At 40.1% G+C, this 54,683-nt stretch carries 77 protein-coding genes, 1 tRNA gene and 1 pseudogene (1 of these 79 running past the window's edge); 50 read left to right on the forward strand and 29 right to left on the reverse strand.

The window, feature by feature from the left end:
- Positions 1-18 precede the first annotated feature (18 nt).
- The 4 genes from F885_RS18240 to F885_RS18225 all read right to left on the reverse strand — a co-directional run bounded on the left by F885_RS18240 (position 19) and on the right by F885_RS18225 (position 3,244).
- Positions 19-93: transfer RNA gene (locus F885_RS18240), tRNA-Gln, on the reverse strand.
- The gene (gene ispE / locus F885_RS18235) at positions 92-925 is read right to left on the reverse strand and encodes a 4-(cytidine 5'-diphospho)-2-C-methyl-D-erythritol kinase (RefSeq protein WP_005312670.1); all 834 of its coding nucleotides are present in this window, start codon (positions 923-925) and stop codon (positions 92-94) included. Before ispE ends, F885_RS18240 begins: the two co-directional genes overlap by 2 nt.
- 14 nt (positions 926-939) lie before the next feature.
- Entirely contained in the window at positions 940-1,521 is a 582-nt protein-coding gene (gene lolB / locus F885_RS18230; RefSeq protein ID WP_005312673.1) for a lipoprotein insertase outer membrane protein LolB, read from the reverse strand.
- 4 nt (positions 1,522-1,525) lie between these two features.
- Positions 1,526-3,244, reverse strand: coding sequence for a tetratricopeptide repeat protein (locus tag F885_RS18225; RefSeq protein WP_005205482.1), 1,719 nt, complete (start codon positions 3,242-3,244; stop codon positions 1,526-1,528).
- A gap of 79 nt (positions 3,245-3,323) precedes the next feature.
- On the opposite strand from F885_RS18225, the gene hemA reads away from it, so the two are divergent.
- Complete coding sequence (gene hemA / locus F885_RS18220) at positions 3,324-4,607, forward strand: glutamyl-tRNA reductase (protein WP_004804973.1); 1,284 nt, start codon at positions 3,324-3,326, stop codon at positions 4,605-4,607.
- Between the two features lie 7 nt (positions 4,608-4,614).
- Here hemA and F885_RS18215 read toward each other — a convergent pair whose 3' ends face one another.
- Both F885_RS18215 and F885_RS18210 read right to left on the reverse strand, forming a co-directional pair.
- Entirely contained in the window at positions 4,615-6,498 is a 1,884-nt protein-coding gene (locus tag F885_RS18215) for a DNA primase (RefSeq protein WP_005312676.1), read from the reverse strand.
- A gap of 127 nt (positions 6,499-6,625) precedes the next feature.
- Positions 6,626-7,729, reverse strand: coding sequence for an outer membrane protein assembly factor BamD (locus F885_RS18210; RefSeq protein WP_004804977.1), 1,104 nt, complete (start codon positions 7,727-7,729; stop codon positions 6,626-6,628).
- Positions 7,730-7,800: 71 nt separating this feature from the next.
- Here F885_RS18210 and rluD point away from each other — a divergent pair, with 71 nt between their 5' ends.
- From rluD to F885_RS18195, 3 genes are all read left to right on the forward strand, one after another.
- Entirely contained in the window at positions 7,801-8,850 is a 1,050-nt protein-coding gene (gene rluD, locus F885_RS18205) for a 23S rRNA pseudouridine(1911/1915/1917) synthase RluD (protein ID WP_026057564.1), read from the forward strand.
- Between the two features lie 72 nt (positions 8,851-8,922).
- Positions 8,923-9,663, forward strand: a complete 741-nt coding sequence (gene pgeF, locus F885_RS18200; protein ID WP_005312682.1) for a peptidoglycan editing factor PgeF — start codon at positions 8,923-8,925, stop codon at positions 9,661-9,663.
- Positions 9,664-9,746: 83 nt separating this feature from the next.
- Positions 9,747-10,319: a flavodoxin family protein gene (locus F885_RS18195; protein ID WP_005312685.1), complete on the forward strand. Its 573-nt coding sequence runs from the start codon at positions 9,747-9,749 to the stop codon at positions 10,317-10,319.
- Between the two features lie 41 nt (positions 10,320-10,360).
- Here F885_RS18195 and smpB read toward each other — a convergent pair whose 3' ends face one another.
- The 13 genes from smpB to F885_RS18130 form a co-directional block, all read right to left on the reverse strand.
- Positions 10,361-10,834, reverse strand: a complete 474-nt coding sequence (gene smpB, locus F885_RS18190; protein WP_004804984.1) for an SsrA-binding protein SmpB — start codon at positions 10,832-10,834, stop codon at positions 10,361-10,363.
- A 101-nt stretch (positions 10,835-10,935) separates the two neighbouring features.
- Complete coding sequence (locus tag F885_RS18185) at positions 10,936-11,136, reverse strand: helix-turn-helix transcriptional regulator (protein WP_005312688.1); 201 nt, start codon at positions 11,134-11,136, stop codon at positions 10,936-10,938.
- 1 nt (position 11,137) lies between these two features.
- Positions 11,138-11,413, reverse strand: coding sequence for a hypothetical protein (locus F885_RS18180; protein ID WP_005312691.1), 276 nt, complete (start codon positions 11,411-11,413; stop codon positions 11,138-11,140).
- The gene (locus F885_RS18175; RefSeq protein WP_005312694.1) at positions 11,414-11,692 is read right to left on the reverse strand and encodes a hypothetical protein; all 279 of its coding nucleotides are present in this window, start codon (positions 11,690-11,692) and stop codon (positions 11,414-11,416) included. It abuts the gene before it with no gap.
- Complete coding sequence (locus tag F885_RS18170; RefSeq protein WP_005312697.1) at positions 11,685-11,873, reverse strand: hypothetical protein; 189 nt, start codon at positions 11,871-11,873, stop codon at positions 11,685-11,687. Before F885_RS18170 ends, F885_RS18175 begins: the two co-directional genes overlap by 8 nt.
- Positions 11,870-12,751: a hypothetical protein gene (locus tag F885_RS18165; RefSeq protein WP_005312700.1), complete on the reverse strand. Its 882-nt coding sequence runs from the start codon at positions 12,749-12,751 to the stop codon at positions 11,870-11,872. The genes F885_RS18170 and F885_RS18165 overlap by 4 nt, the downstream gene beginning before the upstream one ends.
- Positions 12,751-13,176, reverse strand: coding sequence for a hypothetical protein (locus tag F885_RS18160; RefSeq protein WP_005312703.1), 426 nt, complete (start codon positions 13,174-13,176; stop codon positions 12,751-12,753). Before F885_RS18160 ends, F885_RS18165 begins: the two co-directional genes overlap by 1 nt.
- Positions 13,177-13,315: 139 nt before the next feature.
- Positions 13,316-14,647: a hypothetical protein gene (locus F885_RS18155; protein WP_005312709.1), complete on the reverse strand. Its 1,332-nt coding sequence runs from the start codon at positions 14,645-14,647 to the stop codon at positions 13,316-13,318.
- Between the two features lies 1 nt (position 14,648).
- On the reverse strand, positions 14,649-15,332 hold the full coding sequence (locus tag F885_RS18150; protein WP_005312711.1) for a putative quorum-sensing-regulated virulence factor: 684 nt from the start codon (positions 15,330-15,332) through the stop codon (positions 14,649-14,651).
- Positions 15,329-16,336: an ERF family protein gene (locus tag F885_RS18145; protein ID WP_005312714.1), complete on the reverse strand. Its 1,008-nt coding sequence runs from the start codon at positions 16,334-16,336 to the stop codon at positions 15,329-15,331. Before F885_RS18145 ends, F885_RS18150 begins: the two co-directional genes overlap by 4 nt.
- 14 nt (positions 16,337-16,350) lie before the next feature.
- The gene (locus F885_RS18140) at positions 16,351-16,674 is read right to left on the reverse strand and encodes a hypothetical protein (RefSeq protein ID WP_005312717.1); all 324 of its coding nucleotides are present in this window, start codon (positions 16,672-16,674) and stop codon (positions 16,351-16,353) included.
- Between the two features lie 2 nt (positions 16,675-16,676).
- The gene (locus F885_RS18135; RefSeq protein ID WP_005312720.1) at positions 16,677-17,132 is read right to left on the reverse strand and encodes a hypothetical protein; all 456 of its coding nucleotides are present in this window, start codon (positions 17,130-17,132) and stop codon (positions 16,677-16,679) included.
- A gap of 62 nt (positions 17,133-17,194) precedes the next feature.
- Positions 17,195-17,383, reverse strand: coding sequence for a hypothetical protein (locus tag F885_RS18130; protein ID WP_005312723.1), 189 nt, complete (start codon positions 17,381-17,383; stop codon positions 17,195-17,197).
- A gap of 185 nt (positions 17,384-17,568) precedes the next feature.
- Here F885_RS18130 and F885_RS18125 point away from each other — a divergent pair, with 185 nt between their 5' ends.
- Complete coding sequence (locus F885_RS18125; RefSeq protein ID WP_228253474.1) at positions 17,569-17,799, forward strand: hypothetical protein; 231 nt, start codon at positions 17,569-17,571, stop codon at positions 17,797-17,799.
- Here F885_RS18125 and F885_RS18120 read toward each other — a convergent pair.
- From F885_RS18120 to F885_RS21405, 5 genes and pseudogenes are all read right to left on the reverse strand, one after another.
- Complete coding sequence (locus tag F885_RS18120) at positions 17,796-18,005, reverse strand: hypothetical protein (RefSeq protein ID WP_005312728.1); 210 nt, start codon at positions 18,003-18,005, stop codon at positions 17,796-17,798. The two genes, F885_RS18125 and F885_RS18120, sit on opposite strands and share 4 nt — an antisense overlap.
- Before the next feature lie 76 nt (positions 18,006-18,081).
- Positions 18,082-18,420 carry a hypothetical protein gene (locus tag F885_RS18115; RefSeq protein WP_005312731.1) on the reverse strand — a complete coding sequence of 113 codons (339 nt, stop codon included), beginning with the start codon at positions 18,418-18,420 and terminating at the stop codon, positions 18,082-18,084.
- 67 nt (positions 18,421-18,487) lie between these two features.
- Entirely contained in the window at positions 18,488-18,790 is a 303-nt protein-coding gene (locus F885_RS18110; protein ID WP_005312734.1) for a hypothetical protein, read from the reverse strand.
- Between the two features lie 14 nt (positions 18,791-18,804).
- Positions 18,805-19,245 carry a LexA family protein gene (locus F885_RS18105; protein ID WP_407636622.1) on the reverse strand — a complete coding sequence of 147 codons (441 nt, stop codon included), beginning with the start codon at positions 19,243-19,245 and terminating at the stop codon, positions 18,805-18,807.
- A gap of 17 nt (positions 19,246-19,262) precedes the next feature.
- A pseudogene (locus tag F885_RS21405) lies at positions 19,263-19,467 on the reverse strand (helix-turn-helix domain-containing protein); the annotation flags it as partial.
- Positions 19,468-19,590: 123 nt separating this feature from the next.
- On the opposite strand from F885_RS21405, the gene F885_RS18100 reads away from it, so the two are divergent.
- The 42 genes from F885_RS18100 to F885_RS17900 all read left to right on the forward strand — a co-directional run bounded on the left by F885_RS18100 (position 19,591) and on the right by F885_RS17900 (position 48,847).
- Positions 19,591-19,842, forward strand: a complete 252-nt coding sequence (locus F885_RS18100) for a Cro/CI family transcriptional regulator (protein ID WP_005312740.1) — start codon at positions 19,591-19,593, stop codon at positions 19,840-19,842.
- Positions 19,830-20,120 (forward strand): hypothetical protein, encoded by a 291-nt coding sequence (locus tag F885_RS18095; protein WP_005312741.1) that lies wholly within the window; start codon positions 19,830-19,832, stop codon positions 20,118-20,120. Before F885_RS18100 ends, F885_RS18095 begins: the two co-directional genes overlap by 13 nt.
- A gap of 18 nt (positions 20,121-20,138) precedes the next feature.
- The gene (locus tag F885_RS18090) at positions 20,139-20,501 is read left to right on the forward strand and encodes a hypothetical protein (protein ID WP_005312744.1); all 363 of its coding nucleotides are present in this window, start codon (positions 20,139-20,141) and stop codon (positions 20,499-20,501) included.
- Positions 20,498-20,794, forward strand: a complete 297-nt coding sequence (locus F885_RS18085; protein ID WP_005312746.1) for a hypothetical protein — start codon at positions 20,498-20,500, stop codon at positions 20,792-20,794. Before F885_RS18090 ends, F885_RS18085 begins: the two co-directional genes overlap by 4 nt.
- Positions 20,791-21,147, forward strand: coding sequence for an HNH endonuclease (locus F885_RS0120020; protein WP_005312749.1), 357 nt, complete (start codon positions 20,791-20,793; stop codon positions 21,145-21,147). Before F885_RS18085 ends, F885_RS0120020 begins: the two co-directional genes overlap by 4 nt.
- A complete protein-coding gene (locus F885_RS18080; RefSeq protein WP_005312752.1) occupies positions 21,144-22,061 on the forward strand; it encodes a helix-turn-helix domain-containing protein in 918 nt (305 codons plus the stop codon). Before F885_RS0120020 ends, F885_RS18080 begins: the two co-directional genes overlap by 4 nt.
- The gene (locus F885_RS18075; protein ID WP_005312756.1) at positions 22,058-22,585 is read left to right on the forward strand and encodes a hypothetical protein; all 528 of its coding nucleotides are present in this window, start codon (positions 22,058-22,060) and stop codon (positions 22,583-22,585) included. Before F885_RS18080 ends, F885_RS18075 begins: the two co-directional genes overlap by 4 nt.
- On the forward strand, positions 22,582-22,962 hold the full coding sequence (locus F885_RS18070; protein WP_005312759.1) for a hypothetical protein: 381 nt from the start codon (positions 22,582-22,584) through the stop codon (positions 22,960-22,962). Before F885_RS18075 ends, F885_RS18070 begins: the two co-directional genes overlap by 4 nt.
- On the forward strand, positions 22,959-23,387 hold the full coding sequence (locus F885_RS18065) for a hypothetical protein (protein ID WP_005312762.1): 429 nt from the start codon (positions 22,959-22,961) through the stop codon (positions 23,385-23,387). Before F885_RS18070 ends, F885_RS18065 begins: the two co-directional genes overlap by 4 nt.
- Before the next feature lie 172 nt (positions 23,388-23,559).
- On the forward strand, positions 23,560-24,306 hold the full coding sequence (locus tag F885_RS18060; RefSeq protein WP_005312765.1) for a hypothetical protein: 747 nt from the start codon (positions 23,560-23,562) through the stop codon (positions 24,304-24,306).
- Between the two features lie 402 nt (positions 24,307-24,708).
- The gene (locus F885_RS18055) at positions 24,709-24,939 is read left to right on the forward strand and encodes a hypothetical protein (RefSeq protein ID WP_005312768.1); all 231 of its coding nucleotides are present in this window, start codon (positions 24,709-24,711) and stop codon (positions 24,937-24,939) included.
- Positions 24,940-25,003: 64 nt separating this feature from the next.
- Positions 25,004-25,177 (forward strand): hypothetical protein, encoded by a 174-nt coding sequence (locus F885_RS18050; protein ID WP_005312771.1) that lies wholly within the window; start codon positions 25,004-25,006, stop codon positions 25,175-25,177.
- A gap of 2 nt (positions 25,178-25,179) precedes the next feature.
- Positions 25,180-25,827 (forward strand): putative metallopeptidase, encoded by a 648-nt coding sequence (locus tag F885_RS18045; protein ID WP_005312773.1) that lies wholly within the window; start codon positions 25,180-25,182, stop codon positions 25,825-25,827.
- Positions 25,828-25,873: 46 nt separating this feature from the next.
- Complete coding sequence (locus F885_RS18040) at positions 25,874-26,362, forward strand: DUF2280 domain-containing protein (protein ID WP_005312775.1); 489 nt, start codon at positions 25,874-25,876, stop codon at positions 26,360-26,362.
- Positions 26,340-27,866, forward strand: coding sequence for a phage terminase large subunit (gene terL / locus F885_RS18035; RefSeq protein ID WP_005312779.1), 1,527 nt, complete (start codon positions 26,340-26,342; stop codon positions 27,864-27,866). The genes F885_RS18040 and terL overlap by 23 nt, the downstream gene beginning before the upstream one ends.
- An 8-nt stretch (positions 27,867-27,874) precedes the next feature.
- Entirely contained in the window at positions 27,875-29,200 is a 1,326-nt protein-coding gene (locus F885_RS18030) for a DUF1073 domain-containing protein (protein WP_005312780.1), read from the forward strand.
- Positions 29,154-29,966, forward strand: coding sequence for a phage head morphogenesis protein (locus F885_RS18025; RefSeq protein ID WP_005312782.1), 813 nt, complete (start codon positions 29,154-29,156; stop codon positions 29,964-29,966). Before F885_RS18030 ends, F885_RS18025 begins: the two co-directional genes overlap by 47 nt.
- A complete protein-coding gene (locus F885_RS20440; RefSeq protein ID WP_081401659.1) occupies positions 29,959-30,249 on the forward strand; it encodes a hypothetical protein in 291 nt (96 codons plus the stop codon). Before F885_RS18025 ends, F885_RS20440 begins: the two co-directional genes overlap by 8 nt.
- A 23-nt stretch (positions 30,250-30,272) precedes the next feature.
- Positions 30,273-30,596, forward strand: coding sequence for a hypothetical protein (locus F885_RS18015; RefSeq protein WP_005312786.1), 324 nt, complete (start codon positions 30,273-30,275; stop codon positions 30,594-30,596).
- Positions 30,597-30,641: 45 nt separating this feature from the next.
- The gene (locus F885_RS18010; RefSeq protein ID WP_005312788.1) at positions 30,642-31,844 is read left to right on the forward strand and encodes a DUF2213 domain-containing protein; all 1,203 of its coding nucleotides are present in this window, start codon (positions 30,642-30,644) and stop codon (positions 31,842-31,844) included.
- A gap of 13 nt (positions 31,845-31,857) precedes the next feature.
- Complete coding sequence (locus F885_RS18005) at positions 31,858-32,328, forward strand: structural cement protein Gp24 (RefSeq protein ID WP_005312791.1); 471 nt, start codon at positions 31,858-31,860, stop codon at positions 32,326-32,328.
- Positions 32,329-32,333: 5 nt separating this feature from the next.
- Complete coding sequence (locus tag F885_RS18000) at positions 32,334-33,308, forward strand: DUF2184 domain-containing protein (RefSeq protein ID WP_005312794.1); 975 nt, start codon at positions 32,334-32,336, stop codon at positions 33,306-33,308.
- 13 nt (positions 33,309-33,321) lie between these two features.
- Positions 33,322-33,720, forward strand: a complete 399-nt coding sequence (locus F885_RS17995; protein ID WP_005312797.1) for a hypothetical protein — start codon at positions 33,322-33,324, stop codon at positions 33,718-33,720.
- Positions 33,721-33,728: 8 nt separating this feature from the next.
- Positions 33,729-34,112: a DUF4054 domain-containing protein gene (locus F885_RS17990; RefSeq protein ID WP_005312800.1), complete on the forward strand. Its 384-nt coding sequence runs from the start codon at positions 33,729-33,731 to the stop codon at positions 34,110-34,112.
- A gap of 10 nt (positions 34,113-34,122) precedes the next feature.
- The gene (locus F885_RS17985) at positions 34,123-34,314 is read left to right on the forward strand and encodes a hypothetical protein (RefSeq protein WP_005312803.1); all 192 of its coding nucleotides are present in this window, start codon (positions 34,123-34,125) and stop codon (positions 34,312-34,314) included.
- 6 nt (positions 34,315-34,320) lie between these two features.
- Positions 34,321-34,803, forward strand: a complete 483-nt coding sequence (locus F885_RS17980) for a hypothetical protein (protein ID WP_005312806.1) — start codon at positions 34,321-34,323, stop codon at positions 34,801-34,803.
- Positions 34,796-35,239: a hypothetical protein gene (locus F885_RS17975; protein ID WP_005312808.1), complete on the forward strand. Its 444-nt coding sequence runs from the start codon at positions 34,796-34,798 to the stop codon at positions 35,237-35,239. Before F885_RS17980 ends, F885_RS17975 begins: the two co-directional genes overlap by 8 nt.
- Positions 35,240-35,298: 59 nt before the next feature.
- Positions 35,299-36,066 carry a hypothetical protein gene (locus F885_RS17970; RefSeq protein ID WP_005312810.1) on the forward strand — a complete coding sequence of 256 codons (768 nt, stop codon included), beginning with the start codon at positions 35,299-35,301 and terminating at the stop codon, positions 36,064-36,066.
- 6 nt (positions 36,067-36,072) lie between these two features.
- On the forward strand, positions 36,073-36,384 hold the full coding sequence (locus F885_RS17965; RefSeq protein ID WP_005312812.1) for a hypothetical protein: 312 nt from the start codon (positions 36,073-36,075) through the stop codon (positions 36,382-36,384).
- A gap of 26 nt (positions 36,385-36,410) precedes the next feature.
- On the forward strand, positions 36,411-36,644 hold the full coding sequence (locus F885_RS17960; RefSeq protein ID WP_032858896.1) for a hypothetical protein: 234 nt from the start codon (positions 36,411-36,413) through the stop codon (positions 36,642-36,644).
- 69 nt (positions 36,645-36,713) lie between these two features.
- Positions 36,714-37,220: a zinc ribbon domain-containing protein gene (locus tag F885_RS17955; RefSeq protein WP_005312818.1), complete on the forward strand. Its 507-nt coding sequence runs from the start codon at positions 36,714-36,716 to the stop codon at positions 37,218-37,220.
- A gap of 117 nt (positions 37,221-37,337) precedes the next feature.
- On the forward strand, positions 37,338-40,322 hold the full coding sequence (locus F885_RS17950; RefSeq protein WP_005312820.1) for a hypothetical protein: 2,985 nt from the start codon (positions 37,338-37,340) through the stop codon (positions 40,320-40,322).
- A gap of 9 nt (positions 40,323-40,331) precedes the next feature.
- Complete coding sequence (locus tag F885_RS17945; RefSeq protein WP_005312822.1) at positions 40,332-40,982, forward strand: DUF2460 domain-containing protein; 651 nt, start codon at positions 40,332-40,334, stop codon at positions 40,980-40,982.
- Entirely contained in the window at positions 40,979-41,836 is an 858-nt protein-coding gene (locus F885_RS17940) for a DUF2163 domain-containing protein (protein ID WP_005312824.1), read from the forward strand. The genes F885_RS17945 and F885_RS17940 overlap by 4 nt, the downstream gene beginning before the upstream one ends.
- A 61-nt stretch (positions 41,837-41,897) precedes the next feature.
- Complete coding sequence (locus F885_RS17935; RefSeq protein ID WP_005312826.1) at positions 41,898-43,811, forward strand: SGNH/GDSL hydrolase family protein; 1,914 nt, start codon at positions 41,898-41,900, stop codon at positions 43,809-43,811.
- Complete coding sequence (locus tag F885_RS17930; RefSeq protein WP_005312828.1) at positions 43,812-44,234, forward strand: NlpC/P60 family protein; 423 nt, start codon at positions 43,812-43,814, stop codon at positions 44,232-44,234.
- Positions 44,231-46,720 carry a phage tail protein gene (locus F885_RS17925; protein ID WP_005312830.1) on the forward strand — a complete coding sequence of 830 codons (2,490 nt, stop codon included), beginning with the start codon at positions 44,231-44,233 and terminating at the stop codon, positions 46,718-46,720. The genes F885_RS17930 and F885_RS17925 overlap by 4 nt, the downstream gene beginning before the upstream one ends.
- Positions 46,721-46,788: 68 nt before the next feature.
- The gene (locus F885_RS17920; protein ID WP_005312832.1) at positions 46,789-47,073 is read left to right on the forward strand and encodes a phage holin family protein; all 285 of its coding nucleotides are present in this window, start codon (positions 46,789-46,791) and stop codon (positions 47,071-47,073) included.
- Positions 47,063-47,275 (forward strand): hypothetical protein, encoded by a 213-nt coding sequence (locus F885_RS17915; protein ID WP_005202208.1) that lies wholly within the window; start codon positions 47,063-47,065, stop codon positions 47,273-47,275. The genes F885_RS17920 and F885_RS17915 overlap by 11 nt, the downstream gene beginning before the upstream one ends.
- A 182-nt stretch (positions 47,276-47,457) precedes the next feature.
- Positions 47,458-47,988, forward strand: coding sequence for a hypothetical protein (locus F885_RS17910; protein WP_225761670.1), 531 nt, complete (start codon positions 47,458-47,460; stop codon positions 47,986-47,988).
- Positions 47,989-48,014: 26 nt separating this feature from the next.
- The gene (locus F885_RS17905) at positions 48,015-48,194 is read left to right on the forward strand and encodes a hypothetical protein (RefSeq protein WP_005312839.1); all 180 of its coding nucleotides are present in this window, start codon (positions 48,015-48,017) and stop codon (positions 48,192-48,194) included.
- 98 nt (positions 48,195-48,292) lie between these two features.
- Entirely contained in the window at positions 48,293-48,847 is a 555-nt protein-coding gene (locus tag F885_RS17900; RefSeq protein WP_005312842.1) for a lysozyme, read from the forward strand.
- A 293-nt stretch (positions 48,848-49,140) separates the two neighbouring features.
- Here the strand turns inward: F885_RS17900 and F885_RS17895 are convergent, their stop codons facing one another.
- The 3 genes from F885_RS17895 to F885_RS17890 all read right to left on the reverse strand — a co-directional run bounded on the left by F885_RS17895 (position 49,141) and on the right by F885_RS17890 (position 50,873).
- A complete protein-coding gene (locus F885_RS17895) occupies positions 49,141-49,365 on the reverse strand; it encodes a hypothetical protein (RefSeq protein WP_032858899.1) in 225 nt (74 codons plus the stop codon).
- Positions 49,366-49,369: 4 nt separating this feature from the next.
- A complete protein-coding gene (locus tag F885_RS20970; protein WP_005312847.1) occupies positions 49,370-49,546 on the reverse strand; it encodes a hypothetical protein in 177 nt (58 codons plus the stop codon).
- 112 nt (positions 49,547-49,658) lie between these two features.
- The gene (locus tag F885_RS17890; RefSeq protein WP_005312850.1) at positions 49,659-50,873 is read right to left on the reverse strand and encodes a tyrosine-type recombinase/integrase; all 1,215 of its coding nucleotides are present in this window, start codon (positions 50,871-50,873) and stop codon (positions 49,659-49,661) included.
- Between the two features lie 198 nt (positions 50,874-51,071).
- Between F885_RS17890 and F885_RS17885 the strand changes: the two genes are divergently transcribed.
- Entirely contained in the window at positions 51,072-51,587 is a 516-nt protein-coding gene (locus F885_RS17885; protein ID WP_005312853.1) for a tetratricopeptide repeat protein, read from the forward strand.
- Positions 51,588-51,660: 73 nt separating this feature from the next.
- Here the strand turns inward: F885_RS17885 and F885_RS17880 are convergent, their stop codons facing one another.
- On the reverse strand, positions 51,661-52,527 hold the full coding sequence (locus F885_RS17880) for a tetratricopeptide repeat protein (protein WP_005312856.1): 867 nt from the start codon (positions 52,525-52,527) through the stop codon (positions 51,661-51,663).
- 170 nt (positions 52,528-52,697) lie between these two features.
- Here F885_RS17880 and F885_RS17875 point away from each other — a divergent pair, with 170 nt between their 5' ends.
- Both F885_RS17875 and F885_RS17870 read left to right on the forward strand, forming a co-directional pair.
- Positions 52,698-53,081, forward strand: a complete 384-nt coding sequence (locus F885_RS17875) for a hypothetical protein (protein ID WP_005312860.1) — start codon at positions 52,698-52,700, stop codon at positions 53,079-53,081.
- A 166-nt stretch (positions 53,082-53,247) separates the two neighbouring features.
- Entirely contained in the window at positions 53,248-54,432 is a 1,185-nt protein-coding gene (locus F885_RS17870; protein ID WP_005312863.1) for a porin, read from the forward strand.
- Between the two features lie 52 nt (positions 54,433-54,484).
- On the opposite strand, the gene F885_RS17865 is transcribed toward F885_RS17870, so the two are convergent.
- Positions 54,485-54,683, reverse strand: partial view of a DMT family transporter gene (locus tag F885_RS17865; RefSeq protein WP_005312866.1) — the 3' portion only. It continues 635 nt past the right edge of the window; only the last 199 of its 834 coding nucleotides appear in the window; its start codon lies beyond the right edge, outside the window — the gene reads right to left on this strand; the stop codon is at positions 54,485-54,487.

Raw genomic sequence — 54,683 nt, forward strand, 5'->3', positions numbered from 1 at the left:
GTATCTACAGATGAAAATTGGCAGGGGCGGCTGGATTCGAACCAACGGATGCCGAGATCAAAACCCGGTGCCTTACCACTTGGCGACGCCCCTAACAGGTAACTTCAAAATGTCTTAGAGGTGATTCTGCTAAACTGTTGACCAAGTAAGCTTTACAAGGCGCGTTTTGCAAAATTTGCTCTATATCCATTTCATCGGTTACTTCAGTAAAAACACAAGCACCTGTACCTGTAAGCTTTGCTAGACCAAATTGATCTAAATACTGCATTGCTTCATCTACTTCAGGGTATAACTGTCGAGCCAGAGGTTCAAAGTTATTTCCAAAATTAGAAGGTTGTAACTGATAGGCGCAAAATGTAGTGATCTTAGAATCTCTTGTCAATGTTTTTTGTGAAAAAAGCTGTTGAGTGCTGATAAAACAGTCAGGTTTTAAGATTATGAATTTTTTTTGAGCTAAGTCTATGAATGATAAATGTTCACCGATGCCTTCAGCCCATGCATTACGACCTAAAACAAAGATCGGAACATCCGCTCCAAGCTGTACGCCATAATCGGCTAATTGCTGTTCATTTAAGCCGCATTGCCAGAGCTGATTCAGTACAATCAGTGTGGTTGCTGCATTGGATGAACCACCACCGAGACCAGCACCCATTGGAATATTTTTTTCAATGCTGATAGTTAGCCCACAGATTTTTTTTGCATGTGGTTTGAGTAGCTGTGCAGCACGATAGATTAAATTTTGTTCAAGAGTGACTTCGTTCAGACCCTCAATTTGAATGATTTGCTCTGAGCATTGCTCAAAAGTCATCCAGTCATATAGATCAATCAGTTGAAAAATAGTCTGTAATTCATGATAACCATTGTCACGACGACCTGTAATATGCAGAAACAAGTTCAATTTTGCAGGGGAAGGCACTCTAATCATAAAAACAATCTAAATCATCGGTTTTGAATCACCATTGTAATACGGTTTTCTTTGTTATCGACAAGTGCTTGCTTCAATAAAAGTTTATTGGGAAGGGTTTGCGCATCGTTATAGCTAAAATCAACCGTCCAGCCATCTTCAACTAACTGCTTTAGACGATTACTTTCATCTTTATTCACTTGTGCATCTTGAGTCGCAGGCTTAGCTTGTACCCAATAAGCGAGATGCATAATCGGTGCTTGCCAACCAGTTGCTTTCTCAAGTAACTCTTCAGGTGTTTCAGCCGTAATTAGACCTGTTTTGGCACTGTTTAATGTCACTTCACCCGGTTTACCTTCGATCTGGGTTTTACCAACTCCTAAAATTCCAGTGAGTTCAATATCAAACTGATCCTGTTGTTGAACCCATGTGAAAAAAGCACTGCCAGATTGTTGTGGTGTGCGGACACCGATTTTACCTTGTAAGCTAAAATTATTTTCATCTTGAACTTGTGGTGATGCAATCACTTTATTTGGCTGACTTAAATGTTGGCAACCAGTTAAAAATAGAACGCTACTACTACAAACGGTGATGCATAATTTTGAAAACAAGTGCATGAATTTAACTCTTTTTTACGGTGATGGGTAAGATTAAGCTATCAAGTTGTTGTAATTGTGGGGCATTGGCATGTTTTTGTTTCAATTGCTGTAACACCTCGCTAAATTGCGTGAGTGCGCCTTGCATATATAGGGCTTTAGCATAACGAATACCAATATTGACATTCTCACTCAGCGAATACGCTTGGCCCAAGACTTTGGATGCGGTATCGAAATCATTTTGTAAAAAGGCGATATAGCCTAAGGTGTCTAGGATAGATGCCTGTTCTGGGGCAAAATCTAACGCTAGTTCTGCATATTTACGTGCTTCTTTAAGGCGACGGTTTTGTAGTGCCAGTGTATAGGCATAAGCATTGAGATAGGTTGGGCTATTGGGCTCAATTATTAAGAGTTGCTTTAATGTTTTGTCTAATTTATCTCGATCGGTATATGGGTCGAGTAATAATACTTCGGCATAAATCAATTCAGGATCGTCGGGTAGACTCTTAATTGCTTCATCCAGTAAGGCCAAAGCCGCCTTTTTATTATCCATCTTCTTTAAAATATCGGCTTGTGCTTGATATAAGAAACTGGCATGTTGTGGATAGTTGACTCGTTCTTGGGTCAAGAAGCGTAAGGCATCATTCAGTTGACCTTGTTTTTCAAAGATCGCAATCATATTGCGTCGAGAAACGATATATAAACTACCATCGACTAGGCGATAGTATGCTTTTGCAGTTTCATAATGTTGTTTACGTTGTGCATTGATCGCAAGGTAATAATAAGCCTCATTTTGGTATTTTGCCGATGAGCGCAATTCAACCAGATATTGTTCGGCTTTTTCGTATTGCTTTAAGTCAATACTGGTCAAGCCTGCAATAAAGAGCGCTTCTTCTGCCTTGGGATGATCTTTAATAATATCTTCAAGTTTATCCAAGGCTTCTTGTTGCTGATTAATTTGAATGTAATAGCGCGCTTCCGCCATTCGTACATCAATATTATTCTTATTTTTGCGACTGGCTTGAGCAAACCATTTTTGAGTTTCCTCATCATTGCGCAAAGCCATCAATAAGTTAGCTTTCATTAAAATGAAACTGGTTGATTTTGAACGTTTGCGTAATGCACGATTAATATTATTCAGTGCTTGTTCATACAAACCATCTTGCGCTTCTAAACCTGCAATTAAAGCGAGAATAGAAGGGTTGTTGCGCTCCTCACTGGCACGGAGCGCATTGAGTAGAATCTCACGATCTTGTGCCTGTTCAGGTGCAATACCCGCCAAAATCTGTTCAAGATCGGCAGTAGGATCAATATTGAGAATCTTATCCAGCGTCTTGGCTGCTAACTCATATTCATGTGTTTTTAACGCGATATGAGACAAATAGAACAGGGCTGGAACATCTTTGGGTTCTTGTTCAACCCAATGCGTGGCAATATTTAAAGCAGCTTGTAAATCATTGTATTCTAAAGCAATGTCTAAGGCACGTTGTTTAATGGTGGTTGAGTTACTACGAATCGCAAGCACAGTATAATTATGTAGTGCCGTTGCAATATCGTCATAAGCAAGAGAAAATTCAGCAATCATGCTCTGTTGCAGTGCATGCTCAAAGCTCTTATCTGCATACATGTCGTGTATTGCTTGTGCAGAGACATAAGAGCTCATGCTACCTAACAACAAGATTGTGGTAGAATACCGTCTAATCGTCTTGCCGCTAAAAAGGGTACGGCGATATAGCTGACGCAATTTTTATTGATCCAAAGTAATGCTTTTTATGACACCGATGTTGCACAATAACATAAATTTAGCGAAATGATGATCTGATATGTCTTTCTTTGCATTGGGCGTCAACCATCAAACAGCCTCTGTTGAACTTCGCGAACAAATTGCTTTCAATGCAGAGCGATTAGCTGCGCTATTGCTTGAGCAAAACCAACATGCATCACTGAATGATTTAGTGGTGGTGTCGACCTGCAATCGTACCGAAGTGTATGCCATGACTGAGGATGCGGATAGCGTCCTGAGTTGGCTGGCCCAAGTGAATAATATTGATGTAAAACAGTTAATTCATCATGTTTATCGTTACGAAAATGCCCAAGCAGTTACACATTTAATGCGTGTTGCCAGTGGTTTAGACTCGCTGATGCTGGGTGAGCCGCAAATTTTAGGGCAAGTGAAAAGTGCATTGGCGCTGTCAAAAGATGCAGAAACTGTTTCGCCTGAATTGAATAGTGTCTTTGAATATGCCTTTTATGCAGCAAAGCGCGTCCGTTCTGAAACCTCGGTAGGAAGTCATGCTGTTTCAATGGGTTATGCGGTTGCGCAACTGGCCTCACAAGTGTTTAGCCACACGGAAAAACTCACCGTGATGGTGGTCGCGGCAGGCGAGATGAACACCTTGGTTGCCAAACATTTGGCCGAAATGGGGGTTGCTAAAATCCTGATTTGTAACCGTAGCCGCGAACGTGCAGATCTGTTGGCACAAGAAATTGCCCATCAAGTTGATGTGGAAATTATTCCCTTTGCTGAGCTTGCACAAAACTTGCATAGAGCGGATGTCGTCTCTAGCTGTACAGGTAGTTTGCATCAAGTGATTGAATATTCAGACGTTAAAGCTGCATTAAAAAAGCGTCGCTATCAACAAATGTTGATGGTCGATTTAGCCGTTCCACGTGACATTGATCCGAAAGTTGAATCATTAGATAACGTCTATTTGTATGGTGTTGATGACTTACAAAGTGTAATTGATGAAAACCTAGCGCAACGTCGTCAGGCCGCAGTTGAAGCTGAGATTATGGTCAATCAATTGGCGACCCAATTGATGACCCAACAAAAGGTTAAAGAGGCGAGTGGTACCATTCAAGCTTATCGTCAGCACAGTGAAGAAGTGAGTCAAAAAGAATTGGCGCATGCTTTAGAATCGTTGCAACATGGAAATACTGCTGAACAGGTCTTACAAGAGTTTGCACATCGTCTGACCCAAAAGTTGATGCACCCAACCTCAATTTTACTTAGAGAAGCAGCTAAGGCTGAAAATCCAGATTACTTTGAATGGCTACAGCAACATCTACAAGATGTGTTTGAACATGAGCGTAAGCCACGTCAGTAATAGGGAATTAAGACAATAAACGCAAACTAATCTGTTTGGTCAATTCATTCAGTTGTTGACGTAAATTACGCGATTCAATTAAAGAAATTGGCGATTTGAGTTTTAAGCGCAAATACTTCTCTTGTAGCCCTAGCGCATATTCTTTCGCAAGTTTATCGGCAACTTCAGGTGCTTGGGTTAAGGATTGGATATTGGTACGCTGCATAATATCCGCCAGTTCATGGCTATAACTACTACAAGCGCCCAGCACATAATAGGTTGCAAGTTCCTGATCATCAGGAAGATCATCAAATACAATATTCAGTGCCGCTAAAATCTTCGCCAATAATTCATTTTGATCAATCACCGCGCGTAGCTCTTCAAAATGAATATACAGAAAGGGATGATGCATCAGAATTGCTACCGCAAAATCTTCATCTTTGGTCTGAATATTAAAAGATAAAGAGGCATCATGACTGATTTGTGGCGTGAAGCGTTTGCCTAGACCGAGTTTTTCACGGAAAGACTGACTCAGCAGATAACGGAATGAGCCATGTTTGGGCAGTAGTTCTGTCAATTCACGCAGTTCACCCATGACCAGACTTTTACCTTCGGGTGTACTGACGTCATGCTGTCCTGTTAAATGGGCAAACACAAAGTCTGATAACAGTGGTGCTTGCTGTAATAATTTTTGGAAATTTTCTAAGCCTTCGCGACGAATCAGTGAGTCTGGATCGTGCTCATTCGGAAGCACAAAGAATTTTAGTTCACGACCATCATTGAGTAGTGGCAGTGCAATTTCCAAGGTGCGTCGAGCCGCCTTTTGACCTGCGGCATCTCCATCAAAGGCAATCGTAATTCGAGAATTTTGTTTAAACAGGGTGGTTAAATGATCGGCATTACTGGCCGTTCCCAGTGTCGCCACTGCACCATTGATCCCATATTGCTGTAAGGCAATGACATCCATATAACCTTCGACCATCAACCAATCATTGGCTTTGAGTTTACGGCCTTCGTATAGACCATAGAGTAGCTGATTTTTATGGAATACTTCCGAATCAGGTGAATTGATATATTTCGGTTTAATCTCATCGTTTAAGGCACGACCACCAAAACCCACCACACGGCCTTTATGATCGCGGATCGGGAAAATCACCCGTTCACGTAATAAATCGAAATCTCGACCGCTATCACTGGAACGAATTAAGCCCAGTTGTTTTAAACCTTCAATATCTTGTGGGAAGGCTTTTTCTAAATGTTGCCAATCCTCTGGTGCATAGCCTAAGCGCCAAAATTGAATGGTTTGTATGGATAAACCACGCTGTTTGAAATAGTTTTGTGCCTTTTGACTATTAGGGAGTTGGCGTTCGTAGAATTGCGCCACATTTTCTAACAAGTCGTAGAGATTACCTTCTTGTACTTGCTCTTGAATGTTAAATGAAGGATCAAACTGCGCAAAAGGATCATCCATATAGTGATCCATATCAACAAAATGATCGTCCAGCGCTTCCTGGATAGAAGGAGCTGGTGCTGTTGATTCTTGCGGGGTTTGTGTGATTTGCGGAGCTACAGCCTGTTGTGGGCTGCGTTTATAGGATAATTTTTTATTGTCGTGATTATCTTTGGGTAATTCGATGCCTGTCTGATTAGATAAATCTTTCATTACATCGACAAAGTTACGGCTATCAATGTCCATCAAAAAGCGAATGGCATTGCCATTGGCTTGGCAACCGAAGCAATGATAGTACTGCTTATCTCGATAAACATGGAATGAGGGAGACTTTTCCTGATGGAAAGGACAGCAACCCGAATAAGTACGTCCTGTCTTTTTTAACTTCACACGTTGACCGATCAGATCGACAATGTCGGTTCGATCTAAAATTTGATCAATCGTATGTTGTGGAATTGCCATGTGTGTTTAACCATTTAAGACAGGGAGTAGAACATTGTTGCGCTGCAAAATGTCAGGAATCATTGTTGCATAAAATAAAAAACAGGCAAGGGAGACTTGCCTGTTTGATGTATCAGATGATTGCAAATTAGTTTGCAGCATCGTCCTCAGATGTATTGCTCGCTTCTGGCTTATCTAATAGACCAAAGCTTAAACGGTTTTTCCAACTCGGTTTATTTTCCGTGGTTGCTGCTGGTGCTTCAGGTGCTACCACTGGAGCAGGTGTGGCTTGTTCAGTTTCAGGTTTATCAAACAAACCGAAGCTTAAACGGTTGGTTAAGCTGCGTTGTTCAGTATCGCTGCTTACTTCATCTTTTTTCGTTTGAACCGTTTTAGATTCACGACCCAACAAACCTAAAGTTGCACGATTCACCCAACTACCTTCTTTACGTGCAGCACGTAAATTCACTTCACCATTCGATTTTACGAGATTTGGATAGTTGAGTTTTAAGATATCAATATATTGCTGAGAGGTCGCATTATCGCCAAGTTTTTGATAGCTATAAGCCAAAGTCGCTAATGCTTCAGGCGTTTGTGGTGTTTGCGGATAGTGTTCAATCACCCATTGCGCGCGCTCAGCAGCAGCAAGCCATGCTTTACGTTCAATGTTGAAACGCGCTGCGTTCATTTCGCTTTCAGCCAGTTCTTGACCAATAAACTTCATACGCTGTGCAGCATCAACCGAATATTGACTACTTGGGAAGCGACGAATCAGTTCCACGAAGTTTTGATAAGCAACTTTGACATAGCTCACATCACGGTGTGATTGCTGTAAAGAAGTATAGCGAATCAAACTGTCGTAATTCATTTCCATGTTGGCTACGCCACGAACATAGTAGGCATAATCAACATTTGGATGTTGAGGATTTAAGCGAATGAAACGATCTGCAAGTGCAATCGTACCTTCATAATCTTTTTGCTTGAATTTCGCATAAAGCAGCTCAAGTTGAGCTTGTTGCGTATATTGCCCAGTTGGATAGTACGTGTCTAAAGCTTCAAGTGACTTGACGGCATCGGTATATTGATTGCGTTCAAGCGATTTTATTGCTTTTTCAAAATAAACTTGTTCACTTGATTGTGGTCCTTTATCCACCACATCTTTCTTACTTGGATTGCTGCTACAGCCCACAAATGCAGACGCTACACCTAAAGATAGTGCAAGCACCGTAATTTTATAACGTGGTAGCGACATAAAAACTCCTCTGTTATTCTGGGCAATGAGCTACAATGGTGCTATTAAACCATTTTTGTACCGATCATCAAATGACTTCAGCACAATCTTCCAATTCAAACATCTCTGAAACAGATTTCTTACTCGAAGATTCTGTGGATGCAGATAATCATAATTCCGACTCAACTGCAACACGTTTATCGTTGCAAATTCAACTTGATGAAAACTATTTAGGTCAACGTATTGATCAGGTTGCCGCATTGGTTTGGAGCGAGTTTTCTCGTGAAAAACTCAAGCAATGGATGAAAGACGGTCATCTGTTGGTAAATGGTAACATTGTTAAACCGAAGTACCGTTGTGAAGGCAATGAGCTGCTTACGCTTGAAGTTGAACTTGAGACACAAACTTCAAGCCAACCTGAAAATATTCCATTAAATATTGTCTATGAAGATGACGATATTATTGTAATCAATAAAGAAGTGGGGATGGTCGTTCATCCAGGCGCAGGCAATCCAACTGGAACCTTAGTGAATGCGTTACTTTATCATGCGCCAAAATTGGCAGAGCTGTCTCGTGCAGGCTTGGTACACCGTATTGATAAAGACACCAGTGGCCTATTGGTGGTTGCAAAAAATCTGGAAGCTCAATTTTCTCTGAGCAAGCAGTTAGCCAAGAAAACCGTTTATCGCGTTTATGATTTAGTTGTGTATGGTAATGTCATTGCGGGTGGCACCATTGATGAACCGATTAAGCGTCATCCTGTAGACCGTGTCAAAATGGCGATCTTACCGGGTGGGCGTGATGCGGTAACACATTATAATGTGAAAGAACGCTTCCGTGACTTTACCCGTATTCAGGCACAACTTGAAACAGGGCGTACCCATCAAATTCGTGTGCACTTTAGTTATCTTGGGCATGGTTTGGTTGGCGATCCTGTTTATGTCAATCGCGTGCGTTTCCCAGCAGGTGCATCAGAAACATTAACCGATAAGTTACGTAGCTTTAAGCGTCAAGCGCTGCATGCAGCCAAACTCGGTTTGGTACATCCGCGTACAGGTGAAGAAATGATGTTTGAAGCGCCTTGGCCTGAGGATTTTACTCAGTTGCTTGAAGTCCTCCGTAGTGAAAATGAAGCCTATTAAGTAAAGTTCCTTTTTAATAAAGGATGATTTATTCAGCTCCTCCCTTTGAAAAGGGAGGTTGGGAGGGATTTTATGGAATTTATACAAGGTCTGCCTAAAGGTATTTATGTTGGGCAAACACGAATTGAACATCCTCAAACTATTGCAACATCAAATGAAAATCTGTCTGGATTTAATCTGGCGTTGCATGTCAATGATGATGCACAACGTGTTCAACAGCATCGTATGGTCTTGTTGAATCAGTTATCTGTATTTGGTGTAGATAAAATCACATGGATGACGCAAACCCATAGCACGATTTGTCATACCGTGAATGAACAAATTCCATTTATTGCGCTTGAAGGCGATGGCTTGGTTACGCAAAAAGCAGGTCATGCTTTAATGATGATGACAGCTGATTGTCTGCCTGTGGTGTTGGGCAACGCCGAAGGGACTGAGGTTGCCAATCTACATGCCGGTTGGCGTGGCTTGGCTAATGGGATTATCGAAAATACAGTCGCTGAATTGCAGTCTCAGCCGAGTTGGGCATGGTTGGGTGCTGCGATTAGCCAACCGTGTTTTGAAATAGGCGCCGAAGTTAAAGCTGCATTTTGTGAAAAATATCCTGAACTCGAAACTGCTTTTGTTGCTGGCCAAGTGATGGGTAAATATCATGCGGATCTTTATGCGATTGCTCGCTTTATTTTAAACCGTTTGGGCGTGGAAACTGTTTTAGGCGGAGATCAGTGCTCTTATCAACAAGCCGAAGATTATTTTTCTTATCGTCGTGATACAAAAACAGGACGAATGGCAACTTTTGTATTCATGCAATAAATTGCATCCCTTGCGTTGTTGATTCGCCATGTCGTAGTGAAAATGTTAAACTTGATCTAATTCATTGGTTTTTAAAATTCTCCATGTCTGTTATTGAGCAAATTACTCCCCAAGTTAAAGTTTGTGTGGTTTATCATAGCCCTTATGGGCATACGGCCAAAGTTGCGCAATATATTACTCAGGGTGCCGAGCAGGCGGGTGCAGAGGTGCATCTCATTTCTGTGGCTGCGCCGCAGTGGGACTTATTAGACCAAGCAGATGTCATTGTTATTGGTTGTCCAACCTATATGGGCAGCCTCACGGCTGCATTGAAACAGTTTATGGAAGATTCGTCTAAACGTTGGTTAGCGCGGGCATGGCAAGGCAAACTGGCTGCTGGTTTTACCAATGGTGGTGGTCTTAGTGGTGACAAATTGGCGGTATTGCAGCAGATTAACTTATTTGCGATGCAACATGGCATGGTGTGGGCTGGTTTGCCATTTATGCCAACGGGAAGAAGCGCTTTAGATATTAACCGTATGTCGAGCTTTCTGGGCTTAATGACTCAGTCAGATAATGCCAGTGTTGAAATTACTCCACCTGAAGGTGATTTGGAAACTGCACGCAAGTTCGGAAAATATTTAGCTGAATTAAGATTGACACATATCCCAGTTTAATCTTGAACGAAAAAAAAACCTCCAATAATTGGAGGTTTTTTTTATTTATACAGCAGACGAGATTTATCACGTTGCCAATCACGGTCTTTTTCTGTGGCACGTTTGTCGTGTAATTGCTTACCTTTCACCAGCGCAATTTCCAACTTAACCAAACGGCCTTTCCAGTAACAAGCCAACGGCACACATGAATAGCCTTTTTGATTCACTGCACCCAAAAGCTTTTCTAGCTCACGACGAGAGAGTAGCAACTTACGCGTACGTGTTGCTTCTGGAACGACATGGGTTGATGCAGACAATAACGGCTGAATTTGTGAGCCCAGCAAAAAAGCTTCGCCATTTTTAAAAATCACATAGCTTTCAGTGAGGGTCATACGTCCTGCACGCAAAGACTTTACTTCCCAGCCTTGGAGGGACATGCCTGCTTCAAATTTTTCTTCGATAAAGTAATCGTGACGCGCTCTTTTATTTTGAGCAATCGTGCCACCATTATGTTTTTTTACAACAATCTTGTTCATCTTAACCTATTGAAATTGATAAACTAATTTTAAAGCGGTTATCTTATTACCCGTTTAGTTACCCGTTTTGAGAGGCACTCGACTTAAAAGAAAGCCTGCGGTTAGCAGGCTATCATATCAGAATTTCCTTTGTGTTTTTCGACTACTTTCTTCACGCTTGATTCATGCCAGTAAACTTCTCTATCACTTACTTTGATTGGTTGAGGAATTTCACCATTCTTAATCATGCGATAAAATTTCGTTCTTTTGATAGATAGGAGCTGCATAAACTCTGTTGCTCGTATTCTACGATCGATTTGCATATTATGCCTCCTTATTGGTTTCTGCTAAACATGGAAATGTTTGTACAAGTTGCTCGATTTGATATTCATATAGCTGACGAGCAATTGCAGTGTTTGTAGTGACCATAGATTTTGGATAAGAAGTTTTGAACTCATTTAATTTATTAAGTGCTTGTTGAGCATCATCTGTGTGAAAGGCTTCAATGATATTTAAATGATCATCGCCAATTATCAATTCCGTTTCTGTTGTGGCCAAGTCTAATGCCAGAACAGAATATGTGGAGTAAGTTGAGATCATTTAAACTTCCTCCGCTTTAGTTTCTGTATGACCAAAATATTGCAGTGCATATGGCAAGAACTCATCTTCTGGAATGCCTGTTGCCGCTGAAGCTACAGTAATAAAAACATCATTTACATTATAGCTTTCTACATCATTTGGATGACCTTCAGCATAATCACCAAACCATTCTAAAAGCTCGACTTTATTCTTATGTCTTACACCTCCTTCAATGGACTCGTAAGCAAAGAAAAACGCTTTCAATGATTCTTCTTTATTTAATACTTTGTAATTACTCATTATCCGCCCCTTGTTTAGCTGGTCGATGAGCATCACGAATAGCTTTCGCCCAAGATTCGATTTTCTCTATCGTTTGGTAACGCCATTCTGGAACTGCCTTTTCACCTTCGATATTGTCTATTACCAGGTCATTGCAAATTGATATGATTGCATCAGCCGCTTTTGCTGTTAATTCATTCATTTCAATACCGCCGTAGTTTCAGTTTTAGATAATGCAATACTGACCACGTGATCAACTTCCATTACCGTCCAATTAATTTCGTCAAACCCAAAGCTTTGCTTTAACAAGTCAGAGATCTGATTTTGTGTGAGATGTAGTTCTTGTTTCGTGGTAACTATTGTTTTGGTTTGCAGTTTTAACTGCTTTACCACTTTTTCAAGATCTGTATCTGCAACTGGTAAAATTGCATTATCAACTGGTACAGTTTTTGGCTTTATTTCTGAATTATTTACCACATCGCTTATTGCGGTTTGCGTGGTGGTATCTTTACCTGGTACATTTTTTTCACTTTCTTGCGGTTTCTGGTCCAGTTCAAAAACTGGGATATACAATTTTCGGCCATCCGTTTGTTTTACCAGGTTCACTGGAAAGTAGTTTTTTCTTAGATAAGAGAGATCGCCATCAAATCTTGTGCGCTGGCAATTCAATTTATCCAGTGCCTCAAGCAATGTTATGCCGTTAGGATTTTCTCTAAAAAGGCGAACCATACGTTTTAAGAGTGATTCATTTTCAGTTTTATCATCTTCTGTTTTATCAACGTTTTTAGGCATGGTGTTCACCTTAGATTCTGGCAAGTCATTTACTGCAGGTAATGTGGTTATCGATGTATTAGATTCTTGTTTGCGCTTAGCATCTAAAAACCAAACACCATCCTCGCAATGTGCTTTTATAATGCTTAAAACATTTTTTGTTGTTTTGGCACTTAATCGGCACACAGTCATGAGTTGTGAAATTTCAAGCCCAAAGGGTTCCTTATCTAAAGCATCTGAAACAAGCTTGATGGATTTCTCTAAAGCAAGATTTTCAGTGTATCGGCGTAATTCTGCTGCTGAATTCATTATGAAGCCCTCGATTGAATGAAACGCTTGTGACGCTTTGAAAGGGTGGTTCGATAGATCCCTGTTAAGTCTGAGGCCTTTATCAAATTACCGTTGCAGAGCTCGATTGCCTTCTCAGCTACAACATTTTCTAAATGCTCAGTTAGCTGCTTTACTTTTTCAGGACCAGCAGTGATTGCTGTTTCAATATCTGCAGCTTTAATCACAACGCCATCAGTTTTTGCTTGCTTTGCTTTTAACCACATTCCCCAGCTGGCATTCACAGCACACAAGGTACTAATTAACTGGTCATCCGATAACGTTCCACTAAATCCAGTTAATTCAAATTTGTTGAACTTAGGGTTGTAATCAACAAACTGGAAATGTCCGTCAGCAGAAATCCAAGCCTGTTTAAACTCTTTAATTTCAAAATTTAGATCTAGCATCACTTTCTCCAAATCGCTTCTTTAAATTTGGCGTTGGCCACCAGATCCGTTATTTCCGATTCATTCACATTTTGAAAAATGTGCGTCATATTCCCCCGGAATACGTAAAGTATTCGGGTTTGGGTGGAGTAATTAAATTTCATGGCAGATCCTCATCGATAGAGGTTGACGGCGTAACTCGTTCGAGTTCGGTTCTACGTGCACGCACATAACGCATCATTTCAGGTTGAGCGATCGGATCCATGCTAGACACATCGATTTCAAGCGCATCCAGAGTTGTTAAATCAGGTGCATTTTGAATCTGGGCCATTAATGATGGTTGTGTAGCTGCTTTTTCGTTTTGGAGTGTCTCTAAACGGGTATGCATGTACTTAATCAATGGTTCGCGCTGTTTGGCTGACCATGAATTTGTGTATTTAACAGCAGCATTTACCTCTGCAGGAGTTTGAGCACCATCAACATATTTTTTGAGTGTGATAAGTTTTTCCTGGTATCTTTCCTCATCTTCCTCAATTGGTTTGCGTTCAGTGTTTTTTTGGACATTCACTGAGTCAGCCTTGTTGTCTCCAGTATGCTGTTCCGCATCAAATGAGGCTAATTTTTCATCAAGGTGCTTTGCAAGGACATCGTGTTCGTATCCTTCCAATCCAGTGCTTGTATTAATTCGACCATGAATAACGTTTAATTTAGCAGGGGTGGTTGCTTCTAAAATTTCACCTATAAAAGCCTCACATAAAACTGATAATTCAGGCTCAGATTTATCCTGGTTAAATAGCTCATGATCTTCACTTTCAGCTACAGCCTTTTCTTGTTTCAACTGTTCAAGTTTCGCAAGCTTGGCGGCTGTTATCTGTTCCTGTTGCGAGTCATTGAATCCGTTTTTATCCAATCCAAAGCAAGTGGTTTCAACTTCTTCTGCAGTCAAACAAGTACCGATCGCATCTATAACGAGTTCTTTGTTGTGTTCAATTTGTAGACTTTGAGAATCATCAGTTCCTACTGTAACTTGCTGCTCTTTTTTTCGTTTTGTTTTACCTGGTTCTTTACCAAGTCGGGTGACTGTAACATCACCAATAAATTCACGACCTAGTACTTTTGATATAGCCTTTAATTGGAGCTTGGCATTCTCAGCGTCTCTTTGAACAAAACCACTATTAATAGATTCAACAAGCGCACTGGTATTGAAGTCCATGACATAGATTGAAGGAGCATATGTACTAATAACGAATACATCTTGCCCTTCTTGATATTCTTCAAGCTTAAGTGGCTGAGTAAACGTAATACCAGCTAATTCAATCTTTTCAATATCGATGCAAAATTCAATGCCAGGCATAACAAAAATGCTGGTTGGGAATTCCTCAATTGGGGAGAAGCAATCATTATTTCCCACATTATTGGGTTGTCTGGCCATTACCTGTTTGCCTGAAATCATGGCATTAAAAGCTTCTTGAGCATTTAAAATATTGTTCATGTTATTGTCCTTTTACTAATGCTTTTTTGAGATAAGGATCTAGGTCATCTTGTCTGAGTAACCAGGACACATAATCTGCAGGCAGATCTTTAATTAGGGTTTTCTTATGTTTGCCATAGGGCATACGTGTAGGGATGCGAGCCTGCTCAGAGAACAAGAAAAGAGACTGCATATCTTTGATGCTGAGAGATTTGCAGATCTGTTTAAGCAATACTGCAGTCAGCAAAATATCTTGTTTTGCATTGTGGGCATTGCGAATAGATTCTCTTGACTTAACAGATCCTTTTGCCAGCATGTAAATTAAAGCTGAAAGGGTATGTGAAGCTTCTGGCCAGACCATACGCGATAGAGCCAAAGTGCAGATTGCTTTTGCTTCAACTGATTTATCAGCCAGTTTTACTGCCTGAATGTCATAATCAACATTGTGGCCAATGATGTATTGGATGCCTGCAGGTAAGCGGAAATTTTCATAACCCGGTTTACCTTCAATGTCTGATTCAAGAATATGATGCACAGCCATTGCGCCGTAATTAATCGGAGCAGGGCAAGAAAAATACTCATCAAAACAAGCATCTTTATCTACAGACAATTCACCGCTTTCAAGAAAACTTACAGGAACATGAGCAATCTCGATTGGATAACCATTCATGTCATGGGTTTCGGTATCTAAAATTATTGCACTCATGCCTTCATTTCCTGTTTGGCCAGTTTTTCTATTTCTTGCTTTGCTTCATCCAAAGCAGACTCTTGGATCTTCATTAACGTATCGATACCAAAGTAATTACAGACTTGGCGAACATCTAAGCCGCGCTCATGAATAAATTCCTGCAGATGATCACGTTGTTTGTTAGTGATGCATGGGGAGCCAGTATTATTGGTAGTTGTTGCTGAATTGCTTTGATGCGCCTGATTGTCTTGTGTTTGTGTATCGACAGCTTGATTTAATGATTGCTGCTGCCCCAGTGCCTCTAAATGTTGGACGATTGCGTTATATTTCGCACAACCAGCTTCAAAAATTACCTGGTTAAATTCAGGGTACTGCTGACGCAGACCATCAAAAATAAATGAGGCCTGTTCAAGTGAAGTGTTTAGAGATAAATTCTCAATTTGCTTTAATGCACGATCACAATCGGCTTGTGTTGCTACACGATTGTTATTTTGGTTTTGGTAATTCTGTTTGTTCTTTGACTGGTGTTCATTTTCGATATTCTTATTGGTAAGAGCATCAAGGTCATTCTGTGAGTCATCAATCAATAGCAAATTACAAAGCGCATATTTTTTTGCATAGCTTTGGTATGCAGCATACTGCTGAGTTTTTGAGATTTTTTTATTGCTGGCCAGATCTTTAGCAAAGTCATAAGTAGCTACACCAGGAAGGTCGCAGCGCATATATTTTTGATCTTTGAATACGATATAAGCGTAAACTTCAAAACCATCCTCAAGGTCAAATTTACGTGTAAATACCGTGCATTTGTATTTGAGTAAAATTGGCTTTAAAGCAGCTTGTACATCTTCAGCAGAACGATACTTATATCCCCCAAAGTCACTAGTGTGACCTTTTGGTGCTTCTAGTTCGTTAATTACTTTCAAAAAAGTAGGGTGGTGATATACCTGTTCAAGACCAGGTAAATCAAGGATATTTTCAGGGATGGCATTTACCATCACTTCTGGATTAATCGCAGCATTCATAGTGAGTATCTCAGTTATCCGTTATAACGTGCATTTTTATATGCAATTTTTTGGTTTGCGCTGTATGGGGTGCGCTGAAAGCATTCCTTTGAGAACATTGCCGTTCTTTCTTGTTCTCGTTGCTCTGTTACTTCTTGTTTTAGATTGCGCATAATCCAAGGCTTAGATTTCAAATATTCAGGATCAACTGGTGTGCCACCGTTCTCGTTTTCGATACGAATATCGGTAAGCTTCCAGTTTGTAGAGAATGTTTGAGGTCCTAAGCGAACGTGGTAACGCCCTTGGTCATCGCGAGTAATGAACTCGCGGAATGGGGTGGTGAATTTAGTAATGCTCATGATCACCCCCGAATCATCTTATTTTTTTCGATATGGGCGGTGATGATTGAGATCATGTTTCGGATATCATCAGCGTTTGTGAAGTCGCCGTAGTTACCACCATCAGGAGTAAATATCTGGTCAACGGCCAAGTTGGTGATATGAATTGTTGGTTGTTCTCCGCCAATGGCACCGTTCCATTCTTCAACCAGTTCAAAGTCAAAGCTTGTATAAACTCGGAATCCGTCAAGATTAACAACCGCTTGGCCTGTTGTTTCTGATGTGATTTGGACTGCTAAAACGCCGTATGTAGATTGCGTATTTGCATAATTGTATGAAGGGGCGATTTCTACTGGCTTGGTAACGAGTGCATACGCACCAGTTAAAACACCAACTCCAATAGCAGCAGCTGTGCAATTTTTTAACAAACTCTTGCCAATTGCATAACAGCGATTGTGATTTAAAACATTTTGTTCCATAATGAAATCCTCGTGAGAGAAGTCCTGCGTCGCCAAACAGTCAGGACTTTTTTATTGATACCTTAGAAATTCCAGATGCCATTGCTGGTGAAGTCGATAACTTCCCAGTTCGTACGCGTGTTACTTGTCTTATTAATAACTTCCGCATAATCCTTAATTGCCTGATCTTTAGCTGCCGTTGAATTTGTCTTGCGTGTGTGTATTACGGTTTTATGTCCAGTTTTTTTGTTGCGTAGTTTGAACATGTTCATAACCATTTCCTCATTTGTGTAAGAAGCCCTGTTCGCCGTCGTAAGTGTTCAGGGCTTTTTGCTGTTCATGAGGTAAAATATAACTATAGTTATTTTAATAGTCAAGAATATAATTATAAAATTATCGCTTTAGTTATAATTATGCTTTAATAGACAAAAGAAAACCCACCGCAGGGGTGGGTTGAATGGAGTTTATTGAGATGATTTTTTCAAATTCAGAAAAAAGAGAATTTCGTCAATCAATGTGTGAAAAATTGATTGATGCAGGTTTGACAGATGGGCGAGAAATCAAAGCAAGCGTTACTACCTTAGAGGAATTTATTTCTCTTCAGGAAGAAGAGAGAATAGAGGTAACTTGCAAAGAGCATGAAAAAGAAGCCCTTGCAAAACACATCAAGAGCTTCTGGAAGAATTAAATCTTATTCAAGTTATCTTGGCTGATTTTTGTGATCTTCTTAGGCGATGTTAGTCCATTAAGGCATTGATGATAAACCTCAAGCCAATATTCAGGCGTAACAACCTTATCAACTTGCTCAAGATGAGAACCCGAGTATTTTTCCCTTTCACAAATAATAGCTTTTGCCATCTCAAAAGCTATTTGTTTTTCCGCATCGCTACTCATATTTTTCTCCACCCGATCTGTTGTTAAAACTGTGTCGGGTTCACAGACAGGATTTGTTATGAAAAATAAACTCAGACTATTGCTCTGCTTTATCTTCGCTATCATCAATATTTTGATTTTTGGCAAATATGGACAGGATTTCTTCAGCAGTAATATTTTCTATATCTATCTCAGTACCATTTATCATTGGTTTCTTTATTCGATTCTCTTTGTATTTGTCATATATCCAGCTACTCAAAAGACCAAGACTAATATTTGAAATAATCGTGATAGTTGCATCATACAATGCACTATCACAAGCCATCCCATTATAGTCTTTAGGCAGTAAATCAAGTTTAGCCAGGCTAGTAAGTTTTGGATTATTATTAAATTCAATAGCATCATTAATAAATATGTGTGATAACTGAATTTTCATTATTTACCTATTTTCGCAATGTTCCGGGTTTGCAGCTTTATTATTCATCACGCCGATAACGAGCTATTTACACCTTTGAATACTTTTCTAAAAACTCATCAATCCAGCCTTGTGCTTGCTCTAAATTGCTTATATCAGCGAACTTTAGATTAGAGCCTTCAGCTTCATTAAATCCCTCAATTATGGCCTCAAAAATATTTGCTTCGTTAATAACTTCGCGTGCCATTTCCGCAGCATCATAGCTTTGCTTGGCTTTTTTAAGTGAGGCTATTTGTTTGTCAATACCATCACCAATTTTGGACAAGGCTGCCTTAAATTCCTGCTTGTTAATAGATAGGGTGGTTTTGGATTTATTTAGTGTTGCGATCATTATTAAGACTTCCTTTAATATCTCGTGTATTTACCAACCACTTTTCCAACCAGTCGGCATGTATGGTCAAGAGACATGAGTTGTGGCTGCCAATTTGGATTTAATGGCTGTAGGTAATAATTACCATCCTCTGAAATAAGTTTCTTAAAAGTAGCTTCGCTATCCCCGTTACAAGCCACCACCACCAAAGCACCAGTGTTTAATTCATCTATTTGATAGGTTGGATTAATGTAGATAAATTCATCAGCCTTAAAATCAGGTTCCATAGACGCACCTTTTACAATTAATGCAAAGCCGTTTGCACCTGCTCTTGAATCATAAGGTATCCAGTCTATGGCGCTAGACAGGTCACTAGACAGCACGTAACTAAAGTCACCAGCTTGCACCCAGGATAAAACAGGCGTTTGCCGTGAACTTTCATTGGGAGTCAAATCAATAGGTGGAACAAAGTTCATGTGCTGGGGTTTTCTCTGATCTTCCCCGTTTCCAGTTTGAAGCCAATATGCGTCAACGCCTAAGAACTTAGCAATAGCAGGTAGAAATGAAGATTTCTGATTTTTACCTGACTCGAGTGCTTGATAAGCAGGTTGAGACATTTTTACTGCCTCAGCTACTTCAGCTTGTGTCTTTCCAGCTTTCTTTCGAGACTCTTTTAATCTCTCTCTAAGTGTAGTCATAAACCGCGCATCGCCTTTTTAAATCAATATATAACCTTGGTTATAAGTAATCAAATAACTATAGTTATTGACTGATAATAGCTATAGTTATAATATGGCTATATCTTTACACAGGATATAACCATGAGTGAGTTACAGAAAAACATCTATCAATCTTTGGTTGATCACTTTGGAGGGCAAGAAAATACAGCCAATGCCCTAAAAGTCTCGCAACCATCAGTATCCGGATGGGTACGACAAAATAAAAACATGTCTGAACTTGTAGCGATCCGTGCTGAAAAGGCTACAGATGGGAAATTCAAAGCAGTGGATTTATGCCCATCCCTAAAGGAATTCCAAACCCCGATTGTGGAGTTGCAGCAATGCAGAACATAAAACCAAAACTTTTAGAACCTTTGACGACACGCGTACCTATCGAAATAAAGCAGCTAGTAGATGATTTAGCTGATGGTAATCGAGCGAAATGGATGAGAGAGGCCATTGATTTAAAACTTCAAATTGATTTAGGCCAATCATCAATCGAATTGCTAAAGAAATCAAAGAATACAAAGTATTCAAGTGAATACATGAATGTATTCAAAACAATTTTTTCTGTATTCCAAATAAGCAAAAAGCCCGAAGTTGCAATTCGAGCTTTGAGCAGTGTTCATTAATCAAAGGGGATTTAGAACATGACAAATATATCAAAGCCAAAGCAAGCAAACAATAGTGATTTTGTAGTGGGCGACACAGTTGTTTTTATTGATGCAATGAAACCTGACTGCTTAATGACTGTCTATCAAGTTCAAAAAAACGGCGTCCTACTCAATGGAAATAACAGTTTTGCTCTTAACCATTTGATTCGACACGCAACGGTTTTTGAGGTGTCGGCTAAAAAGCGCCACACCACCTCTATCGATGATCTTTTTGATGCATTGGGATTTGGAGACGATCGCCAGATAGAAAATGACATTTCACCTAGATGTGAAAACATTTCCAGTGATGAGCAGATTCATTTAAGCAAGGCCTTTGATGCACAAAAGGAGGTCTCATGAATACATCTAAGCTTCCTGAGTTTAAACAAACTCAAATAATTCAATCCTGGCATGAGCCAGCATTAAGAACTCTAAATAGTTTGCTTGATGTGCGAAAAGCTAATTTGCGAAAAATCAATCGTGATGAGGCTAATGCTGCAGTAACACGTGATGAGCTAATCGAAGCATTAAGTAAAGATCATCGAATTTCATATCAAGATGCTGGGATGATTATTTCTAGTCTGCATCGATGTGAAAAAATCATCATGTTCGGCCGCTTTATCCAGGTGAAAGACCAGGGCGGTGAAGCATGAAGCAACCTTACCATATTAGTTTTAGTGGTGGCCGCACATCAGCTTACATGACGTACTACCTGCTAAATAACTTTAGTCACGTTTATGGCCGAGACGTTTTTGGGCGGAAAACTGAAAAAACACCGAAAAAATATATCAAAAAGAAAATTGGTATGAAGCTTCGCCTTGAGGTTTATGAGCGCGATGGATTCAAGTGCGTGACGTGTGGTGTTCAGAAAAATTTAACACTTGATCATATTAAGCCAGAGATTTTGGGCGGGGCATCAACAATAGAAAACCTCCAAACAATGTGTAAGTCATGTAATTCATCGAAAGGCACGGAATACGATGAACCTGACGAGGGGGGCGAATGAGTTTAGATGCAACAATTTGGGCGTGGCGAGCAGAAGTTCAAAACAGCAGTCAACGTCTTGTCCTTTTAACTTTGGCTGATAGAGCTGGCGAAAACCATAAGTGTTTTCCCAGCCTTAAGCGTATGGAGAAAGATACCAAGCTAAACCGTAAGACAATCATCAAGGTTTTGGATGAACTTGAGTCTGGAAAATTAATTAAATTTACAGGTGAAACGGCAGGTAATGGCGTAAAAATTTATCAGCTAATTGGTGTTTTAGGTCGAGAAGAGGAGACTTTAACCAATACCAAAAATGGAACTAGTACCAATAACAGAACTGGTTCCAATTTAGGCACTGGTTCCAAAAACGGTACTAGTACCAATATTGGGATGCCAACTAGTACCGAAAACGGTACTGCAACCAGTACCAATATTGGGACACAGAACCTCCCAATGAACTTACCAATAGAATCTATAAATAAAAAACATTGGCTTTGCTCAAAAAAATTGAGCTTGGAAATTGCTCAAGCAAATCCAGCAATCAATCCCAATGAGGTCATCTCTTCAACTTGGTTTAATCGAGAGTTCAGAGCTTTTGAGATTTTCAATGCTGAAAAAACCATGTGTGACGATCTGATGATTTACCACTTTGCAAACTGGTTGCTTGAAGCCAAAGCAAAAATGGACCGACTGAACCGTTCGGCTCAGCCAAACCACAAACCAGAATCTAAAGCCCCCCTCACTGAAAAACAAATCAAGTTTTTAGCAGGAAAATTATCTCGCTTGCCTGACTTCGGTAAATACGCCGTGGGTAACGAATCACATGAACAACTTGCGGTGCGTCTAGAGACCATGCTGAAAGATCCAAAGAATCTCGAAAAGTGGTCTGAATATTTAACGGAAGTTGGCTTTAAACAAAAAGGAGCTGCAGCATGATTAATTTAAACACGCCTGCAGGTATTCAAAACCTGAAAGCGATCATTCAAGAGTTTGATAATTGTTTGTATGTCGAGCGCGATTATTTCTTTGATAAACACTACACGCTGGTCCAATGCGAGTCAGACATTGAAAAAATACGTGATGCAGTGAAAGCGGCTGAATTGCGCAAAGGGGTCCAGATCAAAGTTGATTTCTACAACGAACCAGATAAGGGAATGCGCCGTATCAAATTTAAAGGTATTGGCATCGTAGATCGTTGTGAAGATGGTCGGGTAATTGGTCGCTTGGATGATGGAAGAACATTTTGCTGTTTAGTTACTGATGTTGTGATCCTGAATGCAGATGAGGTTGCTGGTAGACCTAGCGGCTTCACTGACATGATGAAATTGCGTAGTGCATACGTTCAGGGAATCCGGACACCAGAAACAAAGCAGGCCAACAAGCAATATCTCTTAATTCGGAAAAAGGGGAATTTAAACCAGGTTAAGCAAATGGCGACCTACAAAGGTGACAGCCTATGAATGCAATTCAATACATCAAAAAAAATGGTTTAAAAAAGGCTATGGCCGTTGTTGAAGCTGCCCCAAGTAACGCTGAAAGCTTTCAGGATGGCTATTATTTCCGTACTAAGCCCGAATTTCAGTTTCACAATGGCTTTCATCCAATTTGGAATTTAACTGATAACGATGGTGAATATTTTAAAAAACGTTGTTTTGATCCAGTCAATCTTCCTGAACTTAGAGGTTTAGTTGCACGTCTCCAGCTCATTGAACGAATAGGTGGACCAGCAAAATCCAGATTTGAATATGAATCTTTATTGAAATTAAGAAAATTTAACCATGTTGAGCTGAAACAAGCGCTTGAAGAATTCGATTTAATTTTTGGAGAAGGGAAATGATCAGAGTTGGTATCGATTGTGGCGTTAAGACAGGTTTTGCAGTAGCAGAAAAAGGGGTTTTGAATCGTGTTGAGACTTTAACCATCACCAAGGCCATGGAAGAAGTCAAAGAGCTACATGGTCAGCATCCTGATTTAATCGTCCGTATTGAAGATGCACGTTTGCGCACATGGTTCGGATCGACAGATGCGCGACAAGCTAAGTCGGGCGCTGGTGTACGTGAGGGTGTCGGATCTGTTAAACGTGACTGCAGTATATGGGAGCAATTCTGTATAGAGCAAAACATTAAATATGAATTGGTTCACCCAGCAGCAAACATGACAAAAACAACGAGCGATTATTTTAAAAGAATAACGGGCTGGCCTGGTAGAACAAGCGAGCACGGCCGTGATGCTGGAATGCTAGTACATGGGCGGTTGCGATGAGAAGAAATAATAACGAGTGGTTAATCATAGTGATTTTTATTGTATTGGCGATTTTATGTCTGGCACTAAATACATATAACGCCGTACAGGTTTGTAAGACGGCAGATGTTTACTGGGTCAAAGGGACTCAGTACAGCTGCAGATGGTTAAAGTAGCAGTAGGAGCGCAATGTATGTTGGTTGAAAAGTTTGATTTTTTGGAGTTGTTGCGTCTGGCTATTGCTCAAAGTGAGGGTAAAGGGAAAATTACAAAAAGCATTGTTCTTGGTGAAATGGCCCTTTTACCTGCAGGTGCAAAGTTGTGGGCTGAATTGCTCATCGAGCGCGTTGATTTTGAGAGGATTGCAATAGTTACCGAAGCCAAAAAGATATATGAAACCAATATCATTAACGGCGTTGAGGTAAAAAAACGTATTGAAGACAAACCAGGTAAAGTGGAGTTTAAAACTGGCGAAATAACATCTGCAATATTCTTTAAGGTTCGTAACAAGATGGCCAGAGTCATTCATCAAGAAATGATTAAGAAGAATTTTAAACCGAACAACCTGCAGGGAACTTTAGAGAATGTGGCCAAAGCAATGGCTGAGGTTGTATTGCGCGGCCATTTGTTTGTAAAAGCGATGTGCCCGCCGTGCCAGGGTTTAGGTAAACTAGAATTGTTTGAAGGTCATAAAGATTCAGTAGGTACAAAATTTTGTGAAAAATGCGAAGGATCTGGAAAGCGTCCATATACGCTGAAAGAGAAAATAGACATTGCACATTTAACAATTACTAAAACGGCATATGTCAAAAGCTACCAAAAATATGAGCAGTTAGGAGAGTCAATAGTTGCGGAGTGGGAGAACGTGATTCGCCAGAGATTAGCTAAATCATTCCATTTTGAACTAAGCGAAGATAATCAAGTTGCATCATTTGCTTGACAGTAGGGTATACAGTTAAGTATAAGTGTTTCTATAATGGGCGTTTTATGAATTGGTCGCCCTGAAAGAATTTCAAAAGTCCGCTATATGCGGGCTTTTTTAATGTCTGAAAGTTACCTGTCAGACTTTCTTACCAGAATTGATAGGTGCTTTATCTGGCCAATAAAGTGATAGATGGGGTGATGCGTACCCTTGGCTGTGGCAGCCAGAACCCAAACAACATTAGGTTGTGCCCTGCACGTAGTGGGGCTTTTAAAATTTTACCCTCACTCGCATCAGCGCAATGCGAGTCAACTAGCCGAGCGTATTTCGGCACATGAAGCCCCGCTGACATACATGTTATTAGCGGGGCTTTTTACTTTATGTGTTAAGCTGTGATTCATAATTTTATGGATTATTTAGATGTTTATTTGTATTGGTGGTGATTTGGATGGTGAGGTTGTTCCTAGCCGAGAAAGTACATATTTTGAAGCAAGCGAAATAGATCCCAGTAAAACATCTACCTATAATCGACAGACTTACATAGTTGGTGACAATACAGTTCGCTTCTGGCTATGTGCAGAATTACCATATGCAGAGACAACAGTAATCGCCAATAAATATTTGGCTCAAAAATATTCCTACCTTTCCTAATTTTTATTTCAAATAAAGAAGCCCGCCAATTTGGTGGGTTTTTTTATGCTTGTTTGGAGGTCCTATGCATCACAATATTGATAAAGAAATTCGTGAAACCGAACAAGAATTAAAGCATGTAGGTAGTTGTACTACCAAGGGCTTAACAACTGAACAGATCGCTCAATTAGACGAGCGATTTTTTTTAGCCGTTGAAAAATTATCCTGGCTGAAAGGTCGCCGTGATATCAGAGTTTGACTATGAAAAATGAAATTGGTTTCGTGGTTAAGGCAAGGCCATATCCACCTGAACATATTTTTTTGATGGATACACCAGACTTTGTGCCTGCACCAGAACTTTGGCGATGGATTAAAGTCAACTTTTTAAATCCAGAAAGTCAGTTATTTAATCCCGATCACAGCCATTTAGGTTTATTCCGCTATCCACAGATAGCAGTTATGTGGGCAAGAGCTGGATATAAAAAGCAGGGTAGAAATGTTGCTGGCACGGCTGAAAAAATCATGATCAATGCAAGTGGCTGGAAGAAGGAACGCCAGGAAGAACAGTTTTATCAATGGTTCAATGATCTGCCAGATTATCTAATAACAATAGATGCTACATACGCTCAACAGGCAAATGATATTGATTTCTGCGCCTTAATTGAACATGAGCTTTATCATATTGCCCATAAAAAAGATCAATATGGTATCCCTTCATACAATCGTGAGACAGGCAAACCTAATCTAACAATGCAAGCCCATGATGTGGAAGAGTTCACTGGTGTAGTTCGCCGTTATGGTGCAAACAAGGAAGTTCAGCAGATGATTGATGCAGCTAAGCAACGACCTGAGGTATCTCGGGCTGATATCTACAATGCGTGTGGAACATGCTTTTTGAGAGTGGTTTAAATTTTTTTGCCATTCTTCTTGGACGTACTTGGACGGATATAGATAAATGGCAAGACTTAATAAAAGGGTGAAACTCTATATAGTACGGTCGCTTGCGATGTTTGATACACCCACAGAAACAGCAAAGGCCGTCCAAGAAGAATTTGGGATCACGGTGTCAAAACAGCAATGTGAAGCATATGATCCAACTAAGAAAACTGGACAGGATTTAAGTGAAGATCTAAAAACAGAGTTTTATCGAGTTCGCAAAGAAATAAACAAAAATCTTGATTCAATACCAATTGCGAATATTTTCTATCGATTGCAGCGACTGCAGAAACTAATTGATCATCCACAGTACAAAGAAAACCCGATTTTAATTCCAAACTTATTACAGCAGGCCGCGAAAGAAATAGGTGGGTTATATACCAATACAACCAAAACCCAATTAACTGGCGCAGACGGTCAGCCTCTAAACCCTGAGCATGTTACTCATGTTGTAGCAACGCCTGAACAGATAAGGCAGGCAATGGATGAACTCGAAAGTAAATACTAGCTTTCTTGATATGCAGTTAGAAAAAGAACGCTGTGAGAAAGAACATTTATTCTTTACACGGCGTTTTTTCTTGCCGCGAATGGGCTTTAAGTTTTCAGTCAATTGGCATCATGAATACATTGCAGACAAGATTGATCAAGTTATATCAGGAAAGGTTAAAAACCTTGTTATTAACGTTCCTCCAGGTTCGGGTAAGACTGAATTATTAACCAATCTTATTTCTCGTGGTTTGGCTCGTAATGCTAGATCTCGATTTTTATATTTGTCGTATTCACAGTCATTGGTTGAGGATGTATCCGCAACGGCGCGAAACATTGTTAAATCGGTGGATTTCCAGAGCTTGTGGCCAGTTAAGATCTCTTCTAGCACAGACTCAAAATCAAACTGGAAAACCACAGTTGATGGTTACGATGCAGGGCATGTCTATTCTGCATCAATGGGTGGGCAGGTCACTGGCCGCCGTGCCGGCACATTAGCAAATGATGGCTTTACAGGTGCCATCATTCTTGATGACCCATTAAAACCTGAGGACGCATTTAGTAAATCTGCACGTAAGAAAGCTAACCGTAAGATCCTAAATACAGTCAATTCACGTAAAGCCAAATCAGACACACCAATTATTCTGATCATGCAGCGTTTACACGTTGAAGATCCGACTAATTTTGTGATGACGGGTAATGTGCCTGGTGATTGGGAACAGATCTGCATTCCTGCTTTGATCGATGACGAATACATCAGCCAATTACCTGAGCATATTCAAGCAAAGGTACCAAAAGATGTAGAACGTGATGAACATGGCCGCCAAAGCTATTGGCCATTAAAAGAATCACTCGAATCATTACTGCAGCTTGAAAAGGGTGGTGAAGATAAAGACGGCGCGATTGTTTCTCGTTATACCTTTGCTAGTCAGTATATGCAGAACCCCAAAAAGCTTGGTGGCGATCTTGTTAAAGCTGAATGGTTCCCGCGTTATGTTGAATTGCCAGTCCTTAAATGGCGTGGTATTTGGGCAGATACGGCACAGAAAGTTAAAAAGCATAACGACTTTTCGGTGTTCCTATGCGCTGGTCTAGGTTATGACAATAACCTCTACATCATTGATTTAAAGCGTGGCAAATGGGAAGCACCAGAATTATTAAAAGAGGCTAAGTCCTTTATTAATAAACACAAGGAAAGCAATACCAAAATCGGCAAGCTTCGCTATATGGCAGTTGAGGATAAATCCAGCGGTACTGGACTGATTCAGACTGTTGTTAAAGAAACCACATTGCCTATTCGGGCGATTCAGCGTGATGAAGATAAGCTCTCACGGACTATGGACGTAATTCTTTATGTTGAAGATCGCCGTGTATGGTTACCTGCAAGCGCACCATGGCTTTTGAATTATATAGAAGAGATTGAAGGTTTGACCGCTGATTGGACACATGATCATGATGACCAATGGGATCCGACCGTTGATGCGATTAATGATTCATTAGCAAGCAAGCCAACTGTATTTGATTAGGAAAATTTATGTCTAAGACTAAAAAGCCCGATGCTATTGGCGATGCAGGGGCATATACAAATTTTGTTTCCAATATTGGTACAGAGCGTGACAAAGCATCACATGGGCATTTTGTTAAGAAAGTTATTCCAGATGATCAACTTGAAGCGGTCTATCAACATTGGTTAGCCAAACGAATTGTAAACCGTCCTGCCAGTGATATGTTGCGTGCAGGATGGTTCTATGAAGGGATTCAGGATAAAGACCTGACGAAGCTAGAAGATGCCTGTAAGCGGTTTAATTTTGACAACGTTCTATTGTCCAGTTTGGTGCTTTCTCGCTTGTACGGCGTTGCATACATCCTGTTAGGTACCGTTGATGGTGGGGATCTTGATCAGCCTTTTGATTTGAATAAACTCGGTATTGGCCGTTTAGAGTTCTTCACTGTACTTAAGAAAAAGTACATTGAGGCAGACACCACAAAGTATTTACCGCCGAGTAAAAGTGGGGGGCTCATTAAGCAACCTGAGTTTTACAAGCTCAAACTAGATGGGCAATCGACACAACGGATCCACCACACTCGCCTTATTAAATTTAGCCATGCCGATGTGGTGAATGAAGAGCCACAAAGTGTACTGCAGGAAGTGTATGAGGAACTGCTAGACCACGCATCAGTTAAAAAGGCATCAGCCAGTTTAGTCCATGAATCTAAAATCGATGTGATTAGTACACCTGGATTGGTCGACAAGATCAAAGAGGATATGAAGGCGGTAGCCGAGCGATTCTTAAGTGTAGGTCTATTAAAGAGCCTGAATGGCATGATCGTTTTAGATAAGGAAGAGGAATACAACTCTAAGACGTATAACTTTGCAGGTCTGCCAGACATGATGCGTGAGTTCTCTATTCAAACGTCAGGTGCAGCTGATATTCCTTATACGATTTTGTTTGGCCAATCACCTGCGGGCATGAATGCCACGGGTGAACATGACACCCGCAACTATTACGATAGTATTGCGACAAAGCAGACTTGGACCCTTAAACCCTTCATGTTGCAACTATTGGCAGTGATCTGTCAGGCAACATTTGGCCGCCAGATGCCTGGTTTTGGCATTGTGTTTAATCCATTGTGGCAGCTTGATGCAAAAGTTCGCGCTGAGGTAGAAAAGGCCAATGCTGAGCGTGATGCTAAATATCTCGACATGGGTGTTATTACCGAGCCACAGATCGCACGGCAGCTTATTATTGATGAGGTCTACTCTGTGATCGATGAGAAGCACATCAAACAGCTTGATTTAATGGTGAGTGTAGATGACGACAATAATCCAGATTCTGAAACCCCACCTGCAGGAAGTTAAGAAACGAAAGAAAGGACGTAAGGCAACAAAGCCAAGACCAGTTAAGGTAAATCGCCGTATTGAGTTTTACTATATGCGGCAATTACTGGCCATTTCTAAATATTGTCAGGATCAGACTAAAGAATTAGTCATTCCAACAGTTGGCCAGAATATCGGTGATGCTTGGTTTTCTAACATGATTGCGGCGTTTAAAGAAAAGCTTACTAAGTATGTAATCGAGATTGCTAGGCCAATTGCTCAGAAAGTTGTCGGTGACACAAGCAAAGAAGTGGACAAGCAAATTGCTGAACATACCAAGTCTATTATTGGGGTGGACCTAACGCCGTTTTATCGTGCTGCAGATATTCAAAATGTGGTCGATACAAATATCGAGGCCAATGTCGCTTTAATCAAATCGATACCACAGCAATACTCGGACAAAGTTGAGGCTCTTGTATTAAATGCATTACAGACAGGCCAGACAAACGAAGACCTAGCAAAGGAAATAGCAAAGCTCGGCCAAACTACCGATTACCGTGCACGTTTAATTGCTGCAGATCAGATGGGTAAGATAAATGGCCAGATCAACAAGGCTCGTCAATTATCCATGGGTGTTGAAACTTATACATGGCAAACGGCCAAAGATGAACGTGTGCGTTTAGACCATCAGCATAAGCAGGGCAAGACATTTAGATGGGATGATCCACCAACGGGTGGTCATCCTGGTGAGCCTATCCGGTGTCGTTGTACTGCATTGCCTAACTATGAGGATATTTTAATTGACTAATTCAAATGAGAAATGCTGGAAGTGTGGGAAATGCCATGGCTCAAATGATGGTAGTGGTTACCAGCCTTGTAGCAATACGGAAAGAAAACCGACACCACCAATCGTTTGTACACCTCCATTAGTTAAAGTTGATGGTATCGAAAGCTCTAAAACATTGACACCTGAACAAATGAACCAGATCCGAGAACTAACTTTGAAAAAGGTTTTCTTGTCAGTTCTTTTAATTTCAATTCCTATTCTGATTTGGAAATTAGATTCAATCATCATGGCTTTTAAAGCCTAAATTTAAATTGAGGATTTAAAGTCATGAGACGTAAAAAGTTTTCAAAAGTGAGATTTTACAGCCGTTTAAATGCTCAACAACTGTCTAAGTATGCGGCAGGTGGATATGTTCGAGGTGGAAAGTTTCCACCAATCTGGCAACTGCAATATTCGGGCTTTCCTGATCTTTCCAAAGCAGCAGGTAAAGCAGCAGAAAGGCTGAAGAAGGTAGGTGAAGCACTTGAAGCGTCGATGGTTAGCAAATTTCAAACAGGACGTACACATCTTTTGGTGGATGGCTGTGATTTTGGCCAAGTTGAAGATTTTGGAATATGTGGTTCTGAAACAACCATTAAGATTCGGATGTAATATCAATCAAGCCACCTTCGGGTGGTTTTTTATTGGGCGCAATTTATGAAAATAATTTATCAACTCAAAGTTGGTGACTTTGCGCCAAGCGAATCCTCACGTTCATTTACCAAAGAAGGGTATCTGAAATGCGTCAATGTTCGCTTGGCCAAAGCACCTCAGGTACGGCAGTACCAGGCATATGAGTTTTCAAATCTGGAAGGGTTCACCCCTGATCAGACGATTAATGTCTATACGCCTGCAGATGAGCTATTTAAGCCTGAGTCTGTAAGTAGCTTTAATGGTGTTGATGCTACTGACTACCACCCACCCAAGAATGAGATTAATGCATCGAACTGGAAGGATTACCACATTGGCTACTGCGAGAATGTGCGCCAAGAGGGTGATTATCTGGTTGGGGATTTGCTCATTAAGGACAAGATCAGTATCGATCTTATTCAAAGCAATGAGCGTATCGAGATGTCACTTGGGTATGCGGCCATTCTAGTTGTTGAGCAAGGCACGGCGCCTGATGGAACACCATATCAGGCCAAATTTATTAACTTTTTAGGCAATCACGTAGCACTAGTTAAATACGGTCGCTGCGGTGGTGATTGCCGCATCGGTGACCAAAATCACAATCATCCAAACGAGGATAAAACAATGGAAGTATCAGTAAACGGCATGCGTTTTGACATTGGCGATAACAAAGCCTTGGCAGATGCATTAAAGATTCAAGAAGAGCAGCTGAAGAATCTAAAGGCTGCAAAATTGAAAGTAGGTGATCAACAATTTTCGATTGGGGATGAATTAACGGCCGTTCAAGCGGTTGTAGATAAACTCCATACAGACAAAACCACGCTTGAGCAAAAAGTTGGGGATTTGGAACGAAATCAGATTACGCCTGAGAAACTGGAACAGGCGGCAACTGAACGAGCAACGGTTATTGCCGATGCCAAAGCATTAGTACCAACGATTAAAACGGATGGTTGCAGTTGTGAGCAGATCAAGCGTGATGTGATTGCAGCTAAAGCCGGTGATGCTTTGGTGGGGGCATTATTGGGATCTGTTTCGGTGGGTGATGCTAAGCCTGAGCAGATCGATACCGCTTTCCGTGCACTGTCTGCAGTTAAAGGAACAGTACCAAGCAATCCCGTGGGTGATGCCTTAAATGATCAACAACACAAAAAAGTTGGTGATGGTAAGCCTGCAGGTGGTGAAGGCGGTGAGCAAGCCTATAGCAAAGAAAATGCATACAAAACAATCTAAGGGGATGTAAATCATGGTTAAGCAATATGATGCCGCACCAGGCATGAAATTACACTTAATTGGACCAGAGGATATTTTATCCCTACCAGTTTCAGGATCAGTCTTGCTGAATGATGGTGATGTTGTGGTCCGCAGTACTGACGGTAAAACGGTATCTTCAGTAACCGGTGCGACCAATACCAAATTTGGAATTATTCTGCGCCACGGCGTGGGCAAGTCGGGTAAAACCACCGATGGCAAAGAAGCCTATAAGGCAACTGATGTAGCACCTGTCATGACAATTGGTTCTATTTGGGTGAAAACCACTGCACCAGTAACAGACATTACCGCCAAGGTATATGTCAAAACCGCCAATGGTACAGTGCCAGCGCCGTTAGGCTCATTATCTCCAACTGCAACAGACGGTACAGAGTTACCGAACGCATCTTGGGAAACAATTTCAAATGAACAGGGCTTAGCTGCTGTTCGCTTACGTGGGGCTTAATTATTATGAGTAAATTGGCAGCAATGAAGCTACGTTTAACACCCGTAGCTCAAATGGTTCAGGCTAATATTGGCGATGCTTTTAACATTGATGCTTTGGCTCAATTGTTCGTTAAGTTGGAAGAATTTAACGACATGGATCCACAGCTTCAACAAGTTATGGATTATGCAAAGTACATTCCGGTTAAAGCTGTAAGCGGCGTTTACGGTGGTGGCGAAGTCTTAACACGTAAAAAGGGCGTTGGTATCGGTAAGGAGTATTCTGGTACTGGTAATGATATTCCAGTGGCTGAAGTTGACTATGACACCGTATCTTTACCAATTAAAGTCGGTACGATTAGTTACTGGTACTCAGTGCTTGAGCTAGAAACGGCTCAGAAACTGAATTTAACGCTTGAAGCTGACAAGGTTCAGGCAGCGCGTTTAGCGGCAGAGAAGCACTTAAGCAATATTGCTTGGTATGGCAATGCAAATACTGGTATTAAGGGCTTCCTAAATCAAACTGGTGTAACGGTTGTTACAGCTCAACATAATTGGGCCACCGCAACAATTGAAGAAGTGTTGGGAGACTTCAACTCAAGCTTGGCCGATGCTGAAGATCAGATTGATGGGGATGTCTCAGTACAACCTGATACTTATTTGATGGCATCAAATCAATATAAGCACCTTTCAACTCGAATCGTTCCTGATTCCGGTGGTAAAACTTTCTTAAAGTTCATTGAAGAAAATAACATTTTTGCCACCCAAAATAAGCCATTAACGATCCGTGGTTTAGGTCGTTCAAATGGCAAGGGTACGGCAGGTGCTGACCGTTCCATCATTTACCGCCGTGATCCGTCATGCATTCAAATGAAATGTAATGATGTGACTTTCTTGGCTGCACAACCTGTAGGACTAGATATTAAAGTACCTGGTCACTATAAGTACCAGGGCGTATGGTTGAAGCGTGTTGATTCACTTCGTTATCTGGACCATGCATAAGGATTAAAACATCATGAAATATTCATATACCTATAGCGGCTCTCAGGCCGCTTTTGTTTTTTCTGGTCTTGCTGTTTTACCTGCAGGCGTTCCAACGTCAATTGATGCTGATGTCCATAAGAAGCTTCAAGACAACAAATTCGCGCAGCATTTGATTGAATCGGGTGAAATTGATGTTCAGGAAATTGATGAGCCAAGCAAGTCTAAATCAACTAGCGGCACAGGTGGACGTAGCACTGGTGGTAAAGGCAAGCAGAATGATGCGGCCGCAGATGCCGCTAAGGCAGCAGATGATGCTCAGAAAGCCGCCTTAGATGCTGTCAAAGCTGAATTAAAAGAGCTTGGTGTGACGTTTAGTGATGATGAAACACAAGAACAACTGCAAGCTAAATTGGCACAAGCCAAGGAATAAGGTGCGTTATGGACGTACAAACGTTTCGCCAAAAGTTCGCCCATGATACGGCGTTAGTCAGCCTATCAGATCCTGTTATTCAGGATGCTTTGGAAGAGGCCGAGCTGGTCGTATCACAGCTTGAATTTGGCGCACTTAAAGAACGTGCTGTAGGTCTGTATGCAGCGCATATTCTTAAAGTTGAAGCCAATAGCAAAGGCGGTGGTGCGTTTTTAAACGCATCCAGCATGACCATTGCGGGCCAGAGTGTGAGTTATTCACGATCGCAAAAAGAAACCTTCTTTGATCAGAGTATCTATGGCCAGCGTTACCTTGCCTTAAAAAATTCCATTCCAATTGATGATAAAGGCACCAATCCAAACCGTTTGGGCGTTGGTGCCTTTGTTGTGTAGGAGAATATACATGCGTTTTAAATATCAAGCACCGCCAGGATATAAAGCAACTACCTTAGCTATTGCTGGCCAAGATCTGGAAGTTAATAACGGCGTTGTTGAATCACAGGATGACATTATCCAGTTTCTCAAGCCTTTGGGTTTTGAACGTTATGTTGAAGCGGTCGAAACCAAAAAAACTACTGCTGCAGCAAAAGAGTAAAAAGCTATGAGCGATACTCGTGTTGATGTCCATGTCAATTTTGACAATATGAATGATCGCATTAGATTTGAAATAAGACGCACGATTAACGCTCTTACTTTAAGGCTGCAGCGAACCATTCAGGAAGATATGTTGAGTGGCCAAAGGCTAAAGGTTCAATCTGGTCGCTTGCGTGGATCTGTTTCATCCAAGGTGGACGAAGATAAAGACTGGATCGAGGGTACAGTTGGTGCAGGCGGTGCATTGGTTCCTTATGCATTTGTGCATGAGTTTGGTTTAAATGGTTCAGTGGGCGTTAAAGCACACTTGCGAATGATTAAACAAGCTTTTGGTCAACCGATATCACCAACTCAGATCAGCGTCCGAGCGCATTCTAGAAATGTCAGATTTAGGGAATTGCGTTTTATGCGTGATTCACTGGACATGATTGGTCGGATTGCACCACGTAATATTGATGCCGCAATTCAAAGAGGTATAGCAGGTGGATAGTGAAGCAATATATCAAGCGTTATTTGATCGATTGAGTACCCATGTTGATGGGGTGGTGACGATCAGCCGCCGTTTACGTCATTTCACACATGTAAACCCCATTGAGCGCCCTGCATTGTTTATTACTCAGGGCAACCAACAAGAGGGACCAGTAAAAGGCTTAAATGCAAAGATAGAGCTTGCTGCTGAGTTATATCTCTATATCCATGAAGCGGATAAGGAAAAACCACCATCAGCGCAATTAAATGTATTTGTCGATCGTGTGCGTGCTGCAATTAAACCGGATTACCCTGAAATGTGTGAATACCAGACCTTAGGAGGATTGGTTGAGCATTGTTGGATTGACGGAACAATTGAAGTATATGAAGCGGTTGAGAATATGCTTGATGACCAGGCAATTGCAATTATTCCTGTCCGTATCCTCACAACCAATTAAACACAATTCATTCAATGACCGCCGTTTGGCGGTTTTGTCATTTTTGAGAGGTCAAAATAATGGCTCAGTATTTATTCGGTGCTGGCAAGATCTTTGCCACACCAATTCAAGATGTATATGGTCAGCCGATCAGCAATCCCACGCCTGTTGAGGTAGGGGTTCTGCAATCGGTATCAGTCGATATCAGTTATGACTTAAAAGAACTATTTGGCCGCGGCCAATTTGCTGTAGATGCAGCACGTGGTAAAGGTTCTATTAAGTGTAAGGCAAGTTTTGGCCGTATCAATGGCGCATTGCTTAATTCGATTTTCTTTGGTGGTGTAATTGCTGAGGGTGGTATCGAGACTATTGCGCAAACTATTAACGGCGAAATTATTCCTGCAGGTGGCTTGGTTACTCCGGTGGTGCCAAATGCCGGAACGTACGTTAAAGATTTAGGTGTGACTGATTCAAAAGCGGTGCCAATGAAGCGCGTAGCTAGTGCACCAACCACAGGGCAATACAGTGTTGATGCAGCAACAGGCGCTTATACATTTGCTACTGCAGACGTAGGTAAAACGGTATTTATCAGCTTTAAATACTCGGCAACCGTAGCAGGGGCAAAGCAGATCACAGTATCTAACTTGGATATGGGCTATACGCCAGAGTTTGCCGTAAACCTGCAGCGTGATTACAAAGGCAAATTTATGGGCATGGAATTTTTCCGGAATGTCAGTAATAAGCTTGGTTTTAGTTCAAAGCAGGATGATTACGATATCCCTGAGTTTGAATTTCAACCTATGGCCGATGATCTTGGTCGTGTATTCAAAGCAACATTATCGGAGTAACAGTAGATGCAATTTAAACAAGTTGATAATCCACGTGGCCAAGAGATTGTCATTGACGGCAAACCCTTAATGTTTGCGCCGTTATCTTTGGGGGCGATTGAAAAGCTTTTACCTGCCTTGCAAGGTTTTCAGCCCTCTGATGTTGGTTTGGTGATCGATGTGGCGCATAAATCACTGAAACGGAATTATCCCGACATCACCCGTGATGATGTTGCAGATCTCATCTATATGGACCAATTAGAAGAGGTAATGGGTGCTGTAATGTCGGTATCTGGATTGCAAAGCAAAGAGGTTAAAGAGGACCAGCAGGGGGAATAGATTGGGAGGAGTTGTATACCCATTTGGTGCTTACATTAGGGCGTGATTATGATTATGTCAGAGATGAGGTCGATTTAATTAGGCTCAAAGCACTAAATGCGTATCAACGAGAATACCCTCCCGCAAATATTGGTGTTCAAAGGCTTTGCCGTATTTTAGAAGCATTTATGGGGATTGAAGATAATGCCCCTATATCAGATATCACAGATGATGAAGATGATCTGATGGAGGTTCTGAATAATTTCCCCCAGGGTGGTTAATAAACCATCCTGTTTTTTTATTTAAATGTATAATGCATTTTTACCCTTAATAATATTAGGTTTTAAAAAATGGCATTAATTAATTGTAAAGAATGTGGGGTACAAGTCAGCACACAAGCAAAAGCTTGCCCAAGTTGTGGAGCAAAAGTTAAAAAGCCCACATCTGTTCTCACTTGGATTATTTTAGGTTTAGTAGTTTTTGGCGTTTTTGGCGCAATGCTTGGCGGTGGTAATGGTTCTAATGGAAATACCGCTTCAACTGCACCTGCATTATCACCAAAAGAACAGGCACTTCAAGATCTAGAATTTAAATTTGATTGGAGTAAAGGCGGTTTTGGTAACATTATGATGATCGATATGACAATCAAAAATAATGGAACGAAAGATATAAAAGATTTTACAGTTGAATGCGATCATTCATCAAATAGTGGTACCAAAATTGACAGTAATAAACGTGTAGTTTATGAAGTTGTCAAAGCTGGAGAAACTAAAAAAATGAAAGAATTTAATATGGGCTTCATTCATAGTCAGGCAGCATCATCTAGCTGTGGAATAACAGATATTGTTGTTATGTAATTCAAAACTTTTAATGGTACATTTTTAACGAATGTAGCCTATATAAAACAAAAGTTTATTAATGGTTTCTACAACCGACCTTATTAGGTCGGTTTTTTATTGCCCGAGGAAAAGCAAATGGCAGACAATCGTGTTGAGGTGCGTGTTGGCGCCAGAACCTCAGAACTCGAACAAGGCATGAATGATGCTGAGCAAATCGTAGATAATGCGGCAGACAATATTGAGGACACAGGACGGAATATTGATTTTGTACCTGATTTCTCAAGCTTCAGAAGTAGTGTAGATTCAATATCTCAACTGGTCACAACAAGATTTGAAGAAGTTGGAACATCAATCTCAGCAAGCTTTACCCGTAGTTTTGCTATGGTCGGGCTTGGTATAACTGCAGCTGTAGGAACAGCAATGATTGGTTTGGCAAATTTAACCAATCAAGTTGGTGAAGCCTCAAAAGAGTTGGAAAGCCAAGCTCGTTTGGCCAACGCAACAACAAAAGAATTTCAAGAATGGGCTTTTGCTTCAAAGAAAGTTTCAGTTGAGCAAGATAAACTGTCAGACATCATGAAGGATGTAAATGATAAGTTTGGTGAATTCATGCTTACTGGCGGCGGGGAAATGGCCGACTTCTTTGAGAAAATTGCACCAAAGATCGGTATTACTGCCAGAGAGTTTCAAGGGCTGTCAGGTCCACAAATTCTTGGTAAATATTATGATGCTCTACAAAAAGCGGGTCTTTCTCAAGCCGAAATTACTACGCAAATGGAGAAATTAGCAGATGACGCAACCTTATTATCTCCATTGTTGGAAGATAATGCCAAAAAACTAAAAGAATATTCTCAACAAGCGCATGACCTAGGTTTGGTGATGGACGAGCAAGCCATTCGCGCCACAAAAGAGTTTAGTTCTGCACTTGGAATTGTTCAGGCAACAATGCAGGGTGTATTGAATAATATGGCTGCACAGGCTGCACCAATATTAACTGAACTAGTCAACATGTTTCTCGATTTTGCTGCGAGAGTCAAAGAAGAAATTGATGGATCCGTAACAGCAATTATTACGATTTTTGAAAACTTGCTTGGAATTGTACAATCAGTATTTACATTGATTTCTGACATATGGAGTGACTTAACAGCAGATATTAGTGATGGTGCAATTGCACAAATAACCTTTATGGACTTGGTTTCTGGTGCAATGAAAGGATTTGCTGCTGTAGCAGTAGGTTTAAGAGTCAGTATTGAGATTGCATTTGCAGCAATCCGGGCGGTTGTATCAACTGTATGTCAGGCAATTAATATTGCCATTAATACAGTTATCAATGTGTTTGGAGGATTTAGAGACACTATCCAATATGGATTAGATGTTTTGTCGGTGAAATTTCAATCATTTGGTAATGTGGTCAGTAACGTTCTGAGTTTTAATTTTTCTGGTGCGAAAGCATCTTGGGAAAGTGGGCTATCACAGATTGGGTCTATAACAGATCGCTATACATCTCAGATGAAAAATCGAGCTACTGAGGCCAAGAACGCATGGAATGCAGGTGTTATGACCACCCAAAACTCTTGGGGCTCATTCAGAGATAAATCAGTTCAATCTGCAACCAAAGGTAATGATCAACTTACTAATTTATTTTTCCCAGCTGCAAATCGTCCCAAAACTATGCAAGCGCCCTTACCAACGTTTAACCCGAACCTTGGCATTGGTACCGGTGTTAAAAACGCAGGTGGATCTGGTGGATCTTCAGCTAAGGCAAAAGCGGATGCCGATGCTAAGGCGAAACAACGAGCAGCTGAACAAGAGGCCAAGGCTCTTGCTGATATTCGATATAAGTACGCAACTGAAGAGGAAAAGATTGCACTGGATCTGAAAAAAGCCTTAAGCGAAATTGAGAAATCAAAAGCTACTGATGCTGAAAAGGCTAAATTTAAAATTGTTGCTGAAAAGGAGGCCAGCGATAAAACCAAAGCTTTACGCGTCAAGGAATTTGAGGAGGTAAAAAAACTCCAAGAACAACGGATAGAGAATGAGCAACTTGCAGCCCAACGTCGTTATGAAATTGAAATGGAGCAAATACAAGCTGCCGTTGATGCCAAAAAGATTTCAAATGTGCAAATGTATCAGCTAGAAAAAGAGGCTGAAGATAGATTACGCGCATTGAAGTGCCAAGGTTTGCAGGAACGTTTTGATCTGGAAAATCAGATGAGTGAAAAGTCTGGAAAGCAGGGTAATCAAAATCAGATTCTCAACAATATTTCTGGTTTAGATACAGAGAAAACAGTTGCAAATCTTAAAACCCCTGAGTTAATCAATAAAGCTCAGATTAAAGACTTTGAAACTATGTTTGGCGGTTTTACATCTCGTATGTCTAACCTATGGGACCAAGGCATACAGGCCATGATGAATGGCACCTTAACCTGGCGTAATGCAACCAATGCTGTTTTAACTGATATGGCTGGTTTCTTTATCCAGAAAATGATTAGTGAGCCTATTAAGCTTTATGCAAAAGGTTTAGCTCAACGGTTATTGGTACGTATGGGTTTTATTAAGGCTGAAACCACCATGGAGGTTGCTGGCCAAGCGGCACAAACCACTGCAGTAGTAGCGGGTGAGACCACTAAGACCGCTGCAACCGGAATGGGTGTAGTTGCGCGATTAGGGTTAAAAGCAGGCGAGGCAATCAAGTCAATCATGATGTATGCATGGGAAGCGATGGCAGGGGCGTTTAAAGCCATGGTATCAATTCCTTATGTGGGTCCTGTGCTTGCAATTGCTGCAGGTGCGTCTGCATTAGCATTGGTTGGTGGACTGGCTGGCAAAATCAAATCTGCCCGTGGTGGTTATGACATTCCATCTGGCGTCAATCCAGTAACTCAGTTGCATGAAGAGGAAATGGTATTACCTAAGCAACATGCGAATACTATTCGTGCCTTAGGTAAATCTATGGCGGGTGGTGGTCAAAATCCTGATATAGCTTATGCAGATGTCGGTGCACCGCAGTCAATCAACATTCAAGCATGGGATTCAAGAGACTTAAAACGTTTCATGAAAAAACATGGGCGTGAATTGGCAGGTGGCTTAAAGGGCTATAACCGTAACTTTGGTAAATAAGGATGAAGCATGTCGAATGAATTATTTCCAGAATTACCCGGTTTAGAGTGGGATCTGACCAAGACACCTACTTTTAACACCAAGATCATGACCTCCGTCAATGGTCGTGAGCTGCGGGCCAGTTATCAGGCGGTACCAAAGTATGAGATCTCTATGTCTTATGCCTTCCTCAGGGAGAATAAGAACAGAAAAGAGTTCCAGATTCTTGAGAGTTTTTTTCTGGCCCGCCGTGGTGCCTTCGATTCTTTCTTGTTTCAAATGCCAGATGATTTTGAGTTTGATTGTACTTTTGTCGGTGATGGCGTAACCACAAATTATCAACTGTATAAGCAAATGCATAAGTTACAGTTGCCAATCGGAAACACCAAGGCGACATCACAACCAACAAATCCTTTGATGTGGAATGCCAATAGTTCTAAATTTATGTGGAATGCCAACGATCAAACATTGATGTGGAATAACAGTTCTTCGCAAATTACTGCCGATGGCAAGGTGGTTTTATCTACTCCATTGGGTGTTGGTCAGATGCTCAATATCAAAGGTATTTATTACTATCGTTGCCGGTTTAAGGAGGACGAACAGCAATATGTGAATTTCATGAAAAAACTTTGGAAGGCCAGCAAGGTTGAGTTTGTTGGATCCTTGGGGAATAAGATATGAGACAGGCCTCAGCAAAACTTATTGCACTGTTAAATGCGGATCAGTTTCTAATGGCTGATCTATATACCATCACAACCATTCAGGGTGATGTGTACCGATACACCAATTATGATTTTGATCTGACAATAGCAGGGCAGTTATATCGTTCAGATGGTCCCATCATAGAGCGTGAAGGCATCACCCAAAATCTTGGTATTGAGGTGGACAGCTTATCGGTCACAATCATGGTAAATGACGATACGCTGTTTAGTGATGTACCCATAGTTCAGGCATTTCATAACGGTATACTGGATGGGGCTCGGTTCAAACTGGAACGTGTCTTTATGGATATGAATACTCCAACTGATACCAGTGCTGGTGCAATCACATTATTTGAAGGTAGTTTGATTGAACCAGAAATGGACCGCAACCAGATCCGCGTTAATGCCGCCTCCGATACCGATATTCTGAATGTCAAAATGCCACGCAATCTTTACCAGCCGAGTTGTTTAAATACGCTATTTGATAGCGGGTGTGGCTTGTTGAGTTCAGCATATGTGGTCAATACAGCAATCGAAGCAAACAGCACACCGAGCCGCATTATATGCACGTTAAATCAGCCACAAGGATGGTTTACTCAAGGCGTAGTTGAGTTTACTCACGGCGTTAATCGGGGGATTAAACGTACAGTTCGATTGCATGAGTCGGGGGCCTTGCTACTTACTTTACCACTTTTGGAAATGCCCGCCATTGGTGAAGCAATCAAAGTTTATCCAGGCTGTGATAAACGACTGGAAACCTGCCAAAACCGGTTTAACAACCGAGCCCGCTTTCGTGGTGCACCTTTTGTTCCTGTTCCTGAGACATCCGTTTAAATAACTTCTTATTCATTTTGCCAAGCACCCATTCGGGTGCTTTTTTTATGGAAAAAATAAAATGGCCGAAATACCTACATCTGATGAATTTATCAACCCAAGTACCACTGAAGCTCAGTTTAAGGCAGCTTTAAAGTTGTTAGTAGAAAACGTAGCGTCCATAAATTTCGTTAATGCTAATAAATTTTTTAAGCCCGTAATCTTAGAACAAACAGCTGATCTGAATAATTTTTTAGAATCTGGCGTGTGGTTTGCACCAACTTCAGGTTATGCAGCTTTGGAACGTAATTTCCCAATTGTATCTGGTGGCTGGTTCACTGTTATTAAGGCATCAAACAATCAAACATATCAGCGTTATGATACACATGAATATTCATTTTTACGCAGATGGAGTTCTGGGGTTTGGTCATCATGGACTACCCAAGATGTGGCCAAAGGCCTAAATGCATCCTCAAACTATACAGATAGTAAATTTGGGAATTCTATTAGTTACGATCAGAATAACTTAATAACTGGTGTTCCATTAGTTGCTGATAAATATATTAATACACAGGGGGGTGTTACAGCTCAACTTGCAACAGCCTATGTTGTAATACCAGTAAGTATTGGTTCATATTATTTCAAAAATTATGGGACAAATCTTGTAGCCGGTTCTTTTCCAGTAGGGTTTTCTAAGAATGCTAACGCATCTAGTTTTGCGATTTTGACTCGAACTGTCGTTAGTACAGGAATTTTAAAAGTTGATGTAACAGAAGTTGGGTATCTGGCATTTGATATTAAGCTTGCAAATTCTAACTTCATTTCCACACTGCACGTTACAAATAATATTCAAGCAATAGATAAACATGCAACTAAGATCAACGGTGCTGATTTAATCGATCAGCAACTGCGAAATACCGCCTTAACGAGTGAAAATATTGAGTCAATAGGCAACTTATATGACAAATCTACTAATAAAGGTGATGTATATGTTCATGTGAATACAGCAAATATTGCTACAGCTTCTGGTGCAGTATTAACTCAAATAAAAGTAAGAAAGGGGACTACATATCACATTAAAGCACCGGATTTACGCGGAGGTATTTTTGCGGTCGCATTACGAGATAATGCAAGCATGGATATTGGCCCTACCCTTGGACTAGCTACACTGACCCAGATCAGCTCTACTTATAAGACATTTACTATTCCAGTTGATAGCCTTGCCGAATATGCCTTACTCACTGTTAAGCTACCCTCACTCAATTTGGATATTGAAAATACTATTTCAATAACCACAAATCCTGCTTCCAATACTTCCAGAAAAATTAATAAGCTAAATGGTTCCTCTATTGCGGCATCTACGCTAAACAAGCTAACAGGTAAAATATGGACAACTATCGGCGACTCAATTACTGAACCTAATTTTAGAGCAAGTAAAAATTACCACGATTATATTTCCGAAGATGTTGGTGGAATGACTATTTATAACCGTGGTGTTAGTGGATCTGGATTTTGGAATCGCCTTAATGTTGCCGATACAATTACTGAGCAGCCTAACTTAATTACATTATTTTGGGGTGTTAATGATTTTGGAAAAAACTTTCCTTTGGGTGATTTTTTAAGTACTGACACCGAAACCTTATCCGGACGAATGAACTATGTAATTAATTCACTAATTACAAAGTTTCCATTAACCAAAATTGCTATTTTGACGCCATTACCAACCTTGACTCAGTGGGGAAGTAATGCGGCACCAAATAATCTGGGTTTCACACTTAAAGACATTTGCGACATGCTTGTAAAATACGCTAAACACTATTCGTTGCCTGTTTTAAATCAATATGAAGCAAGCAGCTTACCTGTGTGGGTTCAAGCCGCAAATGAATATTATTTCACTGCTGATGATGGTCAGCATCCACCAGATGGGCTACATCCTAATGCAGCAGGCCAAAGGGTGATGGCGGATAAAATCAAAGGGTTTCTGGAGTCTATTTAATTGAAAAACCTTGAAGCAGTTGACGAGGCCATGACCTGGCTCGGCACGCCGTACCATCACCAAGGTCGCATTAAAGGCGTTGGTGTTGATTGCGGCACTTTAATCTGTGAGGTTTTTGAAAAAGTAGGGCTGATGGATCATTTAGATCCGCGGCCTTATCCACCAGATTGGCACATGCACCAAATGGGACAGCGCTATTTAGAACATGTCCTTAGCGTGTGTTATGAAGTGGAAGAACCTCAACCTGGTGATCTGGTTTTATATCATTTTGGCAAATGCATCAGTCATGGTGCAATTGTTGTGGAATGGCCCACTATTATCCATTCCTATATCCATTTAGGCGTCATCCTGCAGGATGGTACAAAAGGAAGTTTAGCCCGCCGTTGCGCGGGCTTTTTTCGTATGAAGAGGCTGAAAGAATGAGTGGAGTGTTTGGTAGTACCACAATCAGCATGTCAGATACCCGCATTAATTCAATGCGGATCCAACAATCAGCTTATGGATTGTGTCAGCCATTGGTTTATGGAAAAACCCGTGTAGCCGCGAATATGTTCTGGTATGGCGATTTTAAAGCAATCGCCCATACCACAACGACAAAATCCGGTGGTAAAGGCGGCAAGACTAAAACCAAGAATACAACCTATACATATAGTGCTTCGTTAATGCTTGGTTTGTGTGAAAACCAGATTCAAGATATCGGCATGATATGGGTGGACAAGGATCAGCTTGTGGCCAAGCAAGAGGGTGGTGTAATTCTTCAGCCGATCGATCAGCTTGGCTTTGAGTTATTTGATGGAAATAACAATCCGATGTGGGGGTATATTTCGAGTGCTCACCCCAACCAGGCTTTGAATTATCCGTTTCTTGGTTATGTTGCTGCAGCAAACTATGACTTGGGTGGTAGTGCCAGTCTGTCTAATCATAATTTTGAAGTGATTAGCACAATTACACTATCTTCAACTATTCATGATGCCAATCCAGCAGATGTGATAGAGGACTTAATCAGCAATCCGCGCTATGGTGCAGCACCAAGCCTTAACATTTCCAATTTGGACGAGTTTAGGACCTATTGCCGAGCAGCCAATCTTTTAATTTCACCCGCCTTCACAGAGCAACGAGAAGCACATGAGATTATTAATGAGATCGTTGAGTCTGTTAATTGTGCTGTGGTACCAAGCCCCGATGGGCTAAAAATTAAGTCTTTTGGTGATGCCGCATTGACTGGCCACGGCGTAACGTTTACGCCAGATCTCAGCCCTGTTTACCATTTAAATGATGATGATTTTCTTGGTGAAGATGAGCCTGTTAAGGTTCGCCGTAGTCGGGACACAGATGCATATAATCACGTCCAGATTGAGTACATCAATCGATACAACCAGTACAACACGGAAACGGTCGAAGCCAAAGATCAAGCCAATATTGAAATGTTTGGTTTGCGATCGGAAGAGCCACAAAAGCTAACATTTTTTTGTGAGCCAAAGATTGCCAGGCACGTGGCTCAACTACGGTTACAGCGTTTGCTATATGTTCGTAATGAATACGAGTTTCAATTAGGGTGGAAGTACTGCCTGCTTGAACCTATGGATATTGTGACTATCACGGATGTTTCATTAGGTTTAGATCAGTTTGCAGTTCGTATCACCCGTGTTGAAGAGGATGACGATGGTGTACTCACGATTACAGCTGAAGAACTGGCAGAGGGTTCTAGATCTGCAATTGAATATGATCTGCAGGCATCTAATGGTTATCAAGGTGGTAATGAAGAACCAGGTAATGTAAATGCACCGGCTATATTTGAACCGCCACTAGATATGACTGATGGTAAGAATGAAGTCTGGATGGCGGTGTCTGGTGGCTTAAATTGGGGTGGCTGTAATGTATGGGCCAGTCTTGATAACACCACATACGAACTGATTGGAACAGTGTATGGTTCAGCCCGGTATGGTCAGTTAGTTGCACCAATAAGCGCCAATGCTACATCCATGCAGATTCAGTTAAATACAGCCAGTCAGTTATTCAGCGGTACCTTGCTTGATGCTCAAACAGATCAAACGATATGCAAAGTGGGTGACGAGTATTTTAACTATCAAGAAGCCACTTTGAATGGATCCGGACTGTACACATTAAGTGATGTTTTGCGTGGGCGTTTTAATGATGCTCAAAATCACAACGCAGGGGAAAGCTTTATACGTCTGGACAGGGCAATCTTTGAATATAGCTTTAATACCAATCTTATTGGGAAACAGATCTATTTGAAGTACACCAGCTTTAATGGACTTGAACAGAAAGAACAAACGCTGGATGAAGTTACTGCTTATAGCTACACGTTAAACGGTGGGCGGCCATCTGGTGTGATTGGCCTATCGCTTCAATCACCATTTGTGGGGACTTCATTTAAAGTCCAATGGCAGAGTACTGCTGGGGCAAATAGTTATATTGTTCAGATATGGTCCAATGGTGTGAAGTTGCGAGAGGTTGAAACCACTAACACGGATTATAGTTATTCAATTGAAGAAGCTAAGGTAGACGGTGTTCAACGTGCATATACAATTCGAGTGGCCAGTAAAAGAGGATCTAATTTAAGCACATTTGCTGAGTTGAGTATTAGCAATCCGGTACCACCTGTATTGAGCAATATTTATACCGCATCTAATGCTAATTCAATCACGATCAACTGGGTGCCAAGTGATGTGCCGGATCTTAAAGATTATGCTGTTTGGTTGAGTGCTACAGCTGATTTTGATCCAACCACAACAGCGCCGTCTTGGACAGGAACAGCACTAACCACCACCATAGGAGGCTTACAAGCAACAACGCCATATTATATCCGTGTCGCAGCGAGAGACGTATGGAAAGAAACAACGTGGAACTATTCAAATCAGATTACTCAAAGTACATCTGAAGCATAAAACATAGATTTTAATCTAAATAATTAGCCTCCTATAAATGGAGGCTTTCTTATTTCTGGAGACAGGAAATGCAAGAACAAGCAGCAAGCGCGGTTGAAGCTGCTACAAACACAATCGCAGCAACAGTAGTACCAAAAATACCTTATGTATCAGGGGTGACATCAGTGGCAGCGTATGCAGCAAGTGTAGATTGGGCAGTATGGTTTTCTGTCTTTATCGGTGTAATCACTTTTTTTATGACGTTGTACTTTAAACGGCGTGATGACAAGCGAGCAGAGGAAATTCACGAATTGCGTAAGAAGCAATATGAGCAAACGAAAGAACGGATAAAAGGGGATTTTGATGACAAGTGAACAAACGCGGGCTTATCTGGCCTTTGCCTTAGTTGCATTAATGTTTGTTCTGGTAATCGCATTATTCTTTGTTGATATGCCACGGGAAAACAGCAACTTAATAAACACGGCCTTGGGTTTTATTGCAGGGGCAATGACAACCGCTTGCGGTTTCTATTTCGGTAGTTCAGAGCAAGAAAAGAAAAAAGATAAAGACAGTTAGATCGCAATATTAAACAGCCGCCTTCGGGCGGTTTGTGGATATCCTAATGGTATTTGGTGAATAGTAAAATATTTATAAAAATGGTGGATATTTCAAATTATTTATTACTTTATGTTTTTATAATATTTTGTTATCTTCCGTAAGCAAAACTACTATTAGGGGAATAAACATTGGACATTTTTTTGTTCGACGAAGAATCATTAAGAACTACATCAAGGAATTGGATTGATTGCGGAATTGCCATAAACTTAGATGATGAATTAATTGAGCTGAATGAGCAATTTTTTGAGCATATACAGGTTAGTAAATCATTTGGTGATTATTTAAAAAGAGAAAGCCTCAATACATTTATTGGTATTTGCGACGAAGATTGTGAGCATCCAAACATCATTGTTGAGGTTGGATATCATCGCCGTGGACGTGAATTGACACTAAAGATTTTCGATATTTATATAAGTCCCCAACTTGATAGTTTGTTGAATTCAGATTATGATGCGAAATATGCAGAATATTTAACCTTCTTGGTTCAAAGATTCTTGCAACATGCAGACAGTTCTGGTAGTGCTACCAAAATTTATGCACGTACTGACATTAGTCAATCATTCTTGCAACTGCTTCATCAAGCTGCAAAATCTGTGCAAACAGAGTTAGACAAGGCAGGTTTATCTGTAGAATTTGAAGGCAAGCGTTGGCTTGCTTTTCGTCGCAAATAACCGTTAACCAGCATAGGTGGAATACCATGAGTATTATTTCATTACAAAAGCATGTTCAATTAACTAATACTAAAAATGAAAAAGTTAATGAACTAATTGCTAATTGCTTCAGCTTAGCTTGCGCTAAGACTGGCAGCTTACGAGATGTTCTTAAAGGGGATATGAAAATTATGGTAAAAAATTCTCGACTACGAAAAGCTTCGTAAAAAGAAACCTCCTTCGGGAGGTTTTTTAATGCCTTAAATTTAACGTTCTTAAGCCGACTTAATTCAAGTCGGCTTTTTCATATCAAGAGGAAAGTAAAATGGATCGAAAACCATTTTTTGATGCAGCTCGAGATCTACTAGGTGGTAAACTTACTCAGCCGCAAGTGAACAAACTCAATCAAGTAATTGATGGGTTTCAAACTAACAGCATGCTTACTAGCAAAACGGGCATTGATTTAATAACAAGCTTTGAAGATATAAAACTCAATGCATACGATGACGGCGTTGGGGTGTGGACCATTGGCAAAGGCACAACTGTTTATCCTAATGGTGTTAAAGTCAAAAAGGGTGATGTATGCACTATGGATCAGGCTAAAGCATACTTTGCTCATGATCTAAAGCGCTTTGAAAATGCTGTTAACAGTGCTTTAACTGTTGTTGTGAATCAGAATCAATTTGATGCACTTGTATCGCTGGCCTATAACATAGGCGAAAAAGCATTTAAAACCTCAACACTGGTTGAACTTCTGAATGCCAATAAGTTTACTGCTGCTGCGGATCAGTTTCTGGTATGGAATAAGGGCGGTGGAAAGATAATGAAGGGATTAGTGCGCCGCCGTGCCGCAGAACGTGAGCTGTTCTTAAAAAAGTAATTCACCGATGCAGTCGATCTATCAGTTCATTGCTGTTTAGTGTCTGCATCATTTTTCTTTTACCTGGTTGCACTGCACACTCGATAAAAACAAATGTAAGTATCTCGGTATGCCTCCAATGTGTGCAGGAAAGATAACAACGAAACTTTCGTGGTAAAAATCTATAGTTGTATATTGTGATATTCATCACACTTGTAGTGTTGAAATTTTACCCTTCACGATACTTAAAAATAATAAAGATAATTTGGTTGGGTGCATAGCGTAAGCCCTAGTGATATCACCAAGGGCTTTTTTTATTCCATAACAACAGTAAAACCTTTAAGTTTCCTCTTATTCAAGAACAAATACCGTTCCGCTGCAACTTTCGTTTGAAATTCCATAGATCCCTCTTTCTTTTCAGAAAAAATGTAATGTTGATTAAACATTCCGCTAATATCTGAATAATCTTCATGTTGCTCAAACAGATCTGTTTGAATGTGCAAATACAAATTTCCTTTTTTAAGATAGTGAAGTCTCATAATTTCACCGCTTCTTCTGAGGTTTTACAACTTCTGGGGCTTCATATTGTGCAATTTCATCAAAGCCTAGATCTTGGCTAAAATCAGAATTAACGTCTTGAGATACATCATCGAATGACTCTTGCTGGAAATCTTCTAGTGGAAACTCTTGATGTTCAAATGCAATTGACTTAATACCCATTTTTAGCTCACTTGATTATGTAACTTAATCAAGTAAGCATAATTATGAATCAATCTGAATTCAAATTTAAATGGTTGTGGATAAAGAGGTGAGCGACAAAACATGTCGTTGTTTAATCCTTCCAACTATCCACAATATCAGCCCAATCTTGCATCATCTTACGCCTAGGTTTTAAATGCTTAGAATGGTCGTAAGAAGCTTTAGTCCTGTTAGATTCAGAATGAGCCAATTGTTTTTCCACCCAAGCTTCCTCATATCCTTTTTCATACAACAAAGTGGATGCTGTAGCCCTAAAGTCATGTGTAGTTACACCTTTAAGACCAATATACTCAAGCATACTGTTTAGTGTTTCTTTTGCCAGCATGCCGTTATTTTTTTTGCTGTAAATAGCAGGGAATACCAACGTTTCATCGCCTGAAATTTCATATTGTTGTTTTAAAATATTTAAGACTTGATCAGAGATTGGTAGCACATGAACCCTAGCTTTTTTCATAACCTCTATGGGGAAAGTAATTAATTTTGACTCAAAGTCTACCCATGACCATTCCATCTTCCGTATCTCAACGGCACGTAGCATCGTATATAAAAGAATAAAACCTGCATTTTTTACAGTTTGAGTTCCATTGTATTTGGGGAGACTTGATCTAGCCTTGTACCGTTCTTCTTTAGTCAATGCTCGCGCATGATTGACGCGTGGTCTTTTGATTACATCACGAACAGCATATGTTGGGTCATTCTCTGCTCGTAGTGTTGCAATAGCATACCGAATCACAGCCCCAAGGAATCTTCTATTCTCAAGCGCAGCAGATGCGCCAGTAAATCTACCATTTGATTCTTTTACAACACGATCGACAGTATTGTTTAAAATTTTAAGAACATCAGCTGCAGTCACATCACTTACATTCTTTTTTCCAATAATAGGTGAAATATCTTTTTTTAAAGCAACGTCAAATTTCTCTTGATATATTTCTGATTTAGATCCCATTCGTTTTAATTTGAATTCGGCTGCAATTGAATCAAATGTATTTAAAGTTTCGGCCATAGCTTGTGCTTTTATATTTTTTCGATCCTCGACTGGATGGATCCCTTTGGCTAATTTGGCCCGCATCTCATCTTTCAATGTACGAGCATCAGCCAGACTAATAGACGGGTATTCGCCCAGGCTCATCGATGACTCTTTACCCTGAAAGACGAACTTAAAACGCCAGACCTTTGCACCTGTTGGCCGCACCTCTATATAGAGTCGATCAGCATCAAGGATCCGATAAACCTTATCTTTAGGCTTTAAGGTTTTAATTTTTACATCTGATAGTTTTACAGCAGCCATTACAGGTAGTCATAGTAAATGTTACCCGTATTATTACCCGTTTTTACTGTGAATTAAAACAAACTAAAAAGAACTAAAAGGAACATCAATTATTATTTATCAAATAGTTATAAAAATAAAAGGAACTATAAAGAATTGTAAGAAACTTAAACACGTATAATTTATGCTGAAGCGGGTAATAATAATTATGTTCCTGCAATGTACAATATTAGTAGATTGAAACTAGAGGATGGGAGTTCGGCTGAAGCTTTGTCTATATTACAGAAAATAGAAAGTGATAATTATGCGCCAGCTATTAATCTTTTGGGTATTATGTATAATAATGGGGATTATGTTGATAAAGATTTAAATAAGGCTTTTTTATATTACAAAAAAGCAGCTGATTTGGGGAACCCTGATGCTAAATTCAACTTAGGGCAAATGTATTTTTATGGTGAGGGAGTTAAACAAGACTATAAAAAGTCTTTCTATTGGTATGATGAGTCTGCAAAGCAAAATTATGATTTTGCAAAAATTCAGTTGGCAACATCATATTATCAAGGATATGGCGTAGAGAAAAATATTGAGAAAGCTATAAGCGCTATTAGTGAAATGGCTGATAAGGGTGATCCAGATGCAATTTACAATATTAGACTCTACTATAAATCGATAAATAATAAAGAAAAATATAATTTTTGGAGAGTTAAATGTAAAGAGACTATAGGTTGTGAATAAAAGTCTAAACTAGTGGTTGATGAGAAAATATATTTAGAGCCTAAGATTTACTAAATTGTTCTTATTATAAGCTTTATTCAGTTTTATTGGGATTACGCTCATACTTACTTTTCCAGAGTAAAAATTCCTTTTCATTTTTTTGCTCTTTATAGGCTATAGCAAGATTATATTGTGCAGTAGCATTACCATCCTCTGCTATTGGTTCGAGTAAGTTGATAGCTTTTCCTAAATCCTTCGATATACCTTTACCGTTTGCATATAAATTTGCTAACTGGATTGATGCAGTCTCATAATTTTGTTCAGAGGACTTTTCATACCATTCTAAAGCTTTTTTTAAATTTTGTTGAACACCTTCACCATAATAATAAGCTTGAGCTAAATTAAATTGACCAGAAGCATTACCATGTTCAGCAGCAATTTTGAATTTTTCAATAGATTTATTTAGATTTTTCGGAAAGATAATACCATTCTTATAAAAAATACCAATTGTTGATATTGATTCATAGTGGTTTTGTTTTTCGGCTTTTAAGAAAAAATCTAAAGCTTTTTTATAGTCACTATCATTCTTGGCTTTGTTAAACTCTAAAAGACCTAAATTGTGTAATGCTGGTGCATAGTTTTGATTTGCTGATAATGTATACCATTCAATTGCTTTCTTTTCATCAGCTATTCCATTAAAACCATACTGATAACCAACACCAATATCATTCTGAGCAACTGGATTTCCTTGTTTAGCAAGCTCTACTAGAATCGGAAATGCTTTATTATATTGGTCATTATTGATCAAATCTTCTGCTTGTTTTAATTTTTTATTTGTTTCTTGATCATAGACGTACACGTTTTCTTCATCTGTATTATTTGTATTTGATATGGGGTTTTGTTGTGAATTGCCACATGAAATCAAGAAGATAAGTGATGTAAAAACTAAAGTATTTTTCATTTAAATCTAAGCTTTTATTGGAATTTAAATGAGCTTATTTTAATGTTAATTCCTTTTTTTAACAATAATTGATAGGCATTATTTAATTAATTTTACAATTAACGCTGATTTTAAACTATATTGTCTCTTATTTTTAACATAATGGGACTGTGCTTTTATGGATACTTTTTATGTTAATTAAAGATTTGTTAGTGATTTATTTATTATTGTCGGTTGTGTTGTGGGCTATTTTTCACCAATTAGCTGCAAGGTATGTGAATCGTAATGAGTCTTTAAAAAGTATATTTTACGGTAACTTGTATAAGAACAAATCAATGGACGTTGCTAATATTGAAGCAGTAATTTTAAGTGTTACTTTTGTTAATATAATTTTCTTATTTTCTGAGAAGAGCTTAAAAAATTTTTTTGAAAACAGAAAACTATTCTATGGCTTGGATTTCAACTCGGCTATGAGTGTGGTAGAGCAGCATAAAAAGTTATGGTTTTATATTAAGTTATCTATTTTTTTTGGTTCTACGATAGTTATAAGCTCAGTTATGCTCTTTTGGTTGTAATCAATTATTGATGATTTTATCTATCTACAAAGGATATTCCATACTTGTCTGAGCTTAATCCTGTTCCATTAAACACACTCCGTAAAGACCAACTTTATAGTTTAAGCGTTGTTTGTCTGCATGAATTTCTTCATTTTCTTATGAGGTTAAACAAGGACGTACAACAATGAAAAAAGCACTGCTTCTCTTGAGTTCAATGGGTGTCTTGGCAAATATGCCAGTCTTGGCCGCCGATTTCAGTATCGGTGATCCGAAAACCCAAGCGGGTGAACTGAAATTGACGGGCGCAATCCGTACCCGCTATATCCATAAAGACTATATTGTCGAAGCCAATGAAGGCTCCAAAAATGATGACTGGCGATTGGCCGATATCAAGGCGGTCTTGAGTTATGAAAACCCGAACTGGATTGCATCGATGGATGTACGTTGCTACCAGTATGACCGCTTATGTGATGCACTGTTTTTAAAAGATGCTTGGGCAGGCTATAAGTTTTCAGATCAGCAACGACTGACAGTCGGTTTTCAATCGGTTGATTTCGGCTTTGGACGACTCTGGGGCAATAGTTATTATGAAACTTTGCTGAATACCGTAGGACTGGAAGACATTCAAAATCTTGGGGTGAAGTACCAGTTTAAGGACAATCTGTATAACTTCATTCTCGGTTTTTATCCGACTGATGGCGGCAACTACAAAGGTACCTCCAAGGATTCCAGTCGCTATAGCGGTAACTTTGTGCGGGCAGACGATCTGACCCAAGGTACCGATATTGATGAAAAGAATATGTGGGTGACACGCTTATCCCGAAAGTTTGATATCGATCAATCGCAGAATTTCTCCACGGAAATTGGTGGCTCTTACTGGTATTCGGAACTGGAAAATAACCGTACCAATAAAGATGGGCATCGTAGTACATGGAGCATTTTTAGCACCACCAATTATCAGGCATGGCAATGGTTGTTCTTGACAGGAGAGCAGGACATTAAAAATGCAGACGATCTTTTACCAAAAAGTTCGACCATTGGCGCATTTGACTATCCTTATCAAGTGGCCAACAAAGGCAAATATATAGCCAATGAAATTAACTACACCTTTGCCAAGCCTTTTCATCAGTTAGAAAATATTAAACCTTATGTCTCGTATAGCCGTTTTTATAAAGATGAAGCAGGCTATCAAGATTCAGATCGCTTAATCGCAGGTCTATATTTTAACTATAAAAAAGTCGGCATACAGGGGGAATATATCTGGAGTCGCAATGACCCAATGACGGGCAGTGGCGCAGATGGATTGGCACAAGGCGAGAGCAATCAATGGAATAAATTATTCTATTTATCATTGGGTTATTATTTCTAAACTCAGCGTTGAAAATGAGCCAGTCTGTTTGCGATAGACTGGCTTTTTTGCTTTAGGCGGTTCTTAAGATCAAAGCACCAATTAAAATGATGCATGAGGAGATAATCCGTACCACATTAATACGTTCTTTTAGAATAAAGATGGAAATCAGCGTGGCAAATAAAATCGAGGTTTCTCTTAGTGCAGCAACAATTGCAACAGGTGCAAGTGTCATCGCCCAAAGTGCCAAGCCATAAGAGAAAAATGAGCCG

Origin of the sequence: Acinetobacter higginsii (assembly GCF_000369845.1) — a bacterium.
GTDB classification, from domain to species: domain Bacteria; phylum Pseudomonadota; class Gammaproteobacteria; order Pseudomonadales; family Moraxellaceae; genus Acinetobacter; species Acinetobacter higginsii.

Coding starts and splice junctions, on each gene's coding strand:
- ispE (WP_005312670.1), bottom strand. CDS start 925: ATGATTAGAGTGCCTTCCCCTGCAAAATTGAACTTGTTTCTGCATATT.
- lolB (WP_005312673.1), bottom strand. CDS start 1,521: ATGCACTTGTTTTCAAAATTATGCATCACCGTTTGTAGTAGTAGCGTT.
- hemA (WP_004804973.1), top strand. CDS start 3,324: ATGTCTTTCTTTGCATTGGGCGTCAACCATCAAACAGCCTCTGTTGAA.
- F885_RS18215 (WP_005312676.1), bottom strand. CDS start 6,498: ATGGCAATTCCACAACATACGATTGATCAAATTTTAGATCGAACCGAC.
- F885_RS18210 (WP_004804977.1), bottom strand. CDS start 7,729: ATGTCGCTACCACGTTATAAAATTACGGTGCTTGCACTATCTTTAGGT.
- rluD (WP_026057564.1), top strand. CDS start 7,801: ATGACTTCAGCACAATCTTCCAATTCAAACATCTCTGAAACAGATTTC.
- pgeF (WP_005312682.1), top strand. CDS start 8,923: ATGGAATTTATACAAGGTCTGCCTAAAGGTATTTATGTTGGGCAAACA.
- F885_RS18195 (WP_005312685.1), top strand. CDS start 9,747: ATGTCTGTTATTGAGCAAATTACTCCCCAAGTTAAAGTTTGTGTGGTT.
- smpB (WP_004804984.1), bottom strand. CDS start 10,834: ATGAACAAGATTGTTGTAAAAAAACATAATGGTGGCACGATTGCTCAA.
- F885_RS18185 (WP_005312688.1), bottom strand. CDS start 11,136: ATGCAAATCGATCGTAGAATACGAGCAACAGAGTTTATGCAGCTCCTA.
- F885_RS18180 (WP_005312691.1), bottom strand. CDS start 11,413: ATGATCTCAACTTACTCCACATATTCTGTTCTGGCATTAGACTTGGCC.
- F885_RS18175 (WP_005312694.1), bottom strand. CDS start 11,692: ATGAGTAATTACAAAGTATTAAATAAAGAAGAATCATTGAAAGCGTTT.
- F885_RS18170 (WP_005312697.1), bottom strand. CDS start 11,873: ATGAATGAATTAACAGCAAAAGCGGCTGATGCAATCATATCAATTTGC.
- F885_RS18165 (WP_005312700.1), bottom strand. CDS start 12,751: ATGAATTCAGCAGCAGAATTACGCCGATACACTGAAAATCTTGCTTTA.
- F885_RS18160 (WP_005312703.1), bottom strand. CDS start 13,176: ATGCTAGATCTAAATTTTGAAATTAAAGAGTTTAAACAGGCTTGGATT.
- F885_RS18155 (WP_005312709.1), bottom strand. CDS start 14,647: ATGAACAATATTTTAAATGCTCAAGAAGCTTTTAATGCCATGATTTCA.
- F885_RS18150 (WP_005312711.1), bottom strand. CDS start 15,332: ATGAGTGCAATAATTTTAGATACCGAAACCCATGACATGAATGGTTAT.
- F885_RS18145 (WP_005312714.1), bottom strand. CDS start 16,336: ATGAATGCTGCGATTAATCCAGAAGTGATGGTAAATGCCATCCCTGAA.
- F885_RS18140 (WP_005312717.1), bottom strand. CDS start 16,674: ATGAGCATTACTAAATTCACCACCCCATTCCGCGAGTTCATTACTCGC.
- F885_RS18135 (WP_005312720.1), bottom strand. CDS start 17,132: ATGGAACAAAATGTTTTAAATCACAATCGCTGTTATGCAATTGGCAAG.
- F885_RS18130 (WP_005312723.1), bottom strand. CDS start 17,383: ATGAACATGTTCAAACTACGCAACAAAAAAACTGGACATAAAACCGTA.
- F885_RS18125 (WP_228253474.1), top strand. CDS start 17,569: ATGGAGTTTATTGAGATGATTTTTTCAAATTCAGAAAAAAGAGAATTT.
- F885_RS18120 (WP_005312728.1), bottom strand. CDS start 18,005: ATGAGTAGCGATGCGGAAAAACAAATAGCTTTTGAGATGGCAAAAGCT.
- F885_RS18115 (WP_005312731.1), bottom strand. CDS start 18,420: ATGAAAATTCAGTTATCACACATATTTATTAATGATGCTATTGAATTT.
- F885_RS18110 (WP_005312734.1), bottom strand. CDS start 18,790: ATGATCGCAACACTAAATAAATCCAAAACCACCCTATCTATTAACAAG.
- F885_RS18105 (WP_407636622.1), bottom strand. CDS start 19,245: ATGAACTTTGTTCCACCTATTGATTTGACTCCCAATGAAAGTTCACGG.
- F885_RS18100 (WP_005312740.1), top strand. CDS start 19,591: ATGAGTGAGTTACAGAAAAACATCTATCAATCTTTGGTTGATCACTTT.
- F885_RS18095 (WP_005312741.1), top strand. CDS start 19,830: ATGCAGAACATAAAACCAAAACTTTTAGAACCTTTGACGACACGCGTA.
- F885_RS18090 (WP_005312744.1), top strand. CDS start 20,139: ATGACAAATATATCAAAGCCAAAGCAAGCAAACAATAGTGATTTTGTA.
- F885_RS18085 (WP_005312746.1), top strand. CDS start 20,498: ATGAATACATCTAAGCTTCCTGAGTTTAAACAAACTCAAATAATTCAA.
- F885_RS0120020 (WP_005312749.1), top strand. CDS start 20,791: ATGAAGCAACCTTACCATATTAGTTTTAGTGGTGGCCGCACATCAGCT.
- F885_RS18080 (WP_005312752.1), top strand. CDS start 21,144: ATGAGTTTAGATGCAACAATTTGGGCGTGGCGAGCAGAAGTTCAAAAC.
- F885_RS18075 (WP_005312756.1), top strand. CDS start 22,058: ATGATTAATTTAAACACGCCTGCAGGTATTCAAAACCTGAAAGCGATC.
- F885_RS18070 (WP_005312759.1), top strand. CDS start 22,582: ATGAATGCAATTCAATACATCAAAAAAAATGGTTTAAAAAAGGCTATG.
- F885_RS18065 (WP_005312762.1), top strand. CDS start 22,959: ATGATCAGAGTTGGTATCGATTGTGGCGTTAAGACAGGTTTTGCAGTA.
- F885_RS18060 (WP_005312765.1), top strand. CDS start 23,560: ATGTTGGTTGAAAAGTTTGATTTTTTGGAGTTGTTGCGTCTGGCTATT.
- F885_RS18055 (WP_005312768.1), top strand. CDS start 24,709: ATGTTTATTTGTATTGGTGGTGATTTGGATGGTGAGGTTGTTCCTAGC.
- F885_RS18050 (WP_005312771.1), top strand. CDS start 25,004: ATGCATCACAATATTGATAAAGAAATTCGTGAAACCGAACAAGAATTA.
- F885_RS18045 (WP_005312773.1), top strand. CDS start 25,180: ATGAAAAATGAAATTGGTTTCGTGGTTAAGGCAAGGCCATATCCACCT.
- F885_RS18040 (WP_005312775.1), top strand. CDS start 25,874: ATGGCAAGACTTAATAAAAGGGTGAAACTCTATATAGTACGGTCGCTT.
- terL (WP_005312779.1), top strand. CDS start 26,340: ATGAACTCGAAAGTAAATACTAGCTTTCTTGATATGCAGTTAGAAAAA.
- F885_RS18030 (WP_005312780.1), top strand. CDS start 27,875: ATGTCTAAGACTAAAAAGCCCGATGCTATTGGCGATGCAGGGGCATAT.
- F885_RS18025 (WP_005312782.1), top strand. CDS start 29,154: ATGACGACAATAATCCAGATTCTGAAACCCCACCTGCAGGAAGTTAAG.
- F885_RS18015 (WP_005312786.1), top strand. CDS start 30,273: ATGAGACGTAAAAAGTTTTCAAAAGTGAGATTTTACAGCCGTTTAAAT.
- F885_RS18010 (WP_005312788.1), top strand. CDS start 30,642: ATGAAAATAATTTATCAACTCAAAGTTGGTGACTTTGCGCCAAGCGAA.
- F885_RS18005 (WP_005312791.1), top strand. CDS start 31,858: ATGGTTAAGCAATATGATGCCGCACCAGGCATGAAATTACACTTAATT.
- F885_RS18000 (WP_005312794.1), top strand. CDS start 32,334: ATGAGTAAATTGGCAGCAATGAAGCTACGTTTAACACCCGTAGCTCAA.
- F885_RS17995 (WP_005312797.1), top strand. CDS start 33,322: ATGAAATATTCATATACCTATAGCGGCTCTCAGGCCGCTTTTGTTTTT.
- F885_RS17990 (WP_005312800.1), top strand. CDS start 33,729: ATGGACGTACAAACGTTTCGCCAAAAGTTCGCCCATGATACGGCGTTA.
- F885_RS17985 (WP_005312803.1), top strand. CDS start 34,123: ATGCGTTTTAAATATCAAGCACCGCCAGGATATAAAGCAACTACCTTA.
- F885_RS17980 (WP_005312806.1), top strand. CDS start 34,321: ATGAGCGATACTCGTGTTGATGTCCATGTCAATTTTGACAATATGAAT.
- F885_RS17970 (WP_005312810.1), top strand. CDS start 35,299: ATGGCTCAGTATTTATTCGGTGCTGGCAAGATCTTTGCCACACCAATT.
- F885_RS17965 (WP_005312812.1), top strand. CDS start 36,073: ATGCAATTTAAACAAGTTGATAATCCACGTGGCCAAGAGATTGTCATT.
- F885_RS17955 (WP_005312818.1), top strand. CDS start 36,714: ATGGCATTAATTAATTGTAAAGAATGTGGGGTACAAGTCAGCACACAA.
- F885_RS17950 (WP_005312820.1), top strand. CDS start 37,338: ATGGCAGACAATCGTGTTGAGGTGCGTGTTGGCGCCAGAACCTCAGAA.
- F885_RS17945 (WP_005312822.1), top strand. CDS start 40,332: ATGTCGAATGAATTATTTCCAGAATTACCCGGTTTAGAGTGGGATCTG.
- F885_RS17940 (WP_005312824.1), top strand. CDS start 40,979: ATGAGACAGGCCTCAGCAAAACTTATTGCACTGTTAAATGCGGATCAG.
- F885_RS17935 (WP_005312826.1), top strand. CDS start 41,898: ATGGCCGAAATACCTACATCTGATGAATTTATCAACCCAAGTACCACT.
- F885_RS17925 (WP_005312830.1), top strand. CDS start 44,231: ATGAGTGGAGTGTTTGGTAGTACCACAATCAGCATGTCAGATACCCGC.
- F885_RS17920 (WP_005312832.1), top strand. CDS start 46,789: ATGCAAGAACAAGCAGCAAGCGCGGTTGAAGCTGCTACAAACACAATC.
- F885_RS17915 (WP_005202208.1), top strand. CDS start 47,063: ATGACAAGTGAACAAACGCGGGCTTATCTGGCCTTTGCCTTAGTTGCA.
- F885_RS17905 (WP_005312839.1), top strand. CDS start 48,015: ATGAGTATTATTTCATTACAAAAGCATGTTCAATTAACTAATACTAAA.
- F885_RS17900 (WP_005312842.1), top strand. CDS start 48,293: ATGGATCGAAAACCATTTTTTGATGCAGCTCGAGATCTACTAGGTGGT.
- F885_RS17895 (WP_032858899.1), bottom strand. CDS start 49,365: ATGAGACTTCACTATCTTAAAAAAGGAAATTTGTATTTGCACATTCAA.
- F885_RS20970 (WP_005312847.1), bottom strand. CDS start 49,546: ATGGGTATTAAGTCAATTGCATTTGAACATCAAGAGTTTCCACTAGAA.
- F885_RS17890 (WP_005312850.1), bottom strand. CDS start 50,873: ATGGCTGCTGTAAAACTATCAGATGTAAAAATTAAAACCTTAAAGCCT.
- F885_RS17885 (WP_005312853.1), top strand. CDS start 51,072: ATGTACAATATTAGTAGATTGAAACTAGAGGATGGGAGTTCGGCTGAA.
- F885_RS17880 (WP_005312856.1), bottom strand. CDS start 52,527: ATGAAAAATACTTTAGTTTTTACATCACTTATCTTCTTGATTTCATGT.
- F885_RS17875 (WP_005312860.1), top strand. CDS start 52,698: ATGTTAATTAAAGATTTGTTAGTGATTTATTTATTATTGTCGGTTGTG.
- F885_RS17870 (WP_005312863.1), top strand. CDS start 53,248: ATGAAAAAAGCACTGCTTCTCTTGAGTTCAATGGGTGTCTTGGCAAAT.